Raw genomic sequence first — 57,671 nt, forward strand, 5'->3', positions numbered from 1 at the left:
CGCATCCGAAATACCTCGGCCAGCGCCCACACGAATTACTTGGTCAACTTTTTAAAGAGCGTTTGAGCTGTTGCTCAATCAAGGCCGCGTATTCTACATCGTTCCGCCGCCTTGTCAACCGTTAATCTGAAGAATTTTAAAACTCGTTTTCTTCAGTACTTTCAAACAGTTGCCTTTCGAATCCGGAGCTGCCTGAGTGGCTTACCCCTCGAAAGAGATGCGCATTTTACAGACCTCTCAGGAGGTGTCAACGATTGGTTTTGATTTTTTTCATGAAACCTCACGATTCCTGTTTATGACACCAATATTCGATAAAGATTCATGGTTCAACGATAACCGATTGTGCCGCGCCGCGCGCTTTTTTCCGCGCTTCCTCTATGGAAGCACCCTTCGCCAGCGCAACGCCCATTCGACGGCGCCCTTTTAATTCGGGCTTTCCGAAAAGGCGTAACTGGGTATCCGGCTCCGAAAGCGCCGCTTCAAGCCCTGAATAGGAAACCTCTGTTGAATCTCCTTCAGGCAGGATCACCGCCGATGCCGACGGACCGGTCTGACGGATCGAGGGGATCGGCAGACCCAGGATAGCCCGCGCGTGCAGCGCAAACTCGGAGAGGTCCTGAGAGACCAGGGTTACCAGCCCTGTATCATGGGGACGTGGCGAAACTTCCGAGAACCAGACGTTGTCTTCTTTAACGAAGAGCTCTACACCATAGATGCCATACCCACCGAGATTTTCCACCACAGCCCGGGCGACTTCCGCTGAACGCTCATAGGCGAGGGGCGCCATCGGCTGGGGTTGCCACGACTCCCGGTAGTCTCCATCTTCCTGTCGGTGCCCTATGGGCTCACAAAACGAAACTCCGTCTCGATGCTTGACGGTCAGCAGGGTAATCTCATAATCGAAATCCACGAACCCCTCCACGATCACCCTTCCCTTACCCGCGCGCCCGCCAGACTGGGCATACTCCCACGCCGCTTCAATATCTCCCTCGGTCTTGACCGTACTTTGTCCTTTGCCCGAGGAACTCATAACCGGCTTTACCACCAGTGGAAGCCCTATCTCCTTCACCGCTGCGAGATATTCCTCCCGGGAACCGGCAAAGCGGTATGGCGACGTTGGCAATCCCAGCTCTTCAGCAGCAAGCCGACGGATTCCCTCACGGTTCATTGTCAGGTTTACCGCCCTCGCCGTTGGAATGACGTGATATCCCTCTTCTTCCAGCTTGACCAGTTCCGGCGTGGCAATGGCTTCAATCTCAGGAACGATCAGATTCGGCTTTTCCTGCTCGATGACGCGGCGCAGGCTGGCGCCGTCGAGCATGTCGATGACATGGCTTCGATGAGCCACCTGCATGGCAGGCGCATCGGCATAACGATCCACGGCGATCACTTCAACGCCATAGCGCTGCAACTCGATGACCACTTCTTTTCCAAGCTCACCGGATCCGCAAAACAGAACCCTGTAGGCGTTGCCTTTGAGGGGTGTACCAATTCGAACTGAGTCAGTCATGATCTGCCAGTACCTTTGTTAGCCGTGAATCAGGGATTTCTTTTCGCGTTCCGCCACCCTTCGCAGCACCTCGCGACGTTCTTCATTATCCATACGGGTCCAACGGGTGATTTCGTCTCCGCTTCGATGACAGCCAACACAGACGTCATCTTCATCAAGGGCGCAAATGCTCACGCAGGGCGAGCGTACCTTGTCAGCGACACTCATTTCTTCGGCTCGCAGGGCTTGAGCTCATCAGCATAGCGGGCTGCATTCTGTACATAGTGCTGGGCACTCATTTCCAGCATCTTTTTCTGGTTGTCGTTAAGCTCCCGCTTGATCTTGCCCGGTGAACCGACAACCATGGAACCATCGGGTACCTCCATTCCCTCAGGTATGAGTGCATTGGCACCTATCAGGCAATGCTTACCAATCTTTGCACCATTCAGAACGACGGCGTTGATACCGATCAATGAGTAATCGCCAATCTCGCAGCCGTGAAGCATAACCTTGTGACCAACCGTTATGCCCCTTCCCAGGGTAAGCGGCATACCGGGATCGGTATGTAGTACGGAGCCATCCTGGATATTCGTCTCCGGCCCTATCGTGATCAATTCATTGTCGCCACGGATAACGGCGTTGAACCAGACGCTGGCTTTTTCCATCAGCCGGACCCGGCCAATCACCGACGCATTGTCGGCCACGAAGTGCCCCTCACCTTCCAGCTCAGGCGTTCGGTCATTCAACTGGTAAAACATCTCAGCCTCCTTCAGGCGGTTCAAGCAGGTCAATTCCGGCATCGTACACAGCGTTCAGGAAATCAACCAGAACCACTGCCGACAACCCCCAGATTTCGTAGCGCTCCCACCGATAGCAGGGCACGTAAAACGTATGATTCAGAAAATTCAGAGCGTCTGTGCGCTCGCGCCGGTCCTCGAGGAAGAAGGAGAGCGGTACCCGGAATACACTTTCAATCTCGTGGGGATTCGGTTCCAGAGGATGATCCCCGGGAATCACACCGACGTAAGGAGTAACAAGAATTCCATAACGGGACATGACCTGGCTCAGAGGCGCAATGATCTGCACCTGGTCCGGCGGTAACCCGATTTCCTCGTGGGTTTCACGCAGCGCGGTTGCTGCCAGAGACGGGTCTTCAGGATCACGTTTACCGCCGGGATAGGCTACCTGCCCGCGATGAGTGCTCAGATTTTCAGACCTGAGCGTAAAAATCATTTCGGGGTTTCGGTGATCATCGGTTATCGGAACCAGAATCCCGGCTTCGGGATAATCCAGCGCCAGCTGCCGCGGCGCATAGCCGGCGAGGCGCTCGGCAAGTAAATCACGCAATGTTCGTCTCCACAGTACATCCGGAGGTTGGATGAGACAGAGGCAGCCGGGATCGTTAAACTGACTACCACACCAATTTCAGTATACGGGGAAAATCATGAAGTACTGCAGCACATGCGGCCAGCCGGTTGAACAACGCATCCCCGAAGGCGATAACCGTCACCGCTATGTCTGTGTCAGCTGCGATACCATACATTACCAGAACCCTCGCATTGTCGCCGGCACCGTTCCCGTATGGGAGGGCCAGATACTACTGTGCCGGAGAGCTATCGAACCGCGCTATGGCTACTGGACGCTGCCCGCCGGATTTATGGAGAACGCAGAAACCACCATTGAGGCTGCTGAGCGGGAAACCCTGGAAGAGGCCCTCGCTGAAGTGAATATTGAGGGCCTCTACTCGATCATCGACGTGCCACACATCAATCAGGTTCACATGTTCTACCGAGCCACCCTGACAGACGGACATTTCGGTGCAGGTGAGGAGTCACTGGAATCCAGACTGTTCGGGCTGGATGAGATCCCCTGGGAGGAGATCTCCTTTCCGACCGTGAAGCGCACCCTCGAGCTGTTCCTGGCCGACTACAGGCGCGAATCCTTCGGTGTCCATGTGAGCGACATCCGCCACCCCATGGCGAAAGACCGCAAATAAGGCCGCCGGCTACAACTCCTCTATTCGATAGACCTCGTAAGCGGGCTCCTCATAGGGATGAGCCCGCTTGAGCGCTGCGAGGGCATCCCGTATCAGCTCGTCAGCACAAACCAGCTCAACCTTGTACTCATCCACCGCTTCAATCTCACCGGCTTTGCCAAGAAAAGGATCACTTCCTTCAAGCGGGCGAAACTGCCCCCTTCCGAGACATTGCCAGGCACAACAATCGTAATCACCAATACGACCGGCTCCAGCATCAAACAATGCCTGCTTGGTTTCCTCAACGTGAGTTTCCGGAACGAAATAACACATCTTGTACATCGAAAACCCTCCCTCGGATCGGATATTTTTTGTACAGATTAATAGCTTAGACACTTACCCACAGAATCTGTGGATAACTCTGGGGAAAGATTTTGGGAACACGCCCCCAAACCCCGTAATCACTGCACTTTCGTTAAATTGGCGACAAAATCACCTGATTCATTTATTCTTTATTTTTCAATATCTTATGACTTTTGCGCAAAAGTTGAACCGATTTCCCGCTGTTTGTTCACAGAACAAACAGGAAGGCACCAGCAATGTGCATAAAAATACTGAGTCAAGGGAATTTTTGCCATTTTCGCCGATTTTTTCCCTTGAAAAATGCCCAGAAGCGGGGCAGCCAATAAAAAAGCCGGCTTTGGAGAAAACGCTCATGTTGAGCGTATCCAAAACCGGCTCTTTTCTGACGCGGGAATTTAACCGAACCAGCGTCTCGCATTTCGGAACATGCGAATCCAGGAACCGTCTTCCTGCCACTCTGACGGACGCCAGGAATGCTGAACAGCCCGGAACACTCGCTCGGGGTGCGGCATCATGATCGTGACCCTGCCGTCGCGGGTGGTAACCCCGGTAATTCCGGCTTCCGAACCGTTCGGGTTATAGGGATAACGAACCGTTGCCTGCCCCCGATTATCCACATAGCGAAGGGCCACCAGCTCGTTCTCGGAGAGCGCCTCCGCCGAGGTGCCGCTGGCAAATTCAACCCTGCCTTCGCCGTGGGCAACCGCAATGGGCATACGAGAGCCGGCCATGCCGTCCATGAATGCAGACGGTGACGACATCACCTCAACCATAACCAGCCGTGCTTCAAACTGCTCGGACTGGTTGCGTACGAAACGAGGCCAGCCTTCGCTGCCCGGAATCAGTTCGTGCAGGTTGGAGAGCATCTGACAGCCATTGCACACCCCCAGCGCCAAAGTGTCCTGACGATTGAAGAATGCCGCAAACTGGTCCCTGACGCGATCGCTGAACAGAATTGATTTGGCCCACCCTTCACCGGCACCCAGAACATCACCGTAGGAGAAACCGCCGCAGGCAACCAGGCTGTTAAAGCCATCCAGCGTAACCCGACCAGAGAGCAGATCGCTCATGTGCACGTCTACGGAATCAAAACCGGCACGATCGAACGCAGCCGCCATTTCAACCTGCCCATTCACACCCTGCTCTCGCAAGACCGCAACCTTCGGACGGCCTCCCTTGTTGATATAGGGGGCCGCTACATCTTCGTTGATGTCATAGGAGAGCTCCGCATGAAGACCGGGATCCTCCGCATCAAGCAGATTATCGAATTCTTCACGGGCGCAATCGGCGTTATCCCGCAGAGACTGAACGCGGTAACTGGTTTCCGCCCATAGACGCTGAAGCTCTACACGAGATTCATCCACTACCGTGCCACCCTCAAAGGTGAGGCGCAGGCTGTCGGTGTCATTCGGGCTGCCAATCACACTGATGTAGTCGCCAAGACCAGCGGCAGAGAACTGCTGCAGGACAAAACCGGTGTCTTCCCTGCGCACCTGAATAACAGCACCCAGCTCTTCGTTAAACAGCTCCCTGGCAAACTGGCTGCGATCTTCGGCAAGGCCATCCAGTTTGATATCGACACCACAACGGCCGGCAAAGCACATCTCAGCCAGCGTGACGAACACACCACCGTCGGAACGGTCATGATAGGCCAGCAGTTTACCGTCGGAGTTCAGCCCCTGAATGACCGCGAAGAAAGCCTTGATGTCCTCGGGATCATCCAGGTCCGGCGCCACAGCACCGACCTGACGGTACACCTGAGCCAGAGCGGAACCACCCAGGCGGTTCTGACCGGCAGCGAGATCCACCAGAATCAGGTCGGTCTCGCCGGCATCCGTTACCAATTGGGGCGTCAGGGTTCTGGCAACATCGGTTACCGGCGCAAAGCCGCTGACAATCAATGAAAGCGGTGCAGTTACGCTCTTCTGTTCGCCACTATCCTCCTCCCACATGGTCTTCATGGACATGGAGTCCTTGCCGACCGGGATCGTAATACCAAGCTCCGGGCACAGCTCCATGCCTACCGCGCGAACGGTTTCATAGAGATTTTCATCCTCGCCCGGATGTCCGGCAGCCGCCATCCAGTTTGCAGACAGGCGGATATCGGACAGTTTGGCGATTGGAGCCGCTGCCATATTGGTAACCACCTCGCCCACGGCCATGCGGCCAGAGGCGGGGGCATCGATCGTCGCAACCGGCGTGCGCTCGCCCATAGCCATGGCTTCACCAGCGCGGACATCGAAGGAAGTGGCGGTAACGGCCACATCGGCGACTGGCACCTGCCAGGGCCCCACCATCTGATCTCGCGCCACCAGGCCGGTAATGGTCCGATCACCGATGGTGATCAAAAAACTCTTGGAGCCAACGGACGGCAGACGCAGAACACGGCGAATGGCGTCGTCCAGATCGATCTTGGTGGAGTCGAATATGGGCTTGGTAAAGGAAGCGCGACTGACGCTCCGGTGCATGCGCGGCGGCTTGCCAAACAGCACTTCCATCGGCAGGTCAACCGGCTTGTCGTCAAAGTAGGAATCACCCAACTCCAGGTGGTGGGCCTCTGTCGCTTCACCAATCACGGCATAGGGGCAACGCTCCCGGCGGCAAAGGGCATCAAACCGCTCCAGGTTTTCCGGAGCCACTGCCATCACATACCGCTCCTGGGACTCGTTACACCAGATCTCCAGCGGTGACATGCCAGGCTCGTCACTGGGGATATCGCGAAGCTCGAATTTGCCGCCTCGACCGCCATCCTTCACAAGCTCCGGCATGGCATTGGAAAGCCCGCCAGCGCCAACATCATGGATAAACGCGATTGGGTTGTTGTCCCCCATCTGCCAGCAACGGTCGATCACTTCCTGGCAGCGACGCTCCATCTCCGGGTTGTCCCGCTGAACCGACGCAAAATCCAGGTTTTCGTTACTGGACCCCGAATCCATGGACGAAGCAGCGCCGCCACCAAGACCGATCAGCATGGAGGGCCCGCCCAGCACAATGAGCTTGGCACCCACCGGGATATTGCCTTTTTCAACGTGCTCTTCACGAATGTTGCCAAGACCTCCGGCAATCATGATCGGCTTGTGGTAACCGCGGACTTCCTCGCCAGCGGCACCCGGCACTTTTTCTTCAAAGGTTCGGAAATAGCCGGCCAGATTGGGACGACCGAACTCGTTGTTGAACGCCGCACCGCCAATAGGCCCTTCAATCATGATGTCGAGAGCTGAAGCAATCCGCTCCGGTTTGCCATAGTTGATTTCCCATGGCTGGGGGTCGTCCGGAAGGTTCAGGTTGGAGACCGTGAAACCAGTCAGACCCGCCTTTGGCTTCGAGCCCCGACCGGTCGCGCCCTCGTCGCGAATTTCGCCACCGGAGCCTGTTGCCGCACCGGCCGCAGGGGCAATTGCGGTCGGGTGGTTGTGTGTCTCCACCTTCATCAGGATGTGAATATCTTCCTCGTTGTATCCGTAGACCCCAGTCTCCGGATCCGGAAAGAAGCGGCCACCCCGGCTGCCCCGGATAACAGATGCGTTATCTTTGTATGCCGAAAGGACGCCTTCGCTGTTCATTTCAAAGGTATTGCGGATCATCGCGAAGAGGGATTTTTCCTGGCCCTCACCGTCAATATCCCAGGAGGCGTTGAAGATCTTGTGTCGACAGTGCTCGGAGTTCGCCTGTGCGAACATCATAAGTTCCACGTCGGTCGGATCCCGCTCAAGATCCGTGAAGGACTTCACCAGGTAGTCGATTTCATCTTCGGCAAGGGCCAGACCCAGGCGAGAGTTCGCTTCAACCAGGGCATTACGGCCACCCGCCAGAACAGGAACCCGCCCGAGGAGTCGCGGTTCCTCATGGCTGAACAGCAGCTCCGCCCCGCCCATTTCATGAAATACTTTCTGGGTCATGCGGTCATGAAGCAGGGCTGCGATCTTCTCGCGCTGTTCCAGGCCAAGCTTACGACCAGAACGGATGTAGTAGGCCGTACCCCGCTCGATGCGGTGAATCTGACGAAGACCGCAATTGCGGGAAATGTCTGTTGCCTTGCTGGACCAGGGTGAAAGCGTTCCCGGGCGCGGCACGACCAGAAACAGAACCCCGTCCGGGTCTTCGACCGGAACACTGGGGCCGTATGTCAGCAGTCGGTCGAGGATAGCCTGCTCTGCGTCAGAGAGGTCCGACTCCAGATCGACAAAGTGCATGAACTCTGCATAAACGTGCTCGACTTCAGGCACGATGTCCTGAATCCGGGAATGTAGTTTGCGGGAGCGGAATGGCGAAAGCGCGGGAGCGCCGCGAAGTTCAAGCATGATATCAACCTGTATCGCGCGAAACGGGGAAGTCTGGGTGCAATTTGAAAGGCCGCCATGATACTCGAAAGCGGGGCCAGGATACAGCGCTTGAAGCGTTAATCCCCGACCGCACAATTGACATTGTTTTGCATATTAATTAACCAGATTTATTGACCAGCCATCCGACACCAAGGATCATTGAGCAGGTGGAAAGGAATTCCACGCTCAGGATAGAGAGGGGTGCAGGTCCGCAAGCGGCTCTGCAACCAGATGATCCAGACGTGACGGAGATCAGGGACTTGCCCAGAATTCTTGCTGCTTTAACAGGCGCATCCGCCAAGACGTTTTTCTTACTTGGCTCCGCCCTACTACTGACTGGATGCTCGCAACCCAGCACTCTCCAGGAAATCCGGGATGAGGGTGTGCTGCATGTGATCACCCGTACCGCGCCCTCTATCTATGTGGAAAGTGAGGGCGGCCCTACCGGTTACGACTATGAACTGGCGAAGCTGTTCGCTAATGAACTGGGGGTAAAGCTACGGATCCGCGTCGCCGATGACAATACCGAAATCCTGTCGGTACTGGACAAGAATTATGCCCACCTGGGTATGCTGGGGCTGTCCAGTCAGCCGGACACGGCCGGCCAGTACCACACCGTCGCTACCGGTATTAATGCACAGTCGATACTGGTCTATAACCGGGATGTGGAGCGACCAGAATCACTGGAAGACCTGGCCGGAAGACCTCTTCACGTGGTGGCCGATAGCAACCATGAGCATCGTCTGAACGAGGCCTTGGAAGACATTCCAGAGCTTCAGTGGCAAGTGCATCCCGGCCTCGACGCCGCTGGCGTACTGTCCCGCGTCGAGAGCGGCGAATTCCCCTACGCGATGGTTTCCTCCAACGAACTCGATCTGAACCACGTGTTCTACCCGATGGTGAAGGAGGCATTTGCCGTTGGAGAACCCGGCGAACTGGCCTGGTTTTTCCCGTCGGCACAGGATGAATCTTTGGCAAACGCTGCCCGGCAGTTCCTGGACACCCTGGAGGCCAACGGCACCCTGGCCCAGATTGCCGAGCGCTTCTACGGTCACCTGGATCGGCTCAATTATGTCGGCGCCCGCACCTTCATGCACCATGTGGAAAATCGCCTGCCCAAATACGAGTCACTGTTTCGCGACTATGCCAGAGACTTCAAGATGGACTGGAGGCTGCTCGCAGCCATCGGTTATCAGGAGTCCCACTGGCGGCCCAACGCGGTATCCCCCACCGGGGTCCGCGGCCTGATGATGCTGACCCGGAACACTGCCAGCCATATCGGCATCAACAACCGCCTGGACGCAGAAGAAAGTATCCAGGGCGGCGCCAAGTATTTCCGGATCGTGCACGAAAAGATCCCGGAGCGGATCCCAGAGCCGGACCGTACCTGGTTCGCCCTCGCCTCTTACAACGTGGGTTTTGGCCACCTCGAGGACGCCCGTCGCCTCACAGAAGGCGCTGGAAAGGACCCCGACCGGTGGATGGATGTAAAGGAATTCCTGCCACTGCTGGCGCAGAAGGAATGGTATACGAAGACCCGCTTTGGCTACGCCCGCGGCCATGAACCGGTCATCTACGTTCAGAATATCCGGCGCTACTATGATGTTCTGGCCCGGCTCAACGAACCGGCCACACCAGCGCCAGAGCAGGAGGAGCAAATCGTACAGATGGAGGAGAACCCGAAATCGGGGATCTTTGCCGACGAACTGCAGCCCGACGAAAGACTCCGGGCGGGCCTGCCGGCAGAGCTCGGCATGATCCCGCCGACCCTCTGAATCTCCCCATCCGAAGCGGGCTAGTCGGCACGGGCTTCAAGGGCTCTTTCCACCTGACTGGCGGAATACCCCCGACGATTCAGAAAACGCGCCTGACGCACTTTTTCGTCCCAGTCTTCACTGAGGTCTCCCAGGCCGAACCGCTTATCGCGGATACCAATAGCTTGCTGACACCAGTCTTCTTCGGTCATCTCGTCAACACACTCCGGAGTCTTATGCACACCACGCTGTTGAAGTTCGCCCAGAATCCTTAGCGGCCCGTAGCCAAGGTCTATCCTCTGGCGGGCGTAGACGTCAGCGAACCGGTCATCGTCAAGCCAACCTTCTTTCTCGTAATCATCCAGAACGGCGTCAATAATGTCGCCCGACACCTTTCTCTGACGGAGCTTCAGGCTCAGCTCAAGGCGACTGTGCTCCCTCCTGGCCAGCAATCTCAGCGCCGTTGCCCGGGCTCTGTATTCCTGATCGTCCTGATTTTCCTGTTTTGCCATACAGACCCTTTCCGCATACGCACACAAAACGCTAGACTAGCCCCGAATTTTCCAACTGGTCAGCGCCTCTGGCTGATCAGTCAAACTACCCGGCACCCCGAACCGGACGCCGATGGCCGGTGGCGGCACAACTTTGCCCGACACCGTGAACTGGTTTCAACACCCAAGGATACTCTTATGGCCGCGTTCATCCAGAAACTGTTCAGATCCCGCAAGACAACCGAGGTAGCTCCGAAACACCGAAAAGCCGCCCAGCCCGAACCTGTCGAACAGGAAGATCCCCGGGCCAGCAAGAGAGAAGAACAGCTCGGAACCCTTGAGGGCTCGCCGTCCCAGAGTGTCCTGGCGAAACTGGCTATTGAAGGCATCACCGCGGATATCCGACAGGCCGCCGCAGGTAGACTGACCGACGAAGCCCACCTTCAGGAAGTTCAGAAACAGGCCAAAGGCAGGGATAAAGGGGTCTATCAAACCGTCAAAACGGCACTTCAGCACCGCCGTGAAGAACAGGCTCGACTGGACAGCATCGGCCAGACCATTGCCACCTTGATCCGTCACGCCCGGGACCAGGCAAAAAGCGACGACACCAAACTTTACGAGGCCCGGCTTGATGCCCTGTTGAAGCAATGGACAGAAGTGGAAGAACACGCCACACCGGAACAGGCGCAAGCGTTCCTGGAAGCGGTTCACCAGTGCAAAGAGCGCATTGCGCTCCTTCAGTCAGCTGCGGAAGATGAAAAGCGCCAGCGTGAACAGCAGCTCCAACGCAAGGAAACCCTGGACCTGTTGACCCGCACACTGGATGAGCTCAAGGCCCAGCCACCAGAGACCCTGCCCTCACTTGCCTCTCTGGATGCACTGCAGAAGACCCAGGAAAACCGCTGGCTGGAAGCGACCCGGGATACTTCTGTAGACAAGCAGGAACAGAAATCCTACGAGACCGCCATGTTGGCGCTTCGCAATTACCTCAGCTCCGTTCGCCGGATTACCCAGGACCGGGATACCATCGTCGAACTCGGCGCCTTGCTTGAAGGTGAAGGCGATGCCACGGACGAGCAACGAGCCCAGGCAAAAAACCTGGTGGCCGAGATCAACTGGCCGGAAGGTTACCCCATCCCTGCACTGTTGGAGCCACTGCGGAAACTGGCCGGCAAGCGCAAGAAACCGACAGAACCCCGCGTTGACCAGGAGCAGCAGAAATCCCTGGCGAATCGCCTCGAAGCCGACCTCGAAAAACTGGAGGTAGCCCTTGAGGCCAAGCAGCTCAAAGAGTCGAAGCAGTTGTTCAAAACCGCCCAGCAGCACTTCCGGGATCTGGATCAGCGCCACGCCAAACCTTATCAGGCCCGGATGCAACTGCTTAACGGTCAGTTGAGAGAGCTCTCGGACTGGCAGGGCTTTGCGACCGAGCCGAAGCAGATTGCCCTGTGTGAGCAAATGGAATACCTGGCAGACCAACCCATGGACCCGGAAGCCAAGGCGGAGCGCATCAAGGAATTGCAAAACGAGTGGCGTGATCTGGGCGGCTCTTCCGACCGAACGCTCTGGTCCCGTTTCAAGGCTGCCTCCGACAAGGCCTATGAGCCCTGCAAAGCCTACTTTTCTGCGAAGTCCGGCCTGAAACAGGCCAATCTGGAGAAGCGGTCCGCTATTTGCGAGCAACTCGAAACCTTTCTGAACAACGCTGATTGGTCTTCGATCGATTGGAAGGCCGCCGAGCGCATCCATCAGACCGCCCGCCAGGAATGGAAGGAAGCCTGGCCGGTGGAATTCCGGGACAATCGTGCCGTTCAGAAACGCTTCGATGAACTGCTCAAACGACTGGAAGCGCCACTGGATGAGGAACGCCGGAAAAACGAAACACTGAAACAGGCGATCGTGGAAAAAGCCGAGGCTCTGGTTGACCACGAACCGCTCCAGGAGGCAATGAATCAGGCCAAGGCCCTTCAGGGAGACTGGCAGGCCATCGGCATTACCCGTCATCGGGAAGACCGAAAACTGTGGCAGGCTTTCCGCAAGGCCTGCGACCAGATCTTTGCCCGCCGCGATGCCGAGCGCACGGAGCAACAGCAGGCATCGCAAGTCGCCGACGAGTCCGCACAGGCGGGCCTGAATGAGGTTTCAGTGATATCCGCTGAAAGTGATGAACAATCAGTGACTGCGGCCCTGGCGACATTCAAGGAAATGGATACATCTGCACTCTCAAAAGGCGTCAGAGAGCAGGTTCAGCAAGAAAAGCAGCGGCTGAACCAGATCCTTTCCACGCAGAAGCTTCGGGCAAAAATGGCGTCCTGGCAGTCTCTGGTGATGGCTGCCACAACGGGCGAAACCAGCAATGATTCAGTGCCGAAACACTGGTCCGCGCTGGCACAGACCTCAGACACCAGTGATCCGGTCGAGCTGGTTATCCGGGCGGAAATTCTTTGCGGTGTCCCCTCACCCGAGACGGACCAGCAGCGCCGCATGGAAATCCAGGTCCGGCGCCTGGCCGACGGCATGGGGGCTGCGGACAATGGCACCGATCAAATGCAGGACATGGAAAAGCTGCTAGCGAACTGGTGCCTGGGCGGAATCGGCAAAGACGCAAATACCGAGCTGGCCGAGCGCCTGAACAAGGCCCTCGCCAACCTGAATCCGGCCTGAGGCGCCCCGCGGCTTACTCCCGCTGATGCTCTCTGACGAACTCCCTGGCCTCTTTCACGGCGGCCAGGGATTTCTGTTTCATCCCCTTAAGCTCTTCGTCCGCCAGATAGAACATCATATCGATTGAATGACGATAATAACGCGTTGGCAGGCGGTTGAGGGCCACGCACATCACGTCGGTAAGATAGTCCGCTGTGTCAGACTCCTGCCGCGTTGCCTCAATGGCATCCACCACCAGCCGTTCGTAAAAATTGTCGATCGCATCTCGCAGAGACATGGCTTGCGCCTCCTGAATTCGTCTGCGGTTTCTAACACCATAGAAGCCACCTCTCTCCTTGTCATGGTTCATGAGCAATTTCGCCAATGCGATTGGCAGCCGGCGTCATTACCCCCTGTAGCTGCAACCGGCTATCGTTGTGTTATCGGTAAACCAAATCCGACAACAATATGACCAGAGGAAAAGCAATGACCACCGAGGCGTATATCTTCGATGCGGTTCGCACCCCCAGAGGGCGCGGAAAAAAAGACGGATCACTTCACAGCGTCAAACCCATCACGCTGTTGACCACGGTGCTCCACGCGCTGCAGGAGAGAAACAGTCTGGACACCGCCCAGGTGGATGACATTGTGATGGGCTGCGTCACCGCAGTGGGCGATCAGGGTGCGGATATCGCCAAGACGGCAGCTCTGGCGGCAGACTGGGACGAAAAAGTGGCCGGCGTTACTCTAAACCGGTTCTGCGCCTCGGGCCTTGAAGCAGTCAACCTGGCCGCCATGAAAGTACGCTCTGGCTGGGAAGACCTGGTGGTTGCCGGTGGCGTGGAAGCCATGTCGCGGGTGCCCATGGGCTCCGACGGCGGTGCCTGGGCCACGGACCCCGAGACCAACCTGCATACCGGTTTCATGCCCCAGGGTATCGGCGCGGATCTGATTGCCACGCTAGAGGGCTTCAGCCGTGAAGACGTTGATGGTTTTGCAGTGAAATCCCAGCAGAAAGCCGCCAATGCCTGGCAGAACGGCCACTTTGCAAAATCCATCATTCCAGTCACCGACCAGAACGGCGTGGTGATCCTGGACCGTGACGAACACGTGCGTGGCAACACCACGCTGGAGAGCCTCGCCGGCCTGAAGCCCTCCTTCCAGATGATGGGCGAGATGGGCTTCGACGGTGTTGCCCGGGAAAAATACCATTACGTGGAGAAGATTAACCACGTGCATCACGCCGGTAACTCCTCCGGCATTGTCGATGGCGCCACTGCCATGCTGATCGGCAGCGAAGCCAAGGGCAAGGCCATGGGCCTGACACCCCGCGCCCGCATCATTGCTACAGCCGTCACCAGCACGGACCCGACCATCATGCTGACCGGTCCTGCGCCGGCCGCGCGCAAGGCGCTGGAAAAAGCGGGCATGACCGCCGATCAGATTGACCTGTTTGAAGTGAACGAGGCCTTCGCCTCCGTGGTGATGCGCTTCCAGAGGGAGCTCTCGGTTCCCGACGAAAAAGTGAACGTGAACGGCGGCGCCATCGCCATGGGCCACCCGCTGGGTGCCACCGGCGCCATGATTCTTGGCACCCTGCTGGATGAGCTGGAGCGGCGAGAACTGCGCTACGGCCTGGCCACGCTGTGCGTTGGCGGCGGCATGGGCATTGCCACCATCATTGAGCGCGTCTGAACCCGTCCACTTTTCAAGGAGAACCTACTATGAGTGCCATCCGTTACGAACTGGGTTCAGATCAGATCCTGACCCTCACCATCGACATGCCCGGCCAGTCCGCCAACACCATGAATGCCGCCTTCCGGGACGCCCTCTTGGAAACTGCCGCAAAAGTGAAAGATGACCTGGACAACATCCGGGGCGTGATCATTGCATCGGCCAAGAAGACCTTTTTTGCCGGCGGCGACCTGAAAGAGCTACACAAGGTTACCCGGGACGATGCCCAAACCTTTGAAGATATGGTCAACGGCCTGAAAGCCCACATGCGCTTCCTGGAAACCACCGGTAAACCCGTGGTCGCCGCCATTAACGGCTCCGCCCTGGGCGGCGGCCTGGAAATCGCTCTGGCCTGCCACCACCGCATCGCCATTGACGACGACAGCATTCAACTGGGGCTGCCGGAAGTGACACTGGGCCTGCTGCCCGGCGGTGGCGGCACGCAACGACTGCCCCGAATGATTGGCCTGGAGGCGGCCTTCCCGTTCCTGATGGAAGGCAAAAAGGTGAACCCGAAAGCCGCCCTGAAGGCCGGCATTGTCGACGAACTGGCCGACTCTGCCGACGACATGACCATAAAAGCCCGGGCCTTCATTGATGCCAACCCGAAATGCCAGCAACCCTGGGACCAGAAAGGCTTCAAATTTCCTGGCGGCGCGCCTCACCATCCCGCCATGGCCCAGAAACTGGCCATCGCCCCGGCCATGCTGAAACAGAAAACCAAAGGCTGTTATCCGGCACCGGAGCGCATCCTGTCCGCGGCAGTCGAAGGCGCCCAGGTGGATTTCGACAACGGTAGCCTGATCGAGACCCGGTATTTTGCTGAACTGGTGATTGGCCAGGTCGCCAAGAACATGACCGGCACCTTCTGGTTCCAGCTGAACGCCATCAAGGCGGGCGGCAGCCGTCCCGACGGCGTTGAAAAAGAAACCTTCCGTAAGGTGGGCGTGCTCGGCGCCGGCATGATGGGCGCTGGTATCGCCTATTCCACGGCCACGCGCGGTATCGACGTGGTATTGAAAGACGTCTCCGTGGAAAATGCCGAAAAAGGCAAAAGCTACTCCGAGCAGCTGTTGGCCAAGAAGGTCAGCCGCGGCCGCATGACTGAAGCGCAAAAAGCAAACATCCTGGGCCGTATCAAGGCCACCGATTCCGCGGACGATCTGGAAGGCTGTGATCTGGTGATCGAGGCGGTGTTCGAGGACAGTGGACTGAAGGCAAAAGTAACCCAGGAAGCGGAGCCGAAGCTGGTGGCAAACGGGATTTTCGCGTCCAACACCTCGACCATCCCCATCACCCAACTCGCCGAGGCCTCAGCAAAAGCCGAGAACTTCATTGGCCTGCATTTCTTTTCGCCCGTCGACAAGATGCAACTGGTGGAAATCATCGTTGGCGAAAAAACCTCTGATGAAACCCTGGCGCGCTCGTTCGACTACGTGCAACAGATCGGCAAGATTCCTGTGGTGGTCAACGATAGCCGGGGCTTTTTTACCTCGCGGGTATTCGGCACCTTCGTCAACGAAGGCATCTGTATGCTGGCTGAAGGCATCCACCCCTCCAGCATTGAAAACGCAGGGTTGCTCGCAGGTATGCCCGTGGGGCCGCTGGCTATTTCCGACGAAGTCAGCATGACCCTGATGCAGCACATCCGAGATCAGAGCAAAAAGGACACCGAAGCAACCGGCGGCACCTGGAACGCGCACCCTGCGGAAGCAGTCATTGATGCCATGGTCAACGAGCACGGACGCAAGGGCAAGGCTGCGGGCGCCGGTTTCTACGACTACCCGGCCAACGGCAAGAAACACCTGTGGTCGGAGCTGGAAAATCTGTTTGTCGATGCGGACAAGGCCCGCGCCGTCAAACTGCAGGAACTGAAAGACCGGATTCTGTTTATCCAGGCCATCGAAACGGTTCGCTGCCTGGAAGAAGGCGTCTTGCGTACGGTGGAAGACGCCAACATCGGCAGTATTTTCGGCATTGGCTACGCGCCCTGGACCGGTGGCGCCATCCAGTTTATTAATCAGTATGGCGTAAGAGCCTTCACCGAACGGGCATCCGAACTCGCCAAAACCTACGGTGAACGTTTCTCCCCGCCCAAACTGCTGCAGGAAAAGTCGGAAACAAACACACCGTTTTCCTGATCGAGCCCTGCTGACTCATTGCCGGGAGGGATGTGCTCTCTCCCGGCACCTGCCTCCTGCGTAACTGAATAGTGCAGTCGACGGTCATCCGGTTACCAACCTGGCGCCTTCATGGACAGATTGTCACGAACCGATACGCCCTGCCTATGGCATCGGGTGTAGTGCTTGCCTACAATAAATTTAATCGCTCACGGGTAGATCAACACAGATATAACTGGTTTCTCCCCCACACCGTCAGGTAAGCATTTATGACCATCGCGGAAAGAATTATGGCTCGTCGCTCTCCGGCCGGATCAGGTCGGTTCGGGGTGTGCAAGGCAATGACTGTGGCATTGCTGATGTCGACGCCACTGGGTCTGTATGCCAAGGTTGAAACTCCGGCTGTTTACGAGCCAGTGGCGCCGACGATTGATCAGGCGCGAGCCAACATCCTGATCGCCCGCCAGCTGCAGTTCACCCACTTCCGGGACCTCGGAATCAGCGATGAACTCTCCGGAGATGTGTTTGATGCCTACCTGAATTACCTTGACGGGCAGAGAATCTACCTTTCGCAGGACGACATTGCGAAATTCGACAAAATCCGGACCCAGTTGGGCTCAGCTCTGAAAACCGGCCAGTTGCAGCCGGGCTTTGATATCTACAATCTGGTTCAGCAGCGAATTATCGAGCGTCTCCAGTTTGCTCTGAAAACCATCGACAACGGCATAGACTCGCTGGATTTCTCGGCCAAAGAGAGCATCCTTGTCGACCGTTCGGAAGCGGACTGGGAACCTGACGCCAAGGCCCTGGATGATCTCTGGGTAAAACGCATCAAAAACGCGGTGCTGGCACAACGCCTGAACGGCGCCGACGATGACGCCATTGTTGAAACCCTGCGCCGCCGTTACGAAGGCCAGCTCAAGCGCGCCTACCAGGCCCGCAGTGAAGATGCATTCCAGGCTTACATGAACGCGTTTACCGGTATGTGGGATCCGCACACGTCTTACTTTTCGCCACGCACCTCCGAAAACTTTAACATCAACATGAGCCTTTCCCTGGAAGGCATTGGTGCCGTCCTTCAGTCAGACAACGAATACACCAAGGTGGTAAGACTGGTACCCGGCGGCCCGGCTTCCAAGCAGGGTCAGCTTGAACCCGCAGATCGCATTGTCTCGGTGGCACAACAGGGCGAAAAACCGGTGAATGTCATTGGTTGGCGCCTCGACGAAGTGGTCGATCTTATCCGTGGGCCGCGAAATTCAACGGTCACCCTGGAAGTGATCCCGGCCAATGCCTCTGATGAGACCATTACCGAGACTATCGCCATCAAACGCGATGAGGTAAAACTCGAGGAACAGAGCGCCAGCAAGGACACCATCCGCCTCGAGCGCGGCGGCAAGGAATACACGATTGGCGTGATCACCATTCCCACTTTCTATGCGGACTTCCAGGCCATGCAGGCTGGTGATCCGAACTACAAGAGTACTACCCGGGATGTTCGCAACCTGATTGCGGAACTCGAAGCCGACGGCGTCGACGGCCTGGTAATGGATCTTCGAAACAATGGTGGTGGTGCGTTGCACGAAGCCAATGATCTGGTTGGCCTGTTTATCGACAAAGGCCCCACCGTTCAGATTCGCAACGCCAACAACGATGTGCAGGTACTCAATGACGAGGACCCTTCGGTCGCCTATGACGGGCCGCTGGTGGTGCTTACCAACCGCATGAGCGCGTCAGCGTCCGAGATCTTCGCCGGAGCCATCCAGGACTATGGCCGCGGACTGGTTGTCGGTTCCCAGACCTTCGGCAAGGGGACCGTTCAGGCGGTGCGTCCATTGAACCATGGCCAACTGAAGATCACCCAGTCAAAGTTCTACCGGGTATCTGGCGGCTCCACCCAACACAAAGGGGTTATCCCGGACATAGAGATCCCCTCTCGTATCGACAAGACCCGTATAGGTGAAGACGCCCTGGATCACGCCCTGCCCTGGGATCAGATCGAGGCCGTACCGCACACCCGGTACTTTGACTTCAGCGGAATCATTGATGAGCTTCGCAAGCGCCACGAGGAGCGGTTCTCAACCAATGCGGAATTCAGCCTGCTTCAACAGGAAATCGATTTCCTCACCAAACAGCGCGCCACGGACAGTGTCAGTCTGAATCTGGAAGAACGTCGCGCCGAGCACGAACAGATCGAACGCACGCGGTTGACTATCGCAAATGCCCGGCGTGAGCTGAAAGGGCAAACGCCGTTCGATTCCCTGGAAGACCTGGAGGACTGGCAGGACCAGCAGGCGGCGGATCTGGATTCCACCGACGAAGAACTGGATTTCGTGATCAAGGAGGGCGGCCATATCATGGCTGACATGCTGGACCTGGATAACCGCATGGCATCGATCCTGGACCCGCAACAGTTTGCGGCACAGGCTCCAGCCTCCGCCGCAACCCGATAAACGGACGCCGGAAGGCCCATGACCGAAAAGGACGCCAGCGGGCAGGATAGTCGCCAGAAAGCGCGAATGCTCCAGGACATGCTTCTGGATGCCCTGCACGCCATGCGCTCGCTGGAACAAGTGGAAGGGCTGGAAAAACCGGTAACCCAGGAACGGACGCCAGAGGGACTGATCGACCGCCTGGCCAGCCTGACCGGCTCGGCGCTCCGGTTCGGGGTGAAAGCCACCGATACGTCACTGCGGGTTGGCCGTGCCCTCATCAATTCCCAGGACCAGTTGCGGGCGATGCTCACCGCAGGCCAGTCTCTCAGGGACATCCGGGAAGTGGCCGGGTTGACCCTGTCGGAAATGAGCGAGGCCCTGAACCTGCGGGACAAGTCGGTTCTGGAAGCCATTGAGAACGGTACGTCCACGCTTTCTTTCGAACTGATTCTGCGGCTCGCTGCCCTCATTGCCAGGAACGACCCCATTCCGTTCATTATGCGCACCACGCGCAACTACAACCCGGAAGTCTGGCAAATTCTGAACGACTGGGGCGTGGCGAGACTTCCCCTACAATTTGAGCGGGAGCGGGAGTTCATAAACATCTTCCGCCGGCACGACGACGCTCGCACCCTCTCCGATGAAGGTTTCCAGAAGGTGCTGGAGTTCACCCGCCAGAGCTTTGAGATGTCCCTGCACTTTATTGAGGAGCAGGAACAACAGGTGGCGGACCTTCGGGCCGCCTATGAAGAAAATTGCCCCGAAGGCTCCCCACGGTCAGCCAAATAACGCCCGCATACCTGTGATATTCGGGTTATTCACCACACCCTTTTCGGTAACGATGGCGTCAATCAGGCTGGCCGGTGTTACGTCAAAGACCGGATTGAACACGTTGACACCTTCTGGCGCCAGACCTATACCTCGCATCTCCCGGATCTCAGCGCCGTCGCGCTCCTCGATGGGCACATCCGCCCCCGACGCCATGGCCATATCCACGGTGCTTGATGGCGCAACCACCATAAAACCCACATGGTGATGGCGGGCCAGAACCGCCAGGCTGTAGGTACCGATCTTGTTGACCACATCACCATTGGCGGTGATTCGGTCGGCACCGACAATCACCCAGCGTACGTCTTTGCGGGCCATGATTGCAGCAGCGGCGCCATCGGCATTGAGCGTGACAGGAATGTTGTCGCGAGCCAGTTCCCACGCCGTCAGCCGGCTTCCCTGAAGCCAGGGCCGGGTTTCGTCGGCATAGACTTCCTTGAGAAGCTTTTTCTCATTGAGCCGACGAACAACACCCAGGGCTGTGCCATAGCCCCCCGTGGCCAGTGCTCCAGTGTTGCAATGCGTGAGCACCGAGATGGGTTCTTTTGTCCCGATATGCTCCAGGGCATGGTCCGCCATGGCAAAATTGGCCGCCAGGTCTTGCTCATGAATCGCCTCGGCCTCCCCGGCAAGCCGCTTTACCGCCTCATCCAGGGAGTGGCAGGCGTGAAACACCCGTTCCATGCGCTGCAGCGCCCAGAACAGGTTCACCGCCGTGGGCCGTGACGCCGACAGCTCGCGAATGGCCTGTTTGATTTCTGCCTTCCAGTCGCCACCACCGGCGTGCCTCGCCGCCAGGGCCACGCCATAGGCTGCACTGATGCCGATTGCAGGAGCGCCCCGAACCACCATATCCCGGATACTCTGCGATACCCCGGTCGCTCCTTCCAGAGCTATCCAGTGCTCCGCTCCGGGCAGCAGTCGTTGGTCCAGCAGCTCAAGACTGCTGCCATGCCACCGTATTGCAACGGTGCCAATGCCACGCTCGGAAGAGGATTTCGGGGTTGTTGTCATAGAAAACTGCTCCGGTTTTTCAGCGCTGAAAACTGCCAGTATAACGGTTATACTTGCGGGCTACATTTTCAAGGTGCGGCAGCTTAGCACCAAGCGCTGTAAGGCAGGAATGAATGACGGCAGACACCATCACCGCGGCCGATATCCGCATCAACGCGCGCTGGCTGATTCCAATTGAGCCAGCAGGCACGGTGCTTGAGAATCACGCAGTCATAATCCAGGGTAACCACCTGGCCGCCATGATCCCCCAGGAGCAGGCGGACCGAACGTTCCGAACCCGTGAAACCGTCGATCTCCCCCGACATGTTGTCATGCCCGGCCTGATCAATATGCACGGCCACGCGGCCATGACCCTGTTTCGCGGAATGGCGGACGATCTTCCGCTGATGACCTGGCTGAATGATCACATCTGGCCGGCCGAAGGTCGCTTTATCAGCGAACAGTTCATTGCCGATGGCACTCAACTGGCGATGGCCGAAATGCTGCGCACCGGAACCACCACGTTTTCGGACATGTATTTCTTTCCGGAAATCGCCGCGCAGGTCGCCCACGATGCAGGTATTCGCGCGCAGATCTGTTTTCCACTGCTGGACTTCCCAACGCCCTGGGGCGCCGGCCCGGACGAGTATCTGAGCAAGGGTGCCGATTTTATAGACACCTGGAAATCCGATGGCTACATCATGCCGGCCATTGGCCCCCATGCTCCCTACACCGTGTCCGACGGCCCAATGGCCGAAGCTGTCCGGCTTTCCGAGAAAACCGGTGCCGCTATCCAGATACATCTTCATGAAACCGCCTTTGAAGTTGCCGAGGCTACTGAAAAACTGGGCCAGCGGCCGACGGCCAGGCTGGCGGACCTCGGGGTACTTCGCCCCGAGACCCAGTGCGTGCATATGACCCAGATCGACAGCGGCGATATCAGCCTACTGAACCAATCCGGCGCCCATGTCATTCACTGTCCGGAATCGAACCTGAAACTGGCTAGCGGCCTTTGTCCGGTTCAGGAGCTCCTGGATAACGGGATCAATGTCGCGATTGGCACCGACGGCGCAGCCAGCAACAACGACTTGGATCTGTTTGGAGAGCTCCGCACCGCTGCCATGGTGGCCAAAGTGGTGGCCGGTGATGCCTCGGCGGTGTCTGCCCATAAAGCCCTGGAAATGGCAACCATCAACGGAGCCCGGGCCCTGGGGCGGGATCATGAGCTTGGGTCACTGGCCGAGGGCAAGCTGGCGGACATCATTGCCATTGATCTGAGCGACCCGTTCCTGCAGCCAGTCTATGATCCGGCCTCACATCTGGTGTACAGCAACCATGGCCGATCAGTAAGCCATAGCTGGATTAACGGCGTACCACAGGTACAGGATGGCCGGCTTACTCGCATTGACGTTGCCGATCTCATGCTCCGGGTGGAAGATTGGGCCGGGCGAATCCGTACAAAGGCTGACTAACCGATTTCCTATTGATTCACCAGGCAGAACCAACCATGACAAACCAGAATGTAGACCGGAACGAGATCGCCAAATTCGAAGCCCTGGCCAGCCGCTGGTGGGACCCGTCGAGCGAATTCAAGCCGCTGCACGACATCAACCCGCTGCGCCTGAACTACATTGATGAGCGAGTCTCCCTGGCCGGCAAACGCGCTCTGGACGTCGGCTGCGGTGGCGGCCTCCTGTCAGAGGGCATGGCCCAGCGTGGGGCCCATGTTACCGGCATCGACATGGGCGAGGCGCCCCTCGCGGTCGCGCGGTTGCATGGCATGGAGAGCGGTGTGAACGTGGATTATCGGCAGATCACCGTCGAGGAGCTGGCACAGGACAGCGAGCATGCGGGCCAATACGATGTTGTCACTTGCCTGGAAATGCTGGAGCACGTCCCGGATCCGGCATCGGTAATCAAGGCATGTGCCGCCATGCTGAAACCAGGCGGCCATCTGTTTGTCTCGACCATCAACCGCAACCCCAAGTCGTTCCTGTTTGCGATTGTCGGCGCCGAATACGTGCTTCGGTTGCTGCCAAAGGGCACACACGAATGGAAAAAGTTTATCCGGCCTTCGGAAATGTCCGACCACCTGCGCCACGCCGGTCTGGATGTCCGGGAGCTGACCGGGATGACTTACAACCCGATCACCAAGGTCTACAGACTGGGCCGGGACGTGGACGTCAATTACCTGATGCACGCCAGGGATATCCGTGAAGCCTGAAAACACTCAACAAACCTCGGCGGTCCTGTTTGACCTGGATGGAACGCTGATCGACACGGCACCGGACTTTATCCGCTGCCTGAATCAGTTGAGGGAACAGCACGGACTGCCTGCCCTGCCCCCGGAGCACATTCGCCGCTCGGTCTCCAACGGCGCCAGGGCGATGATCCGGGTCGGTTTCGGCCTGGAGCCGGAACATCCGGAGTATCTGGAAAAGCACACCGCGTTCCTCGACCTTTATGAGGCCGGCGTAGCGGTGGAAACCACCCTTTTCGAGGGCATGGACGAACTCCTCAAAGCCCTCGAGGAGCAAGGCATCCCTTGGGGCATTGTCACCAACAAGCCCGCCCGTTTCGCGGTTCCGCTTATTGAAGCTCTGAATCTGGCGGACCGCTGCGCAGCTCTGGTATGCCCTGATCACGTCGCACAGCGCAAACCTCACCCGGAGGCCCTGTTTCTGGCCTGCCAGCAGATGGGCACCGATCCGGGCGCTGGCATTTACGTTGGCGACCACGAACGGGACATCGAGGCCGGGCGCAATGCCGGCATGAAAACTATCGCAGTCCGCTACGGTTATATCGAGGAGCCGGAAGCCATTGACCTGTGGCAAGCGGACCTCATCGCTGACACCGTCACGGACCTGGCAAAGCTGTTACAATAAGGCATCAAATTTAGGATCCGGTGTTCAGCCGGTAACAGCCTGACACGGAGACAGGTTATGCATGATTACCAAGCACCCGCCGATCTTCTGAAAGACCGTATCGTTATGGTGACGGGTGCCGGCAGCGGCATTGGCCGGGCCGCAGCGAAAGCCTATGCCGCCCACGGTGCGACCGTCGTACTGGTTGGCCGAACTGTCGGTAAGCTGGAAACGGTTTACGATGAAATCGAGGCCGCTGGCCATCCGAAGCCAGCGATCGTGCCCATGAACTTTGAGGGCGCGGCGGTGAAGGATTACGAAGAACTGGCCATGACGCTGGAAGACAACTTCGGCCAACTGGACGGTTTACTGCACAACGCGGCCATCCTGGGCGATCGCAGCCCGGTGGAACTGTATGACCCGGAAACCTGGAACAAGGTCATGCACGTGAATGCGACAGCTCCGTTTCTGCTCAGCCGGGCCATGATCCCCCTGCTGCGCAAATCCGACGATGCGTCGGTGGTTTTCACCTCTTCCGGTGTCGGCCGGAAAGCCAAAGCCTACTGGGGCGCCTACGCGGTCTCCAAGTTTGCGGTTGAAGGCCTCAGCCAGTTGCTGTCCGAAGAGCTGGATGATGAACGCCACAATGTCCGGGTGAACAGTCTGAACCCCGGCGCCACCCGTACCAATATGAGAGCCCACGCCTACCCGGCGGAGAACCCGCAGCAGAATCCGGCACCGGAAGACCTGATGCCGATTTACCTGTACCTCATGGGCAAGGACAGCCAGGGCGTTAACGGCCAGAAACTGGACGCACAGCCGAAATAATGGAACTGCTTTTCTACACAACATCCCAGTGCCATTTGTGCGAACTGGCCGAAGCCCTGCTTGTAAATACGCCGATGCCGGAACCAATACCGGTAGACGTAGTGGACATTGCCCAGTCCGAAGAGCTGGTGGAGCGCTACGGCACCCGGATACCGGTGCTGCGGCGCAACGATACCGGTGCGGAACTGGACTGGCCTTTCACCAGGGATGAATTACTCACATTCCTGCAATGAGGATTGCCTGACATGCTGATGGTTATTTCCCCTGCGAAAACGCTGGACTACGAAAGTCCCCTGGCGACCAACACTTATACCCAGCCGGAGTTCCTTGAGGACGCCTGCGAGCTGGTCGACCAGCTAAAGGAACTCGAGCCGCATCAGATCAGCAATCTGATGAGCATCAGCGACAAGCTGGGCCAATTGAATGCTGAGCGCTTCCAGAACTGGCACACGCCGTTCACCCACGACAATGCCCGCCAGGCTGTAATGGCTTTCAAGGGCGATGTCTATACCGGCCTGGACGCCGAGAGCTTTAGCGAGCAGGACTTCGAGTTTGCTCAGCAACACCTGCGAATGCTTTCCGGCCTTTACGGGGTTCTGAAACCGCTGGACCTGATGCAGCCCTATCGCCTGGAGATGGGCACCCGGTTCGAGAACAACCGTGGCAAGGACCTGTATGCGTTCTGGGGCAACAAGATTACGAACGAGATCAACCGGCTGCTGGCAGACGACGACGGCGTACTGGTAAACCTCGCCTCCAATGAATATTTCAAAAGCGTAAAGAAGAAAGACCTTGAAGGTCGGCTGGTCACCCCCCAATTCAAGGACTGGAAGAATGGTCAGTATAAGATGATCAGCTTCTACGCCAAGAAAGCCCGCGGCCTGATGTGTCGATTCGCCATCCAGAACCGCATTACCCAGGCCGACGACCTCAAGGGGTTCAACCTCGAAGGCTATTACTTCAGCGAAGACCAATCCGATAAGAACAACTGGGTTTTCCTGCGGGATGAACAGTAATCCACGTTGATATCGGAGTAAGCAATGAACGAAGCAGTGTTTTCCCAGATCGCCATGCTGGTGTTTCTGACAGGCCTGATTGTCTGGATGGGTATCATCGTCTGGGATCTGGCCAAGAAATCCCAGGCCGGAAGATTCGGCACCATCGCCCTGTTTACGGTTCTGGGCGCCGGCGTTGTGGGCTTTATTATCAAAACCGTACTCGTAGAGATCATGCAAATATGAAAGACAAGGACCAGCCCTGATGTGGTTTCGCAACGCCCGCGTATTCCGTTTTACCAAACCGTTTGATATCTCCGCCGAAGAGCTGGAGGAAAAACTGCAGGCCGACGCCTTCAAACCCTGCGGCCCCCAGGAAACCAGCCGTCAGGGCTGGGTTCCGCCCCTGGGCAAGCATGGAGAACAGCTGGTTCATAGCGCCAACGGCTATCACCTGATTGCTTTACGCAAGGAAGAGAAGATTCTTCCGGGCCCGGTAGTGAAGGAAGCCGTTGAAGAGAAAGCAGAAGCGATCGAATTCGAGCAGGGCCGCAAGGTCCGGCGCAAGGAAAAAGACGAAATCAAGGAACAGGTGATGCTGGAGATGCTGCCCCAGGCGTTCTCCAAGAACCGTCGGTGCTTCGCTTACCTCGCCCCTCAGGACGGCGTTCTGGTCGTGGACGCCGGCTCCGCCAAACAGGCGGAAGATCTGGCCTCCACCCTGCGCAAAAGCCTGGGCTCGCTACCGGTTCGCCCGCCCGCCGTGGAACAGGCGCCCGCCTTCACCTTTACCGGCTGGCTTAACGAATCCATCGATCTGCCTGGCAAGGTGGTTCTCGGCAGTGAATGTGAGCTGAAAGATCCGTCGGAAGATGGTGGCGTGGTGCGTTGCAAGGGCCTGGATCTGAAAGCGGATGAAATCCGCAACCATCTCGATGCAGGCATGCAGGTGACCAAACTGTCCCTGACCTGGGACGACAATGTGTCCTTCGTGCTGGATGAAGAACTGGGTATTCGTCGCCTGAAATTCGGCGAAACGCTTCAGGATCAACTGGACGACGTCGACGTGGACGATGCCGCTGCCAAGTTTGACGCAGCATTCACGCTGATGACCCTGGAACTGTCTCGATTGATTCCGGGACTCCTTGAAGCACTGGGTGGTGAAGACCGCTCAGCGATTGTCGAAGAATAAAGCCGAGAACCCGGGGTCAGATGAACTGTCCATCTGACCCCTTTTCCCGAACCGCTCAGTGAGCGCTTTTGCCCAACCGCTCTCGCTGCCAGTCTTTTTCCGGTTCATTCAGAACCAGCCGCAGATCCATGACTTCCTCTTCGGTGTTGAACTTGATCTCAAAACCCAGGTGTTCCGCAAGCTGCAGCATGGGACGGTTGTCCGGCAGCACATTGCCAACCATCTCCATGGTGCCCCGGGCACGACAGTAATCGATCATCTTCTGCATCAGGGCAACGCCAAGGCCCTCCCCTTTCATTTTGTCATGAACCATCACCGCGAACTCGCACTGCAGGTTGTCGGCGTCGGTCCAGGTGCGCACGGTTCCCAAGGTCTCTTCCCCTTCACCGTCTTCCCTGGGGGCATTGGCTATGAACACCATTTCCCGGTCGTAATCAATCTGCACCATCTGGGCTACGTCTTCCCGGGAAAAATGCTTCCGGTACTGGAAGAACCGGTAGCGAATGGACTCCGGTGACTGTAATTCGTGGAACGCCCGGTGGGCGGGCTCATCCTCAGCCAACACGGGACGGATGATGACCCGGCGGCCAGATTTAGGCAGCACAATCCATTCCTCCAGTTCCCGCGGGTATGGCTGAATGATGGGCCGGCCCGGCTTGTCGGCCAGATTGATGGCGATATTCACGGCCACGGCCCCCTGCTCGTTGAACAGCAACGGCGAGATCTCCAGACCCTGAATCTCCGGAATGTCGATGACGATCTGGGAGAGGGTGACCAGGGTCTCGGACACCGCCCGGATATCCTCTTCCGGCTTCAGGCTGTGCTCTTTCAGCAGCTTGTACATGTAGGTACGGCGCAGGAGTTCACGGGCCAGAACCATATTCAGAGGCGGCAATGCGATCTGCCGATCGGTCATCACGTTTATCTGCGCGCCGGCGGCACCGCACACCACAAGTGGGCCGAACAGGGCGTCCCGGGTAATGCCGACGCTGAATTCGATCCCACCCACGTGCTGATAGGAACGCTGAACCGCAAACCCGAGAAAGCCACTGTCCGGAAAGTGGCTCTGGTATTCCTCCATCAGGTAGCGACAGGAATCCATGATGGCCGCTTCGCTGTTGAGCTTCTGTACCGTGCCCTTGTAACGACGCTGGGTTGGACTCAGATCCAGGAAAGGATGGCAGGCCTGCTCATGAATGATCGTAATATCGATGGGACGCCGCTCCACCGCGAATACCTCCAGGACCTCTTCCATGTCGTCGCAGTACATGGTGTCGATGGTGCTGATGCCATAATCCCGCACCAGATCCCGGGCTTCCCGGTTTGACAGGTGATACCGCCCTGCGCGCAGTGCCCTGCTGACCACATGTCGGGTGTGGGTCCGGTCAGCAAAGTGATCGGTAAAGGATTCGGGCGTTTCCGTGAGCAGCCGCTGAACCCTCTGGTGGCGAACATGCTGCATGAATGCCATGACGGCTTTCTCGGGATTGAAGAACGATGGCAACCCGGCACGGTAGAACTCTTCCCGGGCATCCATCACCGTGCTCTGGCCAAGCCAGCAGGTAAACACGTTCAGGCGAGTGCCCTTGGAGGCCTGTACCACCGCATCCGCAATCTGTAGGCTGTCCTCGGTCAGGCTCGGGGCATACATCACCAGAACGTTGGCCACTTCCGGATCCTTGGCCAGGATCTTGATGGCCTTGCCATACAACTCCGGCGAGGCATCGTAGTTGAGGTCAATCGGGTTCTTGCGGGTCCAGTAAGGTGGCAGCAGCTCGGCCAGGGCCTCGACACTGGAATTCGACAGCTCCGCGAGTTCACCCCCCAGGTCCGCCAACCGGTCCACAGCCAACACGCCCGGGCCAACACCGTTGGCCATGATCGCCAGCGTCTCACGGCGCAAAGGGCGCATTCGAGTTAATGTCTCGAGCGCATCGAACATCTGGCCAAGACCATCCACCCGAAGCACACCGGCCCGCTGGAGCATGGCATCGTAGATCGGATCACTGCGTTTCAATCCATCTGGCAGGTCATGGGGAAACCACTCCGACTCCGGAACCCGGCCAGACTTTACTGCAATCACTGGTTTTGTGCGGGAGGCCACCCGCACAGCCGACATGAAACGACGGGCATTGGGGATATTCTCGATGTGCAGGAGAATCGCACGGGTCTGGGTGTCCTGGGCCAGATAGTCGATCAGGTCGTCGTGATCGATATCCATGCCATCGCCCAGGGTCAGGAAGTAGGAAAACCCCACGCCCCGGGCGAACGCCCAGTCTATGACCGAACTGGCAATGGTGCCGGACTGGCCAACGAAGGCAACCCGGCCCGGGATCGCGCCCATGTGGGCGTAGGTAGCGTTCAGGCTGCGGGCCGGAACCATCAGGCCGATTGTGTTGGGGCCAAGCACCCGAATACCGGTCTCCCTGGCAGCCTCGCGTACAGAGTACATCAGAGGCTGACCGGTTTTACTGTGAGTTCGGGACATACCGCCGGTCATAACGATGGCGGTGCGCACCCCGGCTTCCCCCAACCGCTTGATGGTCTTGGCCACGGTATCCGGCGGCGTACAGATGATTGCCAGATCCGGAGAAAAATCCATTTTCGAGACTTTTTTGACGCAAGGCACACCGTGCACGTTGTCGTAATCGTTCTGGTTAACGACCAGCAGACGCCCCGGATACCCGCCCCCCATCAGGTTCCGCAATACCATACCGCCAAGGTTGTCTGCCCGCTCCGACGCACCGATCACCGCAATGGATGCGGGATTGAACAGGCTCTCCAGATACCGGGTGCTCAAGCTGACTCTCCTTTATGGGTGGCCGGCAGGCCGTTGGGAAATAAATGTAATAAAACAGGTTACTTATGAGTGTAACCCTATCTTAGGCCCTGATCCCCCGATGTGAAATGACTATCGCCCCTATAAGACCAAAGAAACACGGCATCGTGCAGTTTTCCCTGATAAGCTTGAAGAAAATACAAGCATATCGAAGGCAGTCCGAGACGTATGACCACGGCATTCTTTTCCCACGATGACTTCATGAAACACAACATGGGGCCAGAGCATCCGGAAAGCCCTGAACGGCTGGCAGCTATTATCAGCTACCTGGCCGATACCGGCCTCGATCAGAAGCTCGACTGGGTCCGGCCGGAAGAGATCACCCGCGACCAGCTACTGACGGTGCACCCTGAAAAGTACCTGCATCAACTCGACCTGATGCAACCAACAAGGGGCCGCGTGTTTACCGATCCGGATACTGCCATGATGCCAGACACCCTGCGGGCAGCCCGCCTGGCGGCTGGTGCCAATGTCCAGGCCGTGGATATGGTCATGAGCAGCCAGGTAACCAACGCGTTTGTTTGCGCACGGCCGCCCGGGCACCATGCCGAGCGAGCGAAGTCCATGGGATTCTGTTTCTACAACAACGTCGCCCTGGCCGCCATGCGTGCCCTCACCTTCCACCACCTTGAGCGGGTCGCGATCATCGATTTCGACGTACACCAGGGTAACGGCACGGTGGATATTGTTGGTGGTGACGAGCGCATCCTGATGTGCTCCAGCTTCCAGCACCCGTTCTACCCACATTCCCACGTGCACCGTCAGGCTGACAACATCGTGAACATTCCGATCGAGGCCAACTGTTCTTCTGAAGAGTATCGAAAGCGGGTAGAGGCAGGCTGGCTGAAGCGGCTGAACGACTTCAAACCCCAACTGATCCTGATTTCCGCGGGTTTTGATGCCCACAGGCTGGACCCGATGGCAGAACTGAACCTGGATACCGAAGACTACCGCTGGCTGACGGAAATGATTGTGGGCGTCGCCCACGAGCACAGCAACGATCGCATCATTTCGACGCTGGAAGGCGGATACCACCTGAGGGCCCTGGCGGAAAGCGTCAATGCCCACCTGGAAGTGCTTGACTCGGTTTACTGAATCCGATTATCCCCGGGGTTCGCCGCCATAGCCGTTAGCCTGCTGCAATTCCGGGCGGTCACCGGCCCGTTGCAAGCGGATATTGGTACGGCGGTTATCTGCCGGCCGGTTGGATGCCGGGAACTGGTCACCATGGGCCCGAACAGTAATCATGTTCTCATCAATACCGCGCGCCTTGAGGTAGTCGGCCACCACATTGGCCCGGTCTTCGGAAAGTGCGCGGTTGTCGATGCGGCTGCCAATGCTGTCACTGTGGCCATCGACGAAAATCCTCTCAACCGTGGAGTCGGCGTTCACGTAGGTCACAATATTATCCAGCAATTGTCTGTCGGCGTCAGACAGTTGAGTGCTACCGCTGGCGAACGGCACCCTTGAGCGTTGAATCTGGTCAAAATTCACTGGCAAGAGATTCGATGTGCAGCGCTGGTAACGCTGGTATTCGCCGGCAAAATTGATATTGGACACCTGTACCCGCACCGGGCTGCCATCAAACCAGGATTCCCTGGTAACTGTCGGGCGCATACCATCCAGCAGGCCGTGGGCAACAACAAATGCCTGGCGGGTATCCAGAGAGACCTGTCGGCGATCATCCGACACATTGACCGTACCCAGCGGCTTCGGCGCCACACCCGGACGCCAGGCCGGTGCTTCCACCACGAGCCTGCCCCGCCCTGGGCGCATCAGTGCGGAATCAGACTCCAGGAAAAAGCTGAGACTTTCACCCGCACGGTGATTGAACACCGCCCGACCGTAGCCGGGAACCTCGTGCACCAGGCGACACTCGAATACCGACTCGGCGAGATACCACTGGCTGTTTTCAATGCCGGCGCCATAGCTGGCAGCCTGTCCGGCAGCCGGCAAAAGCACGACAGTAAGACTGGCAACCAGTACTGTTTTCAGACGTTTTCCGGGGCGGAATCTCATAGTGCTTGCCATCAGTGTCCGGGAATTAGCAGATTCTGACTGCTTAACGGCCTGCATCCGTGTTTCTTTAGCGTCCAGACGGAAAACAATCGCTGGCGCCTTCTGGTATAATTCGCCAAATTTTCAGGGCACCACCCACGAAGCCCCCAAAGCTAGCCTCGCCAAAGGTATTGCGGACAACTGCCATGACAGAAAAGCTGACTCTTACCCGCCCCGACGACTGGCACCTTCACGTTCGGGACGGAGACATTCTTACGGACGTAGTACCGGCTACGGCAGCCTGCTTCGGTCGCGCCATCATCATGCCCAACCTGGTTCCACCGGTGACAACCGCCGCTGATGCCACAGCCTATCGGGAGCGGATTCTCGCGGCTGCCGGCGGCAGCGCGTTCGAGCCGTTAATGACCCTGTACCTGACCGAAAGCATGACACCGGAAACCATCCGGGAGGCCAAAGCTGCCGGTGTTGTGGCCGCCAAGCTCTATCCGGCCGGCGCCACCACTAATTCAGACTCAGGGGTTAAGGATATCCGGAACATCTACCCGGTTCTGGAGGCCATGGCTGACTGCGGCATGCTTCTGCTGGTTCACGGGGAGGTTACCGATGCCGACATCGATATCTTTGATCGCGAAAAGGTCTTTCTCGAGCGGGTACTGGCCCCCACCCTGGAGGCCTTTCCGAATCTCAAGGTTGTGCTGGAACATATCACCACCGCCGATTCTGCAGAGTTTGTCCAGCAGCACAAGGGCGACAATCTGGGCGCGACTCTAACGCCCCAGCACTTGATGTATAACCGGAACCATATGTTGGTCGGCGGCATTCGCCCGCACCTTTACTGCCTGCCTATCCTAAAGCGCAATCGCCATCAACAGGCGCTGAGGGACGCGGTAGCCAGCGGCGACAATCGCTTTTTCCTGGGCACGGATTCCGCCCCCCATGCCAGGGATCGCAAAGAAGCGGCCTGTGGGTGTGCCGGGTGTTACTCAGCCTATGGCGCCATCGGCCTGTATGCGGACATTTTTGAAGAGCTTGGCATTCTGGACAAACTCGAAGCCTTCGCCAGTTTCAACGGTGCTGATTTCTATGGCCTGCCGCGTAATACCGATACCATCACCCTGATTCGGGAACCCTGGACCATGCCGACACAGCTGCCTCTGGCTGACGGAACCATCGTGCCGCTCAAGGCCGGTGAAACCGTTCACTGGCAGCTGGCGTAAACCTGACTGATTCCTTCTCACACACGGCCAAGACCGGAGCTTGAGTGACTGACGAAAACAAACCACCGCATCCCATGTCCCGCCGCTTCCGCGGGTTTCTGCCTGTTGTAGTCGACGTGGAAACTGCTGGATTCAACCCCGAGCGGGATGCCCTGCTGGAAGTGGCAGCGGTCATACTCACCATGGACGATGATGGCTGGGTGCGGCGATCGGAAACCCACGTACAGCAGATTGATCCCTTTGAAGGCGCCAATCTGGAGCAATCCGCCCTGGATTTCACCGGCATCGATCCATGGAATCCGGAACGGGAGGCGGTACCGGAGCGGGAAGGCCTCAGCGAAATTTTCAGCCCGATCCGCAAGGCGGTGAAAAACCACGATTGCAAGCGGGCCGTCCTGGTAGGCCACAACGCTACCTTCGACCACAATTTCATCTTTGCAGCGGCGCTGCGGGCGGATATCCGACGCAATCCGTTTCACCCGTTTTCAACCTTCGATACCGCCACTCTGGCTGGCCTGGCCTACGGCCATACCGTTCTGGCCCAGGCCTGCAAGCTCGCGGGCATTCCGTTCAGCAACAAGGAAGCACACTCGGCAGCCTATGATGCGGAAAAAACCGCGGACCTGTTCTGCGGTATTGTGAATCGCTGGAAGGAACTGGGCGGATATCCGCCACCGGTGATTCCGGAAGACAACGAATAATCCCCCACAAAAAAACCTGCCGAAGCGGGTTTTTTTATTGTGCGCCAGCCATAAGTGTGAAAGTCACGCTTCGTACTCAGCTGACTTTAAACCGGGACAGCGAATCTTTGAGCTGATGAGACAACTCCGCCAAGTCACCACTGGCTTGGGATATCTGGGCCATGGCCTGTTTGGTCTCAAAGGACTTTTCAGAAATTGTAGATACGTTGCGCGTTACTTCTTCGGCCGTGGCTGATTGCTCTTCGGATGCCGTAGCAATCTGCTCTGCCATACCGGACATCCGGGTGACCTCGCCCACTGCCTCGCGAAGCTGCAATACAACGGCGCCTGCCCGCTCGGAAATACCTCTTGCCTGGGTGCTGCAGCGGGTAACCACCTTTGAAGCGCGCTCCGACGAATTGACCAGAGTTTCAATGGAACTACTTATCTCCTCGGTCGCCTTCTGGCTATTCTGGGCCAGGCTGCGCACCTCATCCGCAACCACCGCGAAGCCCCGGCCCTGTTCACCGGCCCGGGCAGCTTCAATGGCGGCATTCAGAGCCAGCAAGTTAGTCTGGTCGGCGATGGACTTTATCGAATCGAGAACCCTGGTGATGGATTCCATATTCTTTCGCAAGTCCTCTATGCCGGCCTCTGCTTCCTCCAGTTCCCTCGCCATAGCACTGGTGTCAGCAGCGGAGGATTCCACCTCCGTGGCGCTGCGGCTGACCGCCTCATCCGTGCGCCGGGCACCGGCTGCCGATTCCGAGGTATTCTGGGACACCTCGCTGATGGCGGAGGACATTTCTTCAATGGCCGACGCCACCTGCTCAGTCTGCTCTGCCTGCTGGTTCACATTGTCCAGAGTCTGCGAGATAGTGCCGGACAACTTTTCAGATGCACTGGCCTGGCGCTGGGACGCTTCTTCAACCTTGAAGATCACTTCTTTCAGGTCCGACACCATCTTGAGCATGGAGCCATATACGCCCGTGGCCCTGTCACTGTCGGACGAATCAATGACCAAGTTACCCGCAGCCACCTGTTCCGCCAGTGCCTGCAATTCGGCCGGGTCTTTGCCGAGGGGTTTCATGACCCGCGCCGCGGTCCAGACTGCCACGGCCACAACAGCCAAGATCACAATAGCAATGGCTATCGCCGCCAGCGTCCACATTTCACGCACCGGCGCCAGGGCCTCGTCTTCGCTGATCTCCGCCACCAGCGCCCAGTTCAGCCCGCCTACGGTAACTGGCCTGTGGGCGGAAAACACTGGCTCGCCACGGTAGGACGTAACCACGCCTTCACCGGAATTCCCAGCCAGAGCTTCATCCACCGATGTCGAACTAATGCGTCCATTCTCCGGGTCGGCAAAGGAAGCGACAACACTGCGGTTTTCCGGATCCAGGTAGGAGTCTGACCGCATCAGGTTATCCGGCCCCACCAGATAGGCATCCCCGGTTTCGCCCATGCCATCTCGTTCCATCATGATGTTGTTCAGGCTGTCGATGGGGAACTGGAAGGCCAGCACGGCCAGCCGCTCATCTTTTTCGGAATATATGGGGGTTGCCACAAATCCGGCGGGCGCACCGTAGGACGGTACATACCGAGTAAAATCAACAAAAGTCGGAGCAGTATCCTGTCCGTCAGACATCGCCTGACGATAAGCCGCCGCCAGGCCAGAATCCGCGTAGGGACCGTCTTTCAGGGAGGTAGCAAAATCCACCTCTTTGGCTACGGAATAGATAACATGGCCTGTATCGGCATCAATGAGATAAATATCGTAGTAGCCGAAAGCCTCCTGAAACTCCTTGAACGAGGTGTGCCACTGTTTGTGAAGCGTGTTATAAAACTGCGCGATATGGACGTCAGCCGATACCAATTCGTCTTTCTGCCCCACAGGATTTGGGTTGTCCACGATGTAACCCATCTGCAGAGCCAGGCTGTTTTTGCTGAGGGATGCAACGAAGTCCGAGGCTGAACGTCCGTTAGCACCACCATTTTGCTGCAAGGGTGGCAAAAAATTCTGCTGATAATAAGCCTCGACGTTGTCTCGTAAGGTCGATTGCTCCGCCTTTACCAGTTTTTCATAATTTTGAAATGCCAAACCAAACCCCTGGGCCGCAGTTCGGGTCCCGCGATTATTGGCCATGGCTTTCAGCTGCCGGGCAATAGTGCTGAGATAATCTTCAACACTATGCTGCTTATTGGTCGCCGCAATAGAGAGTTGTTGCAACGCCTGTTCCGTCAGGCTCTGTCGGGCAATTTCGGCGTTAAAAAACGAGATGGCAATGACGGGAAGCAGGCCAACCAGCAGCAAAGTCAGCAAAAGACGTTTCTTGAGAGTCATCAATAGCCCTTCTTTTATATTGTTCTTATGTTAACCATCGGCTATCGGCACGTTTTCTTTAGCCCAGAACAATTCATAAAAGAGGCGAATCTCGTTTAACCCATTAATATGGGAGGGGAAGTAACTCCCCCTCCCACTCGATTCGGGGGCAACTGCGTTACCAGTAGATGCCCCGCATGATGGCGGCGAAAGCCACCTGCTCGCTGGACACCTTCGGCTTCTCCCCGGAACGGCTACCGGCGGCGGCCGGTGAATCCGGGAACATCCGGTAGCCGGTATTCATAACGATCTCGGCCATCTTGGGCGCCAGGGCGTGAAGCACCTGGGCAAAGATACCCAGGCGGGTAGCGATTCGCTTCGGCCGATAGACAATGGCATCGGCAACCATGGTTGCAGCCTCGTCCGGCGTTAGCGTGGGGACAGAATCGTAGATCTTGGTTGGCGCAATCATCGGCGTTTTCACCAGCGGCATGTTAATGGTGGTGAACGTGACATTGCGGTCCGACCATTCCGAAGCGGCGCAGCGGCTGAAGGCATCCAGCGCGGACTTGGAGGCCACGTAAGCCGAGAACCTGGGAGCGTTGGTCAGCACACCGATGGACGAGATGTTGACCACGTGACCGCGGCGATTCTCCAGCATCTTGGGCGCAAAGCCCATGATCAGACGAACGGAACCAAAGTAGTTCAGGTGCATGGTGCGCTCGAAATCGTGGAAGCGGTCGAACGACAGATCCAGGGAGCGGCGAATCGAGCGCCCGGCGTTGTTGACTAGCACGTCGACCTGGCCATGGTTATCCAACACGGTCTTCACGAACTCGTCGCAGGCATCCATATCCGAAAAATCGCAGGGATAGGCATGCACGCTTGCGCCCCGGGACTCCAGCTCTGCGGCCACTTCTTTCAGGCGCTCGAGTTTACGGGCACCGATCACCAGGATGGCGCCGGCGTCTGCCAGTTTCTGTGCCGTGGCCAGGCCGATGCCAGAGGTAGCACCGGTAACAACACACACCCGACCTTCAACCGTGCCCTTGAGCGTGCGGTCCTTGAACAGGTCCGGGTCCAGGTTACGCTCCCAGTAATCCCAGATCACCGGGGCGTAGTCCGGCAAACGAGGCACTTCAATGCCGGTGCCTTTCAGAACGCGCTCGGTTTCACGGGCATCGAACCGGGTGGGGTAATTGATGAATGACATCACGGAGGGCGGAATGCCCATGTCGTCGAGAATTGCCGAAGTCAGGCGCTTCACCGGCGGCAGATTCTTCAGGCTCTGGCGAATGAATGGCGGAATAAAGCCGAACATACGGGAATCGATCCGCATCCCCATCCTTGGAGCATGCCCTGCCTCACTGAAGATGTTGAGGATTTCGCCAACCTTGTACGGGTCGGTATCCACCAGGTGGAAGCACTTGCCGTCTTCACCGTCCAGGTGGGCAATGTGATCCATAGCGTTGACCACGAAATCCACCGGCACAATGTTCAGGCGACCGCCCTCGACACCAATGGTCGGTACCCACTGGGGCAACGCATGGCGTATCTTCTGAATCATCTTGAAGAAGTAGTAAGGGCCATCCACCTTGTCCATTTCACCGGTAGAGGTATGGCCAATCACCATGCCCGGGCGGTAAATCCGGAACGGAACCTTGCATTCCTCGCGCACCACCTTTTCGGATTCATGCTTCGTGCGCAGGTACGGATGGTCCAGCTTCTCCGCCTCCTCAAACATGTCCTCACGGAAAATGCCCTTGAACAGACCGGCAGCCGCAATGGAAGACACGTGATGGAAGTGCTTGGCGTTCATGGCCTCTGCGGCATTCACCGCGGCCCGCGTACCTTCAATGTTGGTAGCCTGCTGGGCTTCTTCATCTGCCCCCATGTCATATACGGCGGCAAGGTGGAAGAAGTGGTCGATTTTCCCCTTAAGAGCCTTCATCGTCTTGGCGTCGATACCCAGATTCTTGCTGGTGAGGTCACCTATTACGGCTTTCACCTGGGTTTCATCCGCGCCCCAGCGCTCCCGTAATTTGTCCAGCTTGTCCTGGGACTGCTCACGCACCAGTACGTGGACAGTACCACCACGTGCCAGAAGCTTCTCCACGAGGAAACGGCCAATAAATCCGGTGCCACCCGTCAGGAAATAATTCATCAATCTTCCACCCTGCCTGTTGCTCTGTTGTTGTCTATCCATGCCGGCACCCATACGACTAAAGTCTTAGAGTTTTCCGGAAACGCCGGCATTGTACTTAATTGCAACCTTCATGTATCGAACTTTTTTAGAGCTTTTACTCTGTAAGCCTTTGTTTTGTATAGAGCTATTACTCTAAAATTCCGCTCCCGCACGCTGAACGGGCCTGTCCGGTTCGCCGACACAATGTTTTTGAGACTAGCACAGGAATTGCCCCATGCATGCCCAATTTCCGGATTACCACAAAGCAATGAAAGCGCCTGCCAGCAATGACATAATCGGGAACTTATCGCGCCTTTTGGCATCTCTTCTTTTCACTGGAAAACCGAACTTCGGAATCCCCACTATGCAGAAAGACAATCCCAACGCGGAACGCTATATCTCCATCGCCCGAGCCTGTCTGAAGGCAATCAACGACACAGCTGATAATGCCGGTTCAAGGGAACAGAAGATTCAGGCAGTCTACGAGGCCATCGACCAGGCCTTCCAGGCCGAGTTCGCGGATTATCGCCAGTCCGTTGCCATCATGGCTACGGTTCTTGAGCGTATCGCCACTGGCCAGCTGGATAGTGAGAAAGCCGCCGATCTGGCTCGTAAAACACTCGACCAGCAACCAGAGAGCACGCGTAACGCAATGATGCACTGATGCGCGCAACTCTTCTCCGAATCACAGAAAGCCTATGAACACACGTACCGTCAGGAAGAACTCAATGCAGAACCCGATCTCACGCCTGTTTTCCCTGCTGACACTTGTGCTGTTCAGCACCCTCGCTCTTGCAGCCCAGATTCCGGAGAAGAGCCCCAATGACGACAACCAGTACCGGTTCATCGAACTGGACAACAGCCTCAAGGTCATTCTGGTGTCTGATCAGGATGCCGACAAGGCAGCTGCTTCGATGAACGTTGCGGTCGGTAGCGGGGACGATCCTGCAGATCGCGAGGGCCTCTCGCACTTCCTGGAGCACATGCTGTTCCTGGGGACCGAGAAATACCCCGATCCGGGCGAATACCAACAGTTCATCAAGAGCCACGGCGGCCAGCACAATGCTTTCACCGCGTTCCAGGACACGAATTATTTCTTCGATGTTCAGGCTGAGTTCCTGGAACCGGCGCTTGACCGGTTCGCACAACAATTCTCAGCGCCCCTGTTTACCGCCGAACTGGTGGACCGTGAGCGCAACGCCGTGCACTCGGAATTCAGTGCCAAACAGAAAGAGGACGGGCGCCGATTCTTTTCCGTAAAGAAGGCGGTCAGTAATCCAGACCACGCCTTCAGCCAGTTTGCGGTGGGCAACCTCAGCACTCTGGAGAACACGGAAGAGAACCCGCTCAGGCCAGATCTGATCGAGTTCTGGAAGCAGCACTACTCCTCAAACATCATGAGCCTGGCGGTTTACGGGCCGCAAACCCTGGACGAGCTGGAATTCATGGTGCGGGGCCGCTTCGAGGCAATAGAAAACCGCAACCTTGAAACCAAACGCCATGTGGCCAGCCTCTACCGGGCCGAGGATCTTCCAGCCAAGGTGACGGCAGAAGCACTCAAGGATGTTCGAAGCCTGTCGCTTACCTTTCCCATTGCGTCCCAAGAGGACAACTACCGCACCAAACCCGCCAGCTACGTGGCCAACCTGCTGGGCCATGAAGGCCCCGGCAGCCTGTTCGATGTACTGAAGCGGGCCGGCCTGGCGGAGAGCCTGTCCGCGGGCCTGGGCATGGACACCGGCGAAAACGCCACCCTGGAAATCAGCATTTCCCTGACACCTGAGGGACTGTCGCGACACGAGGACATTCTGCCGTTGGTGTTTGATTACATTGAAAAGATTCGCCAGAAAGGGATCAGCGAGCAGCGTTTCCTCGAAATGCAGAACCTGGCACGCATTGATTTCCGATTCCGCGAGCAGGGCAACCCCCTGCACGAAGCCATGCGCCTTTCTCGCTACCTGCAGGACTATCCCCCGGAGGACGTTCTGAGAGCGCCCTGGCTGGTTGAGCGCTTTGCGCCGGAGCAATACCGCGACATCCTGGACAGGCTAACGCCGGACAACCTGCTTGCCTTTGTTCTGGCACCAGAACCAGAACTGGAGAATCCGAATCGCACCGACTGGTACGACGCCGCATGGACCCGGGAACCTCTCAATCCAGAAGCACTCAGGACTCAGAGCCTGCCAGAGCTCGCTGCCCAGTTGCGCTTGCCGCCAGAAAATCCTTTTGTGCCGGAGGATCTGTCGATGGTGCCGGGCAAAACCATGGATCAGCCGACCAGGCTTGGGGCTCTTGAAGGCCTGGATGTCTGGTTCGCCCGGGATACCCGGTTCGATACTCCGAAAGCCAACGTGTTTGTGGGTCTCCGGACACCGGCTGCCCGCGCTTCGGCACGAAGCTATGTGCTCACCCAGCTATTGGTGGACACCATCAATGCCAATTTGAATGCCTGGGCTTACTCCGCCAGCCTGGCGGGTCTGGATTACAGCGTTTACCCGCACCTCAGAGGTATCACGGTTCGCGTCGGCGGCTATAACGACAAGCTGCATACCCTGATGAACCGGATACTGCTTCAGGTGGCCTCACCGGCGCTGACCGAGCAACGTTTCGAGATTGCCCGGCAACAAATGATAGATGGCCTGCAGAACAAGGCCAAGGATCGCCCGGTGGAACAGACCTCGGAGTTCGTACAGACGTCCCTGATCGAAGGCGCCTGGCCTACCGACAACAAGCTGAAGGCCGCCCGGGAAGTGACCTTCGATGAACTGCAATCCTTCTCTGAAGCCCTGCTCTCACAAGTTGACCCGGTTATGCTGGCCCATGGAAATCTCACCGAAGCCTCGGCCCTCAACCTGGCGCGGCAGATCGACGCTATTGTACTGGGCAACAGTGAATTGACCGAGGTAGAGCGCAGTCAGGTACGTCAGTTGCCAGACAATGAAACGAAGGTTTCCATTGAAGTAGACCACCCGGACACCGGCTATACACTCTACATGCAGGGCGACAACACCAGCTTTGAAGAACGGGCCCGATTCCGTCTGCTAGCCCAGATCATAAGCAGCCCTTTCTATGAAGAGATCCGCACCAACCGCCAACTGGGTTACATCGTGTACGCGACGGCTTTCGAAATGCTGGAAACGCCAGCCCTCGGCTTTGTTGTGCAGTCACCGTCTGCCAACCGAGTGGAAATTGATCAGGCGGTTCAGGAGTTCTCCAACAGCTTTGAGAAGACCCTGACAGCGTTGACACCGGAGCGCCTGGAGCGCGAAAAGCAGGCTGTGATCAGCAAGCTGCTTGAGAGGGACCGGCAGCTGGGCGAGATTTCCAGCCGCTACTGGCGCGAGATTGATCGCGAGATGGACAGCTTCGATTCGCGGGAACAACTGGCCAACGCAGTAAAACAGGTCAGCCAACAGGCACTGCTTGAGACGTTCCGGAAGGCGGTTCTTGAGCGGGCCCAGAGCCTTCAGGTTGTTAACGGTGGTGATGGTCTGGAAGCAAGCCGGGCCCTCGGCAGGCTCACCGAGCTGCCGCCGGTGCCCGCCAGCTGAAAGCGTTAGCAGGTCCCCAGAAAGCGAGCCCAGTCTGCGGGCTCGTCAACATCCCAGCGGGGCTCAAGTAAACAATAGCTGAGCCCCGATTCTTTCAGGCGATCACAGGTCTGGGTAAGAACCTCCGGCGTGCCCCAGGCAATGTCATCCAGCATCCCTTCAGCCACTTTAGAGGCGCCGATCAGAACATAGCCGCCATCGTCAGAGGGGCCAAGCACGACGTCATGGTCCGCCAAACAGGCGACCGCCTTACGGGCATAATCCGGGTCCACCGACGGGCAGTCACTGCCAACAATGAGCGCCCGGTCGTAATCGCGAAGAGACTGACTGAGAGCGCGGTGCATCCGTTCCCCGAGCGTCCCGCCCTGCTGGACTCCCTGATGCAGACCTGCACCTTCAAGTTCTTCAACGATGGATTCGGCCTCCCCGGGTCGGTCATCCACCGGTCGATCCCACCAGAATTCCACCGGATAGCCGGTGGCACAAAGGTTATCCAGCACCGCCAGAGTAAGTCGAATATGGGCTTCAAGAGCCCCCACCGCACCCAGCTCGGGCATCAAACGGGTTTTGACCCGACCGGCCTCCGGCCATTTAGCAAACTGCAGGAAAACCGCCGAGGGAGAATTACTTTGAGGCATTGCGCACATCCGATCGGTAGATTTGGGCCAGAGACTCCGGCGATTCACCACGCCAGTACCGCCAGCGCAGCTGCCACATCAGAAAAATCGTTCGCCAGGCACCGTGGGTCTGCCAGCGGCGGCTATCGGTAACAACAGGCTCTTTTATACAGAAGGGACGGGACACCAGGCAAAGCCTCCGTGAAAATTCCACATCTTCCATCAGCGGTATGGGCTTAAATCCGCCCAGGGCCTCGAAGGCGTCCCGCCGTACGAACATGGTCTGGTCACCGGTACAGATACCGGTCAGGCGGGAGCGCTGATTCATAAACCAGGCAATGACCCGGAACAGCGGCCGCTCACCGCTCAGCCGAACATCGAACCGCCCCCAGGGGCGGTTCGAATGGACGAAACTTGCGAGCTGCTCGAGGGTATTTGCCGGCAGGCGCGTATCTGCATGAAGGAACAGAAGAAGATCGCCTTTTGCTGCCGCTGCACCGGCGTTCATCTGAAGCGCCCGCCCCTTCTCTGACACGATAACCCTGTCGCAAAGCGGTCGGGCCAGCTCAACGGTTCGATCGGTGCTGCCCGCATCGACCACAACCACCTCATGTCCCCTGGCGCGAATCGGTTGCAGGGCGCGCAGGGTGTCGGTAACGCCCGCCGCTTCCATCCACACTGGAACAATCACGCTTAACGAGAAAGGGTCTGGCAAAACAAACTCCGTGACAATCACCGAAACCGGGCCGCACCTTGAGCCTCAGGGCTTAGCCCGCTATCATACCGCCCTTCTCGCGATAATGCCCCCGTAGCTCATCTGGATAGAGCGTCCCCCTCCTAAGGGGAAGGTAGCAGGTTCGAGTCCTGCCGGGGGTACCATCCCCAGCTTCAACTACCCCCCGCCTCTCATGTTCACCCAGATTAAAGCACGCTAAACTACACTCCCTCCTGAGATCTGGACTCCTGAATGGCACGCTTCACTGAAATCGGCACCGCAACGATCCCTGGCAAGGGAACCCAGTTACGCCTATTACAACGCAATGATGAATTTTCCATCAAGATCGCCGGCACCACCGGAGAATTGATGAACAGCCGGATCCACGGCTCGGAGGATGCTCTTGCAACCCTCGCATGCGAACGAATTGCCGATCAGTCTGCTCCCCGAGTTCTTATCGGCGGCCTGGGCATGGGGTTCACTCTGGCAGCAGCGCTGGCCGCTCTGGGCGACGATGCGCAGGTGACGGTAGCCGAGCTGGTTCCCGAAGTCGAAGCCTGGAATCGCGGGCCTCTGGGCTCTGCGGCGGGCAACCCGCTGAACGACCCGAGAGCCCGGGTTCACATTGGTGATGTGGCAGAATTACTCAGAAACGGCGACGGCGAATGGGATGCCATTCTTCTCGATGTCGACAACGGTCCGGAAGGACTAACTCGCAAAGAAAACAACTGGATCTACTCACCGGATGGCATTGCGGCCGCCCAGAAAGCTCTGCGACCTGACGGCATTCTCGCCTATTGGTCTGCCGGCCCGGAGCACGTCTTCACCGAACGCCTGCGGCGCGAGGGTTTTTCGGTTGAACCCGTCACCGTGAGAGCCCTGCGACCCGGCAAGGGTGCCCGCCACGTTATCTGGCTGGCGTGGTAATCATTAATCGGCCCTACCGGAATCTGTCCTGGCTCAATTTCGGATTATTCTTTTGTTATATACTTATTCCAACGTCAAGAAGTCCGGGAGAGATTCCATGACCAAACCGATCGTCGCAACAGCCTTGCTATGCTCCTTGCTTTCCACGCCACTGCTAGCCCAACCACAGACAGATAACCCGGAAGCACTGGTTGCCGAAGCGCGTTCCCTGGTAAAAAGTTTCGGCGGCTCCCTGAAGCAGGCGCTCCAGGCGGCCATCAAAGAAGGTGGTCTCACAAACGGTATTGGTGTCTGCAAGACTGTGGCACCGGAAATCGCCAGGAACAACAGTAGCGGCGGCTGGGCCATCAGTCGGACCAGTCTGAAAGTCCGAAACCCGGAAAACACCCCCACCGACTGGCAGGAGATCCAACTGCTGGCCATGGACAAACAGCCGATCAAGAACGGAAAACCAGTAGAGCTCTGGCAGGTCTCCGAAGCGTCCGGACAGCCGGTATTCCAGTATATGAACGCCATCCCGACACAGAAGCTTTGCCTCGGCTGTCACGGTAAGTCCATTGCCCCGGAGGTGAAGGCAAAACTGGCTGAACTCTATCCTGAAGACAAGGCGACTGGCTTCTCCGAGGGCGATTTGCGGGGCGCGTTCGTTGTTACACGGCAAGTTCCAGTAGACTGACCTCAGCAGCACTTCACCGTAGGCGATCAGACCCATGGGGCTTCACTGCCCTCGCCAAACACCGGGGTTGGGCCTATCGCCAGCCCGGCGGCAGCCTTTTAAAGGCGGCTTTCCCGATTCAGCCGGAACTGCTCGATGGTTTTCCTCAGATTTTCCGCCATGGCCAGCAGGTCTCCGGCGATTCTTGCTGTTTCCTTGGCATCCCCGGAGGTCTGCTCCGCTGAGCGACTGATTTCAATCACATTGTGATTGATGGATTCGGAGACATCGCTCTGCTCGTTGGCGGCACTCTCCATTTCCTGATTGAGATCGGTAATCTCGCGCACCGCAGCGGCGATGGTCTGTAATTCCGACTCCACGGTCAGAATCGCTGAAACCTGCTGCTCTGCCATCTCAGAGGCGTGGCGCATGGTGGCCACACAATCGACAACCTCGCCTTTCAATCCATTGATGGTTTTACGGATTTCCTCGGTGGAATCCTGGGTTCGCGAGGCAAGTGCCCGTACCTCATCGGCTACCACCGAAAAACCACGCCCCTGCTCACCGGCCCGGGCCGCCTCAATGGCGGCATTGAGCGCCAGCAGGTTGGTCTGATCGGCAATATTGGAGATCACCTCCAGCATGTCGGACATCTGGCCCGTGCGTTGATCCAGTTGCTCAATGCGCTGTGCGCCACTCTGAACTTCACTGTTCAATGCTTCGATGCCTTCAACCGCATTGCGGGCAAGGCTCTCCCCTTTGCTGGCAGATTCCGCGGTATCTGCCGATTTACGGGTGGTGTGAATGGCGTTTTCCCGGACCTGAACCGCTGAGGCGGCCATCTCGGTGGTGGCGCTGGCCACCTGGTCGGTATTGTCACGCTGGGCAAGCACTTCCCGCTCTGTCGTGTCAGCTTTGCCTGCAATGCTTCGAGCTGCCTGCTCAACCTGTTCGGCGTTGTCCATTACCGTATTCATGCTCTCACGGATTTTCGCCATCATCCGGTTGAAGGCTCGGGAGACGGATCCGATCTCATCGTTGCGGCTAACCTCCAGCTGCATGGTCAGATCAGAATTTCTGGAAATCTCGTCCATACGGTCGTGGAGTCGTCGCAGGCGAGCAAACACCAGTCGGCTCAAAGCGGCGGCGGTCAGGAAAAACACCGCAGCAAAGATAGCCACCTGAATACCACCACTGGTCAGCAGCTGTTGCTGCAAACGGGCATCGCTCTCCGCCAGGGAATAGTCCACCCGGATAGCCCCGAGAACATCCCCCTCACTGGCCTGGTGACAGCCGAGACAGTTCACGCCCTGGTAGTTTTCCATCGCGATCACCGGTTCAATCAGGGTGTAGACTCGACCGTCCTCATTGCTGGAGTATGATTCCACCCGCTCGCCGTCCAGTGCTTTCTTATCCAGGGGCTCCCTTTTCTGCTCCGATGCATTGCCGGCCCCGAAGGTGCGGTTCAGATGGTCACTGCGAATCACCCGAACATCCAGCACATCGTCAGATGCCATCACCTTTTCCCGGAGCACATCCCGGTTGCCGATGGTGCCGGTAACCATCATGGTGTTCAGCCCATCGAAATAGGACTTTGCCAGCCCGTCCACGTATTTGTGGCTGAACTCTTCAAGATGATCACGCTGCGAGTCTGCGCTATAGAGCACAGTAAACACGAGAACCAGGGAGAAGGCTGCCGCCAGGGCAGCAAGCAACAGGAAGCGGATGGAGTAGTGTTTTTTCATGGTAACCCGACGCAGAGGCCGCTCTTCTGGCGGCTTGAAGATTATTTTGATGATTCATAATGACGGCTAAGTGTCGCCAAACTTTATAGATTTGCGTCAATTATTTCCTGACTTAGATCAGATCCGGGAAAGGTCTCTCGCGGCCAAAGAGAGGAAACAGAGCGGCATGATAAAGCCTCATTGAAGTTGGCCTGAAAGCTGCAGAGCAAGATGGTAAGTATCCGCTATTCCAATCGCAGATTGTTCGGAAACCGCACACCGGTTGGCCGAAGGAGGAAAACCATCCATGTCCCTACTGACCTCTCTGATCCGGGCGAGCACCCAGTTCCAGCAGGCCATGGAAAAGCGCCAGACACCGCCTGCAGCGCCGGACGGCGCGCCCGGTAAAACCCAGACGAAAACGGTAGAGACCGAAACGATCTCTGGCGATGACCGCTTCACCCCTTCGGAAAACAGTCAGTCTGACATCGCCCGCCTGAAAGCTCGCCGACTGGCCATGACAGACTACAAGCAAACTGTGGGGCAGGATCTTGCCTTCGTTCGGGAAACACTGCGGCACAAACTTGCCGAATACAACCTGCACCCGGCAACCGCATTGAACGTGAGCAAGAATGAAAGCGGGAGCGTTGCAGTAGAAGGGAAAATCGCCGATAACACCCGTGCCCAGATTGAAAAAGACCTGAATGTGAACAAGAACTTCAAGGAAGCCTTCAATCGCCTGAGCGTTAACGAGCCAACGCTGCATTTTATGGATAATGCGCTCAAACTGAACCAGGCCTACGGGGTGAACAACCCCCTACTGGACACTCTGATCAGCGAGAACCAGCAGTTCAATGGTCTGCAGGACCTGGTACACCGTTACGACACCATGCGGCGCTCGGTCAGTGCCGAGCAAATGGAAGCAGCGGGGAATAGCCGGGCGTACGCCTTCACCCTGAACGCCCGGGCCTGACATCAAGACAAATAACGGCGATCAAACATCGAACGGCGCCGGATCTCCTTTACCAACCCGGGTGACTACCGGCGCATCCCCGGTAAAGTCCACCACCGTGGTAGCTTCCATGCCGCAGAATCCTCCATCAATAATCAGATCCAGCTCATGCTCCAGAGTATCCCGAATTTCGTAGGGATCTGTCATGGGATCCGTCTCGCCCGGCAGAATCAGGGTACTGCTCATGATTGGCTCACCAAGCTCGCCCAACAGCTCCTGAACAATGGCATTATCCGGCACCCGGACGCCGACTGACCGACGTTTGGGATGGAGCAGTCGCCGGGGTACTTCACTGGTGGCATCCAGAATGAAGGTGTATGGCCCGGGAGTGAAATTCTTCAGCAAACGGTACTGGGTGTTATCCACCTTGGCATAGACCCCGATGTCCGAAAGGTCCCGGCACACCAGCGTAAAATTATGCTTGTCATCCAGCCTGCGAATCCGCTTGATCCGATCCGCCGCCTGCTTGTCGCCCAGGTGACAACCAATGGCATAGGCGGAATCCGTGGGGTAAACAATCACCCCACCACGACGAAGAATGTCCACCGCCTGATTGATCAAACGCTTCTGCGGCGTCTCCGGATGAATCTGGAAAAACTGACTCATGAACCCTCTCCCTGACCGGTCCGCGCCGCCATCACCGGATCTTTCTTCGACCCGCCCATACAATTCGGAGACTCAGGCGTCGCCTGACCGGTCGCCTCCCACTCTTCCGGTGAGTATAGATGCAACGCCAGCGCATGAACCGGCCCCGCCAGTTCCTCGGCAAGCACCTTATAAATCGCCTGATGCCTTCGCACCCTCATCTGCCCCTCAAACTCCGGCGACACCAGAGTCACCTTGAAATGGGTTTCAGAGTTCGGCGGCACACTGTGCTTGTGGCTCTCGTTCTCCACCTGAAGAACACGCGCATCAAAGGCGTCGTTCAGCTTGGTTTCAATTGCATTCTGGATCTTCATGTTTCGAGACTCCTACTGCTCAACCCGTAATATAAAAGGGCGAATGGCAAACGGTCAGAAGCGGGTGTGGCGATGGCTTTCCCAAAAGTGTGCGTTGCCAGGGATGGCAACGCCAAGCCCCCATGGAAGGGTTCACGGCGTCTTTTGGGAAAGCCATCGCCACAGCCGCCTCCCCTACACCGACCAGTCTACTACACATACCAGGCACCACCCGAACCTTGACAGCATAAAGCCAAAGCGCCACATTCCCATCCCGATTCCTAAACACCCAAACCCCATGCACCTGTATATCGCCGAAAAACCAAGCCTCGGCCGCGCCATCGCCGCTGCCCTACCCGGCCCTCACCAGAAAGGCCAGGGCTGGATACGCTGTGGCAATGGCGAAAACGCAGCCACCGTAAGCTGGTGCATCGGCCACCTTCTCGAACCGGCAGAGCCCGCACGTTATAACCCGGCGTGGAAAAAATGGCGCCAGGAAGACCTGCCCATGTTTCCCGATAAATGGGAAGTCATGCCAAAGGACAGCGTGCGGCAGCAGCTCAAAGTGCTGGAATCCCTGATCCGCCAGGCCCAGACCATTATTCATGCCGGCGACCCGGACCGCGAAGGCCAGTTGCTGGTGGACGAGGTTATCCGCTATTTCGGCACCAGCGCACCTGTGCAGCGCATTCTGATCAACGACCTTACGCCGGCGGCCGTGGCCCGGGCTATCCAGAGCCCCAAAGACAACCGGGAGTTCCGGCGGCTGTCCCATTCCGCGCTGGCCCGGCAACGGGCGGACTGGCTGTATGGCATCAACCTGACCCGCTTCTATACGCTCAGTTACCAGCAGCAAGGGGAGCAAGGCGTCTATTCGGTTGGCCGGGTGCAAACCCCGGTACTCGGCCTTGTGGTTGAGCGTGACAACACCATCGAAGACTTCCAGCCCAAGCCCTATTACCGGATTGAAGGGCGATTCAAGGCCCAGGAAGAGGAAGCCGACCAGCGAACTTTCACCGCCCGCTGGCTGCCCAACGATCAGTTCCAGGACCATCTGGATGAAGAAAATCGCCTGCTGAACCGGGAAATCGCTGAACAGATTGCCGACAGTGTCCGAAGCCGACCCGGCACCATCATGGAGTCCCGTTTTCGGGATCGGTCGGAAGCTCCACCGCTACCGTTTTCTCTCTCGGCCCTGCAGATCGAGGCAGGCCGGCTGTTCCGGATGGGCGCCAAAGAAGTGCTGGATACCGCCCAGAACCTGTACGAACGCCACCAGCTCATTACCTACCCGCGGTCCGACTGCCGGTACTTACCGGAAGGCCATTACGCTCAGCGGGAACAGGTAGTAAGGGCCATTGCCCGGGTGGCACCGGAGCTTGAGGAAGCCTGTGACGGCGCAGATCTAGACCGCAGGACTGCCGCGTGGAACGACAAACAGGTCGACGCTCACCATGCCATTATTCCAACCAGCCGCCCAACGCCCAACGGCAAACTCAACGCAGCGGAAGAAAAGATCTACGGCCTGATCAGCCGCTACTACCTGATGCAGTTCGCGCCGGATGCCGTCCATCGGGAAGGAAAACTGACGGTACGAGTGTCAGAGCACCAGTTCCGGGCGACGGAAACCGCCATCCTGGTGCCTGGTTGGAAATCGCTGGAACTTAAACTCCGGGAAGGACGCAACGAGCCGGACAAGCCCCCCCTGCCGAGACTGGAAAAAGGCGAACCGGTATTCTGCGAAGATAGCAGCCTCACCGAGCGAAAAACCCAGCCGCCCCAGCATTTCACCGATGCGACCCTGCTCTCGGCGATGACCAACATTGCCCGATTTGTAACCGATACCGAACTCAGAAAAACTCTGCGGGAAACCGATGGCCTGGGCACCGAGGCGACCCGCGCGGCCATCATCGACACCCTGTTCAAACGGGATTATCTGTACCGGGACAGTCGACACATCCGCGCCACTGACAAAGCCAAGGCATTGATCAGCGCTCTGCCCGAATCGGTGAGCAAACCGGATCGAACGGCTGTGTGGGAAGCAAACCTGGAGAGCATTCGCCGCGGAGAGGGCGACCCGAGAAAGTTCCTGGACACCCTGAAAGAGGAAATTCGCGGCTTTCTTGACAGACCGCAGGGCCGGCCAGCCGTTGACTCGGAATACGATGGCACGGTCTCACCGGAGGAACAGCCCCACTGCCCCAAATGCCGTGCACCGATGCTGGAGCGCGACGGCAAGTTCGGCCGATTCTATGCCTGTAACCGCTACCCGGATTGCCGGGGCACCCGACCACTGGAAGAGGCCAGCCCCCAGGACGGCACCAGCCAGAAACCCATTCCATGCCCCCACTGTTTCTCGCCCCTGGTGCGCCGGAAAGGCAAAAAAGGCTGGTTCTGGGGCTGCAGTAATTTCCCCGGCTGCCGACAAACACTGGACGACGACAACGGAAAGCCTGCAGTCCGTTTACGCAAGTCTACATAACGATACTGAACGCAGATCCACATTTTGTGATAATTGGTTGATATAGCAGAGTAGTCCGTCAAAGGCTCTGCTCCATAACAGGCAAGAGAGCAACACTCCGGGAGAGGCTTAATGCGTATTGCTTTGCTTGAAGACGAAACCGAACAGGCACAGCACATCCAGTCGATTCTGTCTGAACGCGGGCATCACTGCGACAGCTTCCCTACCGGCCAAAATTTCCTGAGCGCGGTTCTCCATCGCAGCTACGATCTGCTGATTCTGGACTGGCAGATTCCGGACATGACCGGCATAGACGTTCTCGAGAGCGTTCGCGCCCATCTGAACTGGCCGATTCCAGTGGTTTTTCTCACCCAGCGGGACAGCGAGGCAGACATTGTTCGGGCTCTGGATGCCGGCGCCGACGACTACCTGGCCAAGCCCGCCCGAGCAGCGGAACTGGTCGCGCGCATCAATGCCCTGGCAAGACGCTCCAACCCGGACAGCGAGAAGGAAGTGCTTCGCTACGGTCCGTTCGAAATCAACACGCAGCAACGGGTGATTGCACTGCATGGTGAAGAACTGACCCTGACCGACAAAGATTTCGACCTGACCCTGTTCCTGTTCCAGAACCAGGGCCGACTGCTGACTCGGGAAATGCTGCTTGAGCGCGTCTGGGGGCTTGCCAGGGACATTAACACCCGCACTGTGGATACGCATATGAGCCGCCTTCGCCGTCGTCTGGGCCTCAATCCTGAAAACGGCTTCCGAATCAAGACGATTTACCAGCGGGGCTACCGCCTGGAAGCCATGAAGGCGCAGGATCAGGCGTTTGACGACCAGGAACCCGCCAGGGCAGCCAATGACTGAAAGCCCGGCTCCGCGATTGCCTGTACTGCTGCTGATACTCGCGCTACTTGTTTGCGCAGCACCCGCGGCTGCGGAGCTGTCAGTGACGCGTGGTTCTGCAGGGCACTCTGACGCTACTCCGTCCAATTCTGCACCCGAGTGGATTTATACGCTGCGACCGGGTGAAAGCTTCTCAGAAGTGGCCAGCGATTTGCTCGCGCCGAGCTTTCCCGCAAGTCGCCTGCTTCAGTACAACAAGATTGGCAATGGTGCCACGCTTGGTGCCGGCGACAGCGTTCGAATTCCCCTCGCCTGGCTGAAACGCCAACCGCAACCGGCGCGGGCGACATCGGTCACCGGAACCGTTCAACTGATTTCCGGAAACACCGGCCGGAAAACGCCCCTCGATGAAGATACCCTGATCCGTGTCGGTGATGAAATTCTGTCAGCGTCCGGAAGCGCCACCATCGAACTGGCGGATGGCTCGGAAGTGCGAATTTCTCCGAATTCACGACTGATCTTCAACCGCCTTACCCAGTACGGCAAAGCCGGCATGGTGGATACCCGGCTCCGACTCGACAGGGGCGAAATTCACACCCGGGTAAAACCAGTGATGGAAGGCGGCGCCCGATTCGAGATTGAAACCCCCTCGGCAGTTGCCGCCGTTCGCGGAACCGCATTTGCACTCCAGACATCCGCGGACGGCACGCGCCTTCAGGTAACCGAGGGAGAGGTAGACTTCGGTGCGCCTGGCAAGACCCGCCGGATTCCTGCCGGTTTCGGTGCCAGCCTGTCAACCACTGGCAATGAAGGCCTGAGCATACGCCGCCTGCCCCCTGCGCCAGCGCTCAACCCACTTCCCCCGAGACTGACCCAACTGCCGGCCACCATGACCTGGCAGGAAAGCCGTGCCCCCATGCATCGGGTGGATATTTTCGAAAGCGACACAGGCCGCTGGGTGGAAAGCCGGAAACTCACCGGCAACAGCTTTGATATCGGGCGTTTGGACAACGGCAGCTATGAGGTACACCTCGCTGCTCTCGACACTCGAGGCACCGCAGGCATGCCCAGTGTCGTTCCGGTGGAGGTCGACCTTCAGGCGAGAACCGCCAGCCTGGCATCTCCCGCCGATGGTGACACAGTGAACGATGACATGCCCGAATTCCGCTGGCAGCTCAACGGCGACAACGAAGTGGCTCGGGTAGAAGTTGCCGAGGACAAGGATTTCCGGAACCTGATCGCGACCAGCGAATGGGCGCCGGAAACTTCAGCCCTGCCGTCAAGACCGCTCGGGCCTGGCAAGTACTACTGGCGTGTCGTCACCGAAGCAGGCGGCAACTCCGTTGCTACCACCGAGCCGCGAGAGCTTGTGGTAAATGGTAGCCTGCCGCCGGTTCGAATCATCAGCGTGAACTACATCGACAGCCAGGTCAGGGTATTCTGGGAGAAGGTAGACACGGCGACAGACTACCGCCTGCAGCTGTCGGAAGAGCCTGGTTTCAACAACATCATCAAGGAAGCAACGCTGTCTGATACCACAGCAGCCTTGCGTCTTATTCCCGGAAGACGGTATTTTGTGCGCCTGAAAGCTCTTTCTGATGGTCCTTTGCAAAGCCGCTGGGGACCAGGGAGGGAATTGTACCTGGAATAATCCGTTGATCGACCGAAACACACAGCAGGGCTCATGAACCGGGATTGGCTGCCAATTAAAACGACCCCCTGGACTCTGGGCCTGATACTGCTGGCACTTCTTCTGCTCATCCAGACAACGGAACTGCCCCAACGCCTTGATTACTGGCTGTACGATCAGGCCATTACTTCAAATCCGGTGAAAGCCTCGGATGAGGTTGTGCTGGTAACCATTGACGAGCTCAGCCTGAACCGCCTGGGGCGCTGGCCCTGGCCTCGCAACCTGCACTCAGAGCTTATTGGCAAGCTCGAGCAGGCAGGCGCAAAAACCATTGTCTTCGACATCCTGTTTGCGGAACCGTCACCCGATGACCAACAGCTGGCAGCGCAGATGCGCAGCCATGGCAACGTAATCCTGCCGGTCTATCTGTCTCCGCCCACGTCCCAGTACCTGTTAAGTGAACAATTGCCGGTTGGACAGCTGGCTTCAGCGGCAGCGGGGCTTGGCCACGCTCATGTGGAACTGGACAGTGACGGCGTCGCTCGTGGTCTATACCTGTTCAATGGCCTGGGACACCAGCTCTGGCCAAGCCTTGCTCTGGCCGCCAGCGGAGTCGGGCCACAAACCTCAGGGACCGACGATACTCCCTCTTATGTGAATGTCCGAGATCAGTATAGAGCCGTGCCTCTGATCGGGGGTGCAGGCTCTTTACAGTCGTATTCCTTTGCGCAGGTGCTTACGCAACCACCCGCTCCCGAACATTTCAGGGGCAAGACAGTTTTTGTCGGCGCCACGGCCGCCGGTTTCGGAGACATACTGCCCACTCCCTTCTCGGGCCTGAGCCGTCCGATGTCAGGCGTTGAATTTCACGCCAACGTGTTTTCGGCACAGACGCGGGGGCGGTTGATTCGACCCACGCCGCAGTGGGCTTCGGCCCTGATGGCTATAACAACCATTCTGATACTCGCGTTGGCCCTGCCTCCAATGCGCCCGGCGCGCACTCTGCTGGCCTGCGCTACCACCATGGTCGGGCTGGCCGGCGTCTATCTGTTCATGCTCCTGGCGATGAGATGGTGGCTCCCCCTGGCGAACGCCTTACTGGTTCCTCTTTTGGCATTTCCGGTATCAAGCGGCCTCAGGCTGGCCATGACCAATCGTTTTCTCAACCGCCAGCTGGACGATCTGGCCAGAAGCCCTCAGGTTGCCTTACCCGCCCCCTCGGGAAGAAACCCGAGACAAATTCTGGAGCACTTCCAGGCGCTGTTACGTCCCACTGGGTGGCTTCTGACCGAGGAAAATGAGGTTCTTTCTGCCAGAGGGTTGTCGCGGGCCGATATTCCGGCAGACCTGACCCCGGGCCACTGGTTCCATGACAGCAATCGCAGCTGGATTCAGCTCCTGCGTGCCGGCACCCGCTATCACTTGGGCCTGATGCTGCCCAATGATCTTGGCCGCGAAGCCACCCAACGCTTCCTGCGAAGACTTCATCTTGAGCAACCTGCGCAATCGGATTCAGTCGCACGCCCCAACGAAAACATTTCGGCGCGAATCGAGCGGGTCCGTATTGCCACGGATCGACTGAACCACATGCAGCAGTTTATCCGCAGAAGCTTCGAGCGCATGCCAGACGGTATCATTGTGACCGATGAGCTGGGCGTTATCCGCTTTGCCAACGGCCACATTGAGGAATGGTTCCGTGAACCCATGCCGAGCCTCGCAGGCCTGCCATTGGTAAGGCTGCTCGAAGGACACGACCCTCGGGAAACGCCACCCTGGCACGAAACTGTTTCCGATACCTTGACCCTGCAGCAGAGCCGGACCGTGGACCTGAGAATTAGGGACAAGGATTTCCTGATTCATTTCGCCCCATTTTCACTACCCGACAGTGACCAGCAAGGCATCATTGCCAACATTTCCGATATTTCGGAACTGCGGGAGCAGCAGCGCCAGCATCGCGAGGCCATCGACTTTATTTCCCACGATGTGCGCTCGCCACTGGTTTCCCAGCTTGCTCTGATTGAACAGTTAAAACGGGACCCAAGCCACATTGAGCAGGAACAACTGGAACAATTGGGCCGGCTGGCCCGGAGAAGCTACCACCTGGCCGAGGAATTCGTGCAGCTGGCACGGGCCGAACAGCTAACAGAAACCCGGTTCTATGAATGCGAATTTCTGGCCATTGTTGAAAACGCCCGGGACAGTGTCAGTGAGCAAGCTGTCGAGAAACAAATACAATTACAGTTACAGGGCACCGAGGACCTGTGGCTGAGAGGCAATGCGGAGCTTCTGGAACGGGCCGTTATTAACCTGCTGACCAATGCGGTTCAATACAGCCCGAGTGGATCAGACGTCAGCATTCAGGTATTCCGCGCTGGCCATCAGGCCTGTTTGACGATCGCCGATGAAGGCACAGGAATCGATCCGGAAGAACTGCCGCATCTATTTGACCGCTACCGACGCCAGAAGAGCACTGAACTGGCCGGAGTGCACGGCACCGGGCTCGGACTATCCTTCGTGAAGACTGTTGTGGAAAAACACAGGGGAGAGATTTCGGTGTCGTCAACACCGGGAGAAGGCTCTGCTTTCACTCTCAAACTTCCGATTGCAGATCCTCTGGCCTGAGACTTCAGACTTCAGGCCGGGGATTCCCTTCTCAGGACCGGATTGATTTGCTCACAACATCAGAGGGCTCACTGATCAGCCCGTTGGTATCCTGAACCTGAATGGTGAAATACCAGGTGCCAGTATCCAGACCGCTTACTTCGTAGGACATTTCCGCCTCGGCCTGGGCATTGGTGACGACAACCTCTTCGCTCAGCTCGTCAGCATCCTGGCCGTAACGGATTACGTATCTGTCCAGCTCGCCCATCGGGATGCTCTCGCCGTTAACGCGAGTCAGGGGTGCACTCCAGCTCAATACAGCGGACCGCTCTGGAGAAGAAGTCTCTCCGCTGGAACCGGTTTGTGTACCTGCAGACTCGGAAGAACCACCACCGCCACACCCTGTGAGTAGTGCTCCCAAAATAAACGCGGCAATCCATGCCTGTGACACTTTGATGACGCGCTTCATGTGTATTTAGCACCATTTTTTCGTCGACTTTGTGAAATTGTATAAAACGGGGCTGATTATCGATGTGAAGCCTGTCATTTCCCTAGTTACGAAATTGTCAATTTCCCGTCAGGGATCGGTAATGAAGTAAGGGAAGTTACTGATTAGGCGAGCAAAATTTTGCCTGGGGAAGGTGATAGAAGCGGACGGTACTGTAAAAAGGTCTAAGCCCGGAAAGAGATAGGAGGGGGGGTATATAGCAATAAAGCCCGCAAAAGCGGGCTTTATTTGAATAATGGTAGCGGGGGCTGGATTCGGTTATGAGACTGATGAAATAAGGACATATAAAATGTCCCTATTTGCTTTAAATTGACGAAAAACCTTATGATAGCAGGGCTTGAACTCAAATTAGCGAATAGCAGCCAGATCAATTAATGACAAACAACGCGGATCAAAACCGTCACAGTGACCAAGAAAACGAACCAGCAGAAATGACCTTCGGGCTCGGCGCGGCTTTCAAGCAACTCGAATCCTGGGCCCAGGAAAACGGCCTCGCTGATACGCTTGCGGTTATCCACATCACACTTGGGCTTGATGAACGAACCGTCGGGATTGGTAACCTCGTCACTGAAATGTCTCATCCTGAAGCCGCCGAAATTCTGGCGCTGTGGCATGCAAATCCAATTGTTGAAAAACTACAACAGTTTGTAAAGACATTCTCGTCGGAACCTATCATCCGTCATGCCTATGCTCCGCTCCCTAATGCTGGGGCAGCCGATAAAACCAGACGTCTCTTCAAAGGTCTCAAATCCCGAACATTCCTGTTGGCACTAATAACCAACCCGTTAGCATTCACTGAAGACCGAGAAACCTATCTCTTCCGCAAAATGCTCCGGATTTGGTTGGTCGTTCACGGAGCCCAACGAGTTGTTCAGAATCATTATCCTGCGGATGCCAACATCAGTGCGGCCAGTCGGTTTTTGATTGTTGGCATTAACCACCAGGACTGGGTAATCATTGATCGCCTTCTTGAGCGGACCCGGCGAATCCTCCTCGGACGCCACCCCTCTTTCGAGCAGTTCAGCCAGGCCATTGGTTCGGCAGCCGAGCAACTCAGACATGACGCATCCAAAACACCGTCTTCCCAACGTTTCTTGAATGCAATTTCAGCTATTGCTCAGGGCAATTGCGTTCCGATTACACAAGATACCGGTCGAATTCCTATTGATCGATCCTTTCCTGACCTGGAAACGAACC

At 57.4% G+C, this 57,671-nt stretch carries 47 protein-coding genes and 1 tRNA gene (1 of these 48 running past the window's edge); 29 read left to right on the forward strand and 19 right to left on the reverse strand.

The window, feature by feature from the left end:
* Positions 1 to 319 precede the first annotated feature (319 nt).
* From purT to KEHDKFFH_RS17395, 4 genes are read right to left on the reverse strand one after another with little or no spacing between them, the layout of a single operon-like run.
* Positions 320 to 1,510 carry a formate-dependent phosphoribosylglycinamide formyltransferase gene (gene purT / locus KEHDKFFH_RS17380; protein ID WP_104323084.1) on the reverse strand — a complete coding sequence of 397 codons (1,191 nt, stop codon included), beginning with the start codon at positions 1,508 to 1,510 and terminating at the stop codon, positions 320 to 322.
* A gap of 18 nt (positions 1,511 to 1,528) precedes the next feature.
* Positions 1,529 to 1,717: a DUF1289 domain-containing protein gene (locus KEHDKFFH_RS17385; protein ID WP_104323085.1), complete on the reverse strand. Its 189-nt coding sequence runs from the start codon at positions 1,715 to 1,717 to the stop codon at positions 1,529 to 1,531.
* A complete protein-coding gene (locus KEHDKFFH_RS17390) occupies positions 1,714 to 2,247 on the reverse strand; it encodes a gamma carbonic anhydrase family protein (RefSeq protein ID WP_104323086.1) in 534 nt (177 codons plus the stop codon). Before KEHDKFFH_RS17390 ends, KEHDKFFH_RS17385 begins: the two co-directional genes overlap by 4 nt.
* A gap of 1 nt (position 2,248) precedes the next feature.
* Positions 2,249 to 2,836, reverse strand: a complete 588-nt coding sequence (locus KEHDKFFH_RS17395; protein ID WP_064227483.1) for an NUDIX hydrolase — start codon at positions 2,834 to 2,836, stop codon at positions 2,249 to 2,251.
* A 97-nt stretch (positions 2,837 to 2,933) separates the two neighbouring features.
* Here KEHDKFFH_RS17395 and KEHDKFFH_RS17400 point away from each other — a divergent pair, with 97 nt between their 5' ends.
* Positions 2,934 to 3,485 (forward strand): NUDIX hydrolase, encoded by a 552-nt coding sequence (locus KEHDKFFH_RS17400; protein WP_104323087.1) that lies wholly within the window; start codon positions 2,934 to 2,936, stop codon positions 3,483 to 3,485.
* Positions 3,486 to 3,494: 9 nt separating this feature from the next.
* On the opposite strand, the gene KEHDKFFH_RS17405 is transcribed toward KEHDKFFH_RS17400, so the two are convergent.
* Both KEHDKFFH_RS17405 and purL read right to left on the reverse strand, forming a co-directional pair.
* Entirely contained in the window at positions 3,495 to 3,806 is a 312-nt protein-coding gene (locus KEHDKFFH_RS17405) for a YqfO family protein (RefSeq protein ID WP_104323088.1), read from the reverse strand.
* 416 nt (positions 3,807 to 4,222) lie between these two features.
* On the reverse strand, positions 4,223 to 8,128 hold the full coding sequence (purL, locus tag KEHDKFFH_RS17410; RefSeq protein ID WP_104323089.1) for a phosphoribosylformylglycinamidine synthase: 3,906 nt from the start codon (positions 8,126 to 8,128) through the stop codon (positions 4,223 to 4,225).
* Between the two features lie 281 nt (positions 8,129 to 8,409).
* Here purL and mltF point away from each other — a divergent pair, with 281 nt between their 5' ends.
* Positions 8,410 to 9,924, forward strand: a complete 1,515-nt coding sequence (mltF, locus tag KEHDKFFH_RS17415) for a membrane-bound lytic murein transglycosylase MltF (RefSeq protein WP_422385705.1) — start codon at positions 8,410 to 8,412, stop codon at positions 9,922 to 9,924.
* A gap of 20 nt (positions 9,925 to 9,944) precedes the next feature.
* On the opposite strand, the gene KEHDKFFH_RS17420 is transcribed toward mltF, so the two are convergent.
* A complete protein-coding gene (locus KEHDKFFH_RS17420; RefSeq protein ID WP_104323090.1) occupies positions 9,945 to 10,415 on the reverse strand; it encodes a regulatory protein RecX in 471 nt (156 codons plus the stop codon).
* Positions 10,416 to 10,592: 177 nt separating this feature from the next.
* On the opposite strand from KEHDKFFH_RS17420, the gene KEHDKFFH_RS17425 reads away from it, so the two are divergent.
* The gene (locus KEHDKFFH_RS17425) at positions 10,593 to 13,058 is read left to right on the forward strand and encodes a DUF349 domain-containing protein (protein WP_104323091.1); all 2,466 of its coding nucleotides are present in this window, start codon (positions 10,593 to 10,595) and stop codon (positions 13,056 to 13,058) included.
* Positions 13,059 to 13,071: 13 nt separating this feature from the next.
* On the opposite strand, the gene KEHDKFFH_RS17430 is transcribed toward KEHDKFFH_RS17425, so the two are convergent.
* Positions 13,072 to 13,335, reverse strand: a complete 264-nt coding sequence (locus tag KEHDKFFH_RS17430; protein WP_104323092.1) for a late competence development ComFB family protein — start codon at positions 13,333 to 13,335, stop codon at positions 13,072 to 13,074.
* A gap of 188 nt (positions 13,336 to 13,523) precedes the next feature.
* On the opposite strand from KEHDKFFH_RS17430, the gene KEHDKFFH_RS17435 reads away from it, so the two are divergent.
* The 4 genes from KEHDKFFH_RS17435 to KEHDKFFH_RS17450 all read left to right on the forward strand — a co-directional run bounded on the left by KEHDKFFH_RS17435 (position 13,524) and on the right by KEHDKFFH_RS17450 (position 20,115).
* Positions 13,524 to 14,732: an acetyl-CoA C-acetyltransferase gene (locus tag KEHDKFFH_RS17435; protein ID WP_104323093.1), complete on the forward strand. Its 1,209-nt coding sequence runs from the start codon at positions 13,524 to 13,526 to the stop codon at positions 14,730 to 14,732.
* A 29-nt stretch (positions 14,733 to 14,761) separates the two neighbouring features.
* Positions 14,762 to 16,912: a 3-hydroxyacyl-CoA dehydrogenase NAD-binding domain-containing protein gene (locus tag KEHDKFFH_RS17440; protein ID WP_104323094.1), complete on the forward strand. Its 2,151-nt coding sequence runs from the start codon at positions 14,762 to 14,764 to the stop codon at positions 16,910 to 16,912.
* Between the two features lie 248 nt (positions 16,913 to 17,160).
* A complete protein-coding gene (locus KEHDKFFH_RS17445; protein WP_104323095.1) occupies positions 17,161 to 19,344 on the forward strand; it encodes a carboxy terminal-processing peptidase in 2,184 nt (727 codons plus the stop codon).
* Positions 19,345 to 19,362: 18 nt separating this feature from the next.
* Positions 19,363 to 20,115, forward strand: a complete 753-nt coding sequence (locus KEHDKFFH_RS17450) for a helix-turn-helix domain-containing protein (RefSeq protein ID WP_104323096.1) — start codon at positions 19,363 to 19,365, stop codon at positions 20,113 to 20,115.
* Here the strand turns inward: KEHDKFFH_RS17450 and mtnA are convergent.
* Positions 20,104 to 21,168: an S-methyl-5-thioribose-1-phosphate isomerase gene (gene mtnA / locus KEHDKFFH_RS17455; RefSeq protein ID WP_104323097.1), complete on the reverse strand. Its 1,065-nt coding sequence runs from the start codon at positions 21,166 to 21,168 to the stop codon at positions 20,104 to 20,106. The two genes, KEHDKFFH_RS17450 and mtnA, sit on opposite strands and share 12 nt — an antisense overlap.
* A 113-nt stretch (positions 21,169 to 21,281) precedes the next feature.
* On the opposite strand from mtnA, the gene KEHDKFFH_RS17460 reads away from it, so the two are divergent.
* Genes KEHDKFFH_RS17460 through rdgC form a run of 8 tightly spaced genes read left to right on the forward strand, consistent with a single transcriptional unit; the run spans position 21,282 to position 27,026 of the window.
* Complete coding sequence (locus KEHDKFFH_RS17460; RefSeq protein WP_104323098.1) at positions 21,282 to 22,619, forward strand: TRZ/ATZ family hydrolase; 1,338 nt, start codon at positions 21,282 to 21,284, stop codon at positions 22,617 to 22,619.
* Positions 22,620 to 22,654: 35 nt separating this feature from the next.
* Complete coding sequence (gene ubiG / locus KEHDKFFH_RS17465) at positions 22,655 to 23,371, forward strand: bifunctional 2-polyprenyl-6-hydroxyphenol methylase/3-demethylubiquinol 3-O-methyltransferase UbiG (protein ID WP_064227470.1); 717 nt, start codon at positions 22,655 to 22,657, stop codon at positions 23,369 to 23,371.
* Positions 23,361 to 24,032 carry a phosphoglycolate phosphatase gene (gph, locus tag KEHDKFFH_RS17470; protein ID WP_064227469.1) on the forward strand — a complete coding sequence of 224 codons (672 nt, stop codon included), beginning with the start codon at positions 23,361 to 23,363 and terminating at the stop codon, positions 24,030 to 24,032. Before ubiG ends, gph begins: the two co-directional genes overlap by 11 nt.
* Before the next feature lie 57 nt (positions 24,033 to 24,089).
* A complete protein-coding gene (locus tag KEHDKFFH_RS17475) occupies positions 24,090 to 24,839 on the forward strand; it encodes a YciK family oxidoreductase (RefSeq protein WP_104323099.1) in 750 nt (249 codons plus the stop codon).
* A complete protein-coding gene (locus KEHDKFFH_RS17480) occupies positions 24,839 to 25,072 on the forward strand; it encodes a glutaredoxin family protein (protein ID WP_064227467.1) in 234 nt (77 codons plus the stop codon). Before KEHDKFFH_RS17475 ends, KEHDKFFH_RS17480 begins: the two co-directional genes overlap by 1 nt.
* Positions 25,073 to 25,084: 12 nt before the next feature.
* Positions 25,085 to 25,855, forward strand: a complete 771-nt coding sequence (yaaA, locus tag KEHDKFFH_RS17485) for a peroxide stress protein YaaA (protein ID WP_104323100.1) — start codon at positions 25,085 to 25,087, stop codon at positions 25,853 to 25,855.
* A gap of 24 nt (positions 25,856 to 25,879) precedes the next feature.
* Positions 25,880 to 26,080, forward strand: a complete 201-nt coding sequence (locus KEHDKFFH_RS17490; protein WP_069184858.1) for a DUF2788 domain-containing protein — start codon at positions 25,880 to 25,882, stop codon at positions 26,078 to 26,080.
* 19 nt (positions 26,081 to 26,099) lie between these two features.
* Entirely contained in the window at positions 26,100 to 27,026 is a 927-nt protein-coding gene (gene rdgC, locus KEHDKFFH_RS17495; RefSeq protein ID WP_104323101.1) for a recombination-associated protein RdgC, read from the forward strand.
* A 55-nt stretch (positions 27,027 to 27,081) separates the two neighbouring features.
* Here the strand turns inward: rdgC and KEHDKFFH_RS17500 are convergent, their stop codons facing one another.
* Positions 27,082 to 29,826 (reverse strand): bifunctional acetate--CoA ligase family protein/GNAT family N-acetyltransferase, encoded by a 2,745-nt coding sequence (locus KEHDKFFH_RS17500; RefSeq protein WP_104323102.1) that lies wholly within the window; start codon positions 29,824 to 29,826, stop codon positions 27,082 to 27,084.
* A gap of 207 nt (positions 29,827 to 30,033) precedes the next feature.
* Here KEHDKFFH_RS17500 and KEHDKFFH_RS17505 point away from each other — a divergent pair, with 207 nt between their 5' ends.
* A complete protein-coding gene (locus tag KEHDKFFH_RS17505) occupies positions 30,034 to 30,960 on the forward strand; it encodes a histone deacetylase family protein (protein WP_104323103.1) in 927 nt (308 codons plus the stop codon).
* 6 nt (positions 30,961 to 30,966) lie between these two features.
* Here the strand turns inward: KEHDKFFH_RS17505 and KEHDKFFH_RS17510 are convergent, their stop codons facing one another.
* The gene (locus tag KEHDKFFH_RS17510) at positions 30,967 to 31,884 is read right to left on the reverse strand and encodes a flagellar protein MotY (protein ID WP_104323126.1); all 918 of its coding nucleotides are present in this window, start codon (positions 31,882 to 31,884) and stop codon (positions 30,967 to 30,969) included.
* 185 nt (positions 31,885 to 32,069) lie between these two features.
* On the opposite strand from KEHDKFFH_RS17510, the gene pyrC reads away from it, so the two are divergent.
* On the forward strand, positions 32,070 to 33,101 hold the full coding sequence (gene pyrC / locus KEHDKFFH_RS17515; RefSeq protein WP_104323104.1) for a dihydroorotase: 1,032 nt from the start codon (positions 32,070 to 32,072) through the stop codon (positions 33,099 to 33,101).
* Between the two features lie 44 nt (positions 33,102 to 33,145).
* Entirely contained in the window at positions 33,146 to 33,802 is a 657-nt protein-coding gene (rnt, locus tag KEHDKFFH_RS17520) for a ribonuclease T (RefSeq protein WP_104323105.1), read from the forward strand.
* A 76-nt stretch (positions 33,803 to 33,878) separates the two neighbouring features.
* On the opposite strand, the gene KEHDKFFH_RS17525 is transcribed toward rnt, so the two are convergent.
* Both KEHDKFFH_RS17525 and KEHDKFFH_RS17530 read right to left on the reverse strand, forming a co-directional pair.
* Positions 33,879 to 36,125 carry a methyl-accepting chemotaxis protein gene (locus tag KEHDKFFH_RS17525; RefSeq protein ID WP_104323106.1) on the reverse strand — a complete coding sequence of 749 codons (2,247 nt, stop codon included), beginning with the start codon at positions 36,123 to 36,125 and terminating at the stop codon, positions 33,879 to 33,881.
* A 157-nt stretch (positions 36,126 to 36,282) separates the two neighbouring features.
* The gene (locus KEHDKFFH_RS17530) at positions 36,283 to 38,268 is read right to left on the reverse strand and encodes an SDR family oxidoreductase (protein ID WP_104323107.1); all 1,986 of its coding nucleotides are present in this window, start codon (positions 38,266 to 38,268) and stop codon (positions 36,283 to 36,285) included.
* A gap of 385 nt (positions 38,269 to 38,653) precedes the next feature.
* Here KEHDKFFH_RS17530 and KEHDKFFH_RS17535 point away from each other — a divergent pair, with 385 nt between their 5' ends.
* Positions 38,654 to 38,953 (forward strand): hypothetical protein, encoded by a 300-nt coding sequence (locus KEHDKFFH_RS17535; protein WP_104323127.1) that lies wholly within the window; start codon positions 38,654 to 38,656, stop codon positions 38,951 to 38,953.
* 64 nt (positions 38,954 to 39,017) lie between these two features.
* Complete coding sequence (locus KEHDKFFH_RS17540; RefSeq protein ID WP_104323108.1) at positions 39,018 to 41,840, forward strand: insulinase family protein; 2,823 nt, start codon at positions 39,018 to 39,020, stop codon at positions 41,838 to 41,840.
* A gap of 5 nt (positions 41,841 to 41,845) precedes the next feature.
* Here KEHDKFFH_RS17540 and KEHDKFFH_RS17545 read toward each other — a convergent pair whose 3' ends face one another.
* Entirely contained in the window at positions 41,846 to 42,478 is a 633-nt protein-coding gene (locus KEHDKFFH_RS17545; protein ID WP_104323109.1) for a TIGR04282 family arsenosugar biosynthesis glycosyltransferase, read from the reverse strand.
* The gene (locus KEHDKFFH_RS17550) at positions 42,465 to 43,172 is read right to left on the reverse strand and encodes a TIGR04283 family arsenosugar biosynthesis glycosyltransferase (RefSeq protein ID WP_104323110.1); all 708 of its coding nucleotides are present in this window, start codon (positions 43,170 to 43,172) and stop codon (positions 42,465 to 42,467) included. Before KEHDKFFH_RS17550 ends, KEHDKFFH_RS17545 begins: the two co-directional genes overlap by 14 nt.
* Before the next feature lie 87 nt (positions 43,173 to 43,259).
* On the opposite strand from KEHDKFFH_RS17550, the gene KEHDKFFH_RS17555 reads away from it, so the two are divergent.
* From KEHDKFFH_RS17555 to KEHDKFFH_RS17565, 3 genes are all read left to right on the forward strand, one after another.
* Positions 43,260 to 43,336, forward strand: a tRNA-Arg gene (locus KEHDKFFH_RS17555).
* Positions 43,337 to 43,424: 88 nt separating this feature from the next.
* Positions 43,425 to 44,099, forward strand: coding sequence for a spermidine synthase (locus KEHDKFFH_RS17560; RefSeq protein ID WP_104323111.1), 675 nt, complete (start codon positions 43,425 to 43,427; stop codon positions 44,097 to 44,099).
* A gap of 97 nt (positions 44,100 to 44,196) precedes the next feature.
* Positions 44,197 to 44,775: a Tll0287-like domain-containing protein gene (locus KEHDKFFH_RS17565; protein WP_104323112.1), complete on the forward strand. Its 579-nt coding sequence runs from the start codon at positions 44,197 to 44,199 to the stop codon at positions 44,773 to 44,775.
* A gap of 98 nt (positions 44,776 to 44,873) precedes the next feature.
* On the opposite strand, the gene KEHDKFFH_RS17570 is transcribed toward KEHDKFFH_RS17565, so the two are convergent.
* Positions 44,874 to 46,499: a methyl-accepting chemotaxis protein gene (locus tag KEHDKFFH_RS17570; RefSeq protein WP_104323113.1), complete on the reverse strand. Its 1,626-nt coding sequence runs from the start codon at positions 46,497 to 46,499 to the stop codon at positions 44,874 to 44,876.
* Positions 46,500 to 46,785: 286 nt separating this feature from the next.
* Between KEHDKFFH_RS17570 and KEHDKFFH_RS17575 the strand changes: the two genes are divergently transcribed.
* On the forward strand, positions 46,786 to 47,451 hold the full coding sequence (locus tag KEHDKFFH_RS17575; protein WP_104323114.1) for a hypothetical protein: 666 nt from the start codon (positions 46,786 to 46,788) through the stop codon (positions 47,449 to 47,451).
* Between the two features lie 21 nt (positions 47,452 to 47,472).
* Here the strand turns inward: KEHDKFFH_RS17575 and KEHDKFFH_RS17580 are convergent, their stop codons facing one another.
* Entirely contained in the window at positions 47,473 to 48,096 is a 624-nt protein-coding gene (locus KEHDKFFH_RS17580; protein WP_104323115.1) for an L-threonylcarbamoyladenylate synthase, read from the reverse strand.
* Positions 48,093 to 48,449 (reverse strand): BolA family protein, encoded by a 357-nt coding sequence (locus KEHDKFFH_RS17585; RefSeq protein WP_104323116.1) that lies wholly within the window; start codon positions 48,447 to 48,449, stop codon positions 48,093 to 48,095. Before KEHDKFFH_RS17585 ends, KEHDKFFH_RS17580 begins: the two co-directional genes overlap by 4 nt.
* 277 nt (positions 48,450 to 48,726) lie before the next feature.
* Here KEHDKFFH_RS17585 and KEHDKFFH_RS17590 point away from each other — a divergent pair, with 277 nt between their 5' ends.
* The 4 genes from KEHDKFFH_RS17590 (at position 48,727) to KEHDKFFH_RS17605 (ending at position 55,987) form a co-directional block, all read left to right on the forward strand.
* Positions 48,727 to 50,910 carry a DNA topoisomerase III gene (locus KEHDKFFH_RS17590; RefSeq protein ID WP_104323117.1) on the forward strand — a complete coding sequence of 728 codons (2,184 nt, stop codon included), beginning with the start codon at positions 48,727 to 48,729 and terminating at the stop codon, positions 50,908 to 50,910.
* Positions 50,911 to 51,021: 111 nt separating this feature from the next.
* The gene (locus tag KEHDKFFH_RS17595) at positions 51,022 to 51,756 is read left to right on the forward strand and encodes a response regulator transcription factor (protein ID WP_104323118.1); all 735 of its coding nucleotides are present in this window, start codon (positions 51,022 to 51,024) and stop codon (positions 51,754 to 51,756) included.
* On the forward strand, positions 51,749 to 53,386 hold the full coding sequence (locus KEHDKFFH_RS17600) for a FecR family protein (RefSeq protein WP_104323119.1): 1,638 nt from the start codon (positions 51,749 to 51,751) through the stop codon (positions 53,384 to 53,386). Before KEHDKFFH_RS17595 ends, KEHDKFFH_RS17600 begins: the two co-directional genes overlap by 8 nt.
* Before the next feature lie 33 nt (positions 53,387 to 53,419).
* Positions 53,420 to 55,987: a CHASE2 domain-containing protein gene (locus tag KEHDKFFH_RS17605; protein WP_104323120.1), complete on the forward strand. Its 2,568-nt coding sequence runs from the start codon at positions 53,420 to 53,422 to the stop codon at positions 55,985 to 55,987.
* A 31-nt stretch (positions 55,988 to 56,018) separates the two neighbouring features.
* On the opposite strand, the gene KEHDKFFH_RS20420 is transcribed toward KEHDKFFH_RS17605, so the two are convergent.
* Complete coding sequence (locus KEHDKFFH_RS20420) at positions 56,019 to 56,435, reverse strand: fibronectin type III domain-containing protein (protein WP_227512648.1); 417 nt, start codon at positions 56,433 to 56,435, stop codon at positions 56,019 to 56,021.
* 413 nt (positions 56,436 to 56,848) lie between these two features.
* Between KEHDKFFH_RS20420 and KEHDKFFH_RS17630 the strand changes: the two genes are divergently transcribed.
* On the forward strand, positions 56,849 to 57,671 hold the 5' end (the start) of the coding sequence (locus KEHDKFFH_RS17630) for a site-specific integrase (RefSeq protein ID WP_146084233.1). The gene runs 4,622 nt beyond the window's last position; 823 of the gene's 5,445 nt are visible here — the first part of the coding sequence; its start codon is at positions 56,849 to 56,851; its stop codon lies off the right edge, out of view.

This window comes from Marinobacter maroccanus, from assembly GCF_002933275.1.
GTDB classification, from domain to species: Bacteria; Pseudomonadota; Gammaproteobacteria; order Pseudomonadales; family Oleiphilaceae; genus Marinobacter; species Marinobacter maroccanus.

Excerpts from the sequence above, each read along its gene's own strand:
- KEHDKFFH_RS17450 (WP_104323096.1), top strand. The coding sequence starts at position 19,363 with ATGACCGAAAAGGACGCCAGCGGGCAGGATAGTCGCCAGAAAGCGCGA.
- ubiG (WP_064227470.1), top strand. The coding sequence starts at position 22,655 with ATGACAAACCAGAATGTAGACCGGAACGAGATCGCCAAATTCGAAGCC.
- rdgC (WP_104323101.1), top strand. The coding sequence starts at position 26,100 with ATGTGGTTTCGCAACGCCCGCGTATTCCGTTTTACCAAACCGTTTGAT.
- KEHDKFFH_RS17575 (WP_104323114.1), top strand. The coding sequence starts at position 46,786 with ATGTCCCTACTGACCTCTCTGATCCGGGCGAGCACCCAGTTCCAGCAG.
- KEHDKFFH_RS17445 (WP_104323095.1), top strand. The coding sequence starts at position 17,161 with ATGACCATCGCGGAAAGAATTATGGCTCGTCGCTCTCCGGCCGGATCA.
- KEHDKFFH_RS17400 (WP_104323087.1), top strand. The coding sequence starts at position 2,934 with ATGAAGTACTGCAGCACATGCGGCCAGCCGGTTGAACAACGCATCCCC.
- KEHDKFFH_RS17425 (WP_104323091.1), top strand. The coding sequence starts at position 10,593 with ATGGCCGCGTTCATCCAGAAACTGTTCAGATCCCGCAAGACAACCGAG.
- KEHDKFFH_RS17590 (WP_104323117.1), top strand. The coding sequence starts at position 48,727 with ATGCACCTGTATATCGCCGAAAAACCAAGCCTCGGCCGCGCCATCGCC.
- KEHDKFFH_RS17510 (WP_104323126.1), bottom strand. The coding sequence starts at position 31,884 with ATGAGATTCCGCCCCGGAAAACGTCTGAAAACAGTACTGGTTGCCAGT.
- KEHDKFFH_RS17535 (WP_104323127.1), top strand. The coding sequence starts at position 38,654 with ATGCAGAAAGACAATCCCAACGCGGAACGCTATATCTCCATCGCCCGA.
- KEHDKFFH_RS17435 (WP_104323093.1), top strand. The coding sequence starts at position 13,524 with ATGACCACCGAGGCGTATATCTTCGATGCGGTTCGCACCCCCAGAGGG.
- purL (WP_104323089.1), bottom strand. The coding sequence starts at position 8,128 with ATGCTTGAACTTCGCGGCGCTCCCGCGCTTTCGCCATTCCGCTCCCGC.
- KEHDKFFH_RS17540 (WP_104323108.1), top strand. The coding sequence starts at position 39,018 with ATGCAGAACCCGATCTCACGCCTGTTTTCCCTGCTGACACTTGTGCTG.
- KEHDKFFH_RS17440 (WP_104323094.1), top strand. The coding sequence starts at position 14,762 with ATGAGTGCCATCCGTTACGAACTGGGTTCAGATCAGATCCTGACCCTC.
- KEHDKFFH_RS17600 (WP_104323119.1), top strand. The coding sequence starts at position 51,749 with ATGACTGAAAGCCCGGCTCCGCGATTGCCTGTACTGCTGCTGATACTC.
- KEHDKFFH_RS17560 (WP_104323111.1), top strand. The coding sequence starts at position 43,425 with ATGGCACGCTTCACTGAAATCGGCACCGCAACGATCCCTGGCAAGGGA.
- KEHDKFFH_RS17460 (WP_104323098.1), top strand. The coding sequence starts at position 21,282 with ATGACGGCAGACACCATCACCGCGGCCGATATCCGCATCAACGCGCGC.
- KEHDKFFH_RS17545 (WP_104323109.1), bottom strand. The coding sequence starts at position 42,478 with ATGCCTCAAAGTAATTCTCCCTCGGCGGTTTTCCTGCAGTTTGCTAAA.
- KEHDKFFH_RS17420 (WP_104323090.1), bottom strand. The coding sequence starts at position 10,415 with ATGGCAAAACAGGAAAATCAGGACGATCAGGAATACAGAGCCCGGGCA.
- KEHDKFFH_RS17480 (WP_064227467.1), top strand. The coding sequence starts at position 24,839 with ATGGAACTGCTTTTCTACACAACATCCCAGTGCCATTTGTGCGAACTG.
- KEHDKFFH_RS17390 (WP_104323086.1), bottom strand. The coding sequence starts at position 2,247 with ATGTTTTACCAGTTGAATGACCGAACGCCTGAGCTGGAAGGTGAGGGG.
- KEHDKFFH_RS17530 (WP_104323107.1), bottom strand. The coding sequence starts at position 38,268 with ATGAATTATTTCCTGACGGGTGGCACCGGATTTATTGGCCGTTTCCTC.
- KEHDKFFH_RS20420 (WP_227512648.1), bottom strand. The coding sequence starts at position 56,435 with ATGAAGCGCGTCATCAAAGTGTCACAGGCATGGATTGCCGCGTTTATT.
- KEHDKFFH_RS17475 (WP_104323099.1), top strand. The coding sequence starts at position 24,090 with ATGCATGATTACCAAGCACCCGCCGATCTTCTGAAAGACCGTATCGTT.
- KEHDKFFH_RS17405 (WP_104323088.1), bottom strand. The coding sequence starts at position 3,806 with ATGTACAAGATGTGTTATTTCGTTCCGGAAACTCACGTTGAGGAAACC.
- KEHDKFFH_RS17430 (WP_104323092.1), bottom strand. The coding sequence starts at position 13,335 with ATGTCTCTGCGAGATGCGATCGACAATTTTTACGAACGGCTGGTGGTG.
- KEHDKFFH_RS17580 (WP_104323115.1), bottom strand. The coding sequence starts at position 48,096 with ATGAGTCAGTTTTTCCAGATTCATCCGGAGACGCCGCAGAAGCGTTTG.
- KEHDKFFH_RS17585 (WP_104323116.1), bottom strand. The coding sequence starts at position 48,449 with ATGAAGATCCAGAATGCAATTGAAACCAAGCTGAACGACGCCTTTGAT.
- KEHDKFFH_RS17595 (WP_104323118.1), top strand. The coding sequence starts at position 51,022 with ATGCGTATTGCTTTGCTTGAAGACGAAACCGAACAGGCACAGCACATC.
- KEHDKFFH_RS17565 (WP_104323112.1), top strand. The coding sequence starts at position 44,197 with ATGACCAAACCGATCGTCGCAACAGCCTTGCTATGCTCCTTGCTTTCC.
- purT (WP_104323084.1), bottom strand. The coding sequence starts at position 1,510 with ATGACTGACTCAGTTCGAATTGGTACACCCCTCAAAGGCAACGCCTAC.
- mtnA (WP_104323097.1), bottom strand. The coding sequence starts at position 21,168 with ATGACAACAACCCCGAAATCCTCTTCCGAGCGTGGCATTGGCACCGTT.
- KEHDKFFH_RS17385 (WP_104323085.1), bottom strand. The coding sequence starts at position 1,717 with ATGAGTGTCGCTGACAAGGTACGCTCGCCCTGCGTGAGCATTTGCGCC.
- KEHDKFFH_RS17570 (WP_104323113.1), bottom strand. The coding sequence starts at position 46,499 with ATGAAAAAACACTACTCCATCCGCTTCCTGTTGCTTGCTGCCCTGGCG.
- KEHDKFFH_RS17525 (WP_104323106.1), bottom strand. The coding sequence starts at position 36,125 with ATGACTCTCAAGAAACGTCTTTTGCTGACTTTGCTGCTGGTTGGCCTG.
- pyrC (WP_104323104.1), top strand. The coding sequence starts at position 32,070 with ATGACAGAAAAGCTGACTCTTACCCGCCCCGACGACTGGCACCTTCAC.
- KEHDKFFH_RS17605 (WP_104323120.1), top strand. The coding sequence starts at position 53,420 with ATGAACCGGGATTGGCTGCCAATTAAAACGACCCCCTGGACTCTGGGC.
- KEHDKFFH_RS17505 (WP_104323103.1), top strand. The coding sequence starts at position 30,034 with ATGACCACGGCATTCTTTTCCCACGATGACTTCATGAAACACAACATG.
- yaaA (WP_104323100.1), top strand. The coding sequence starts at position 25,085 with ATGCTGATGGTTATTTCCCCTGCGAAAACGCTGGACTACGAAAGTCCC.
- KEHDKFFH_RS17490 (WP_069184858.1), top strand. The coding sequence starts at position 25,880 with ATGAACGAAGCAGTGTTTTCCCAGATCGCCATGCTGGTGTTTCTGACA.